The sequence below is a fragment of the Amycolatopsis sp. cmx-11-51 genome, from assembly GCF_047608665.1.
GTDB lineage: Bacteria > Actinomycetota > Actinomycetes > Mycobacteriales > Pseudonocardiaceae > Amycolatopsis.
The window spans coordinates 1-48946 of the sequence record NZ_JADNQO010000025.1 but is presented as its reverse complement, the minus strand read 5'-3'; the positions used below and the strand labels follow the sequence as shown (position 1 = coordinate 48946).

The 48946-nt window shown below is 67.9% G+C and carries 46 protein-coding genes; 17 read left to right on the top strand and 29 right to left on the bottom strand.

Annotated features, from left to right (window positions below):
* Nucleotides 1-155 precede the first annotated feature (155 nt).
* Genes tyrS through ACM6LU_RS37450 form a run of 3 tightly spaced genes read right to left on the bottom strand, consistent with a single transcriptional unit; the run spans nucleotide 156 to nucleotide 3532 of the window.
* Complete coding sequence (gene tyrS / locus ACM6LU_RS37460) at nucleotides 156-1430, bottom strand: tyrosine--tRNA ligase (protein ID WP_414942605.1); 1275 nt, start codon at nucleotides 1428-1430, stop codon at nucleotides 156-158.
* 32 nt (nucleotides 1431-1462) lie between these two features.
* A complete protein-coding gene (locus ACM6LU_RS37455) occupies nucleotides 1463-2098 on the bottom strand; it encodes a DNA-3-methyladenine glycosylase (protein ID WP_414942608.1) in 636 nt (211 codons plus the stop codon).
* Between the two features lie 18 nt (nucleotides 2099-2116).
* The gene (locus ACM6LU_RS37450) at nucleotides 2117-3532 is read right to left on the bottom strand and encodes a serine hydrolase domain-containing protein (protein ID WP_414942604.1); all 1416 of its coding nucleotides are present in this window, start codon (nucleotides 3530-3532) and stop codon (nucleotides 2117-2119) included.
* Between the two features lie 32 nt (nucleotides 3533-3564).
* Between ACM6LU_RS37450 and ACM6LU_RS37445 the strand changes: the two genes are divergently transcribed.
* Nucleotides 3565-4257, top strand: a complete 693-nt coding sequence (locus ACM6LU_RS37445) for a TetR/AcrR family transcriptional regulator (protein WP_414942603.1) — start codon at nucleotides 3565-3567, stop codon at nucleotides 4255-4257.
* 202 nt (nucleotides 4258-4459) lie between these two features.
* Here the strand turns inward: ACM6LU_RS37445 and ACM6LU_RS37440 are convergent, their stop codons facing one another.
* The 3 genes from ACM6LU_RS37440 to ACM6LU_RS37430 all read right to left on the bottom strand — a co-directional run bounded on the left by ACM6LU_RS37440 (nucleotide 4460) and on the right by ACM6LU_RS37430 (nucleotide 6330).
* Complete coding sequence (locus ACM6LU_RS37440; protein WP_414942602.1) at nucleotides 4460-4873, bottom strand: Imm1 family immunity protein; 414 nt, start codon at nucleotides 4871-4873, stop codon at nucleotides 4460-4462.
* A complete protein-coding gene (locus ACM6LU_RS37435; RefSeq protein ID WP_414942601.1) occupies nucleotides 4870-5436 on the bottom strand; it encodes a DddA-like double-stranded DNA deaminase toxin in 567 nt (188 codons plus the stop codon). Before ACM6LU_RS37435 ends, ACM6LU_RS37440 begins: the two co-directional genes overlap by 4 nt.
* Before the next feature lie 279 nt (nucleotides 5437-5715).
* Nucleotides 5716-6330 (bottom strand): XRE family transcriptional regulator, encoded by a 615-nt coding sequence (locus ACM6LU_RS37430; protein WP_414942600.1) that lies wholly within the window; start codon nucleotides 6328-6330, stop codon nucleotides 5716-5718.
* 50 nt (nucleotides 6331-6380) lie between these two features.
* Between ACM6LU_RS37430 and ACM6LU_RS37425 the strand changes: the two genes are divergently transcribed.
* Nucleotides 6381-6539 carry a hypothetical protein gene (locus ACM6LU_RS37425; protein WP_414942599.1) on the top strand — a complete coding sequence of 53 codons (159 nt, stop codon included), beginning with the start codon at nucleotides 6381-6383 and terminating at the stop codon, nucleotides 6537-6539.
* Between the two features lie 66 nt (nucleotides 6540-6605).
* Here the strand turns inward: ACM6LU_RS37425 and argH are convergent, their stop codons facing one another.
* The 7 genes from argH to argC form a co-directional block, all read right to left on the bottom strand.
* On the bottom strand, nucleotides 6606-8021 hold the full coding sequence (argH, locus tag ACM6LU_RS37420; RefSeq protein WP_414942598.1) for an argininosuccinate lyase: 1416 nt from the start codon (nucleotides 8019-8021) through the stop codon (nucleotides 6606-6608).
* 85 nt (nucleotides 8022-8106) lie between these two features.
* Complete coding sequence (locus ACM6LU_RS37415; RefSeq protein ID WP_414942597.1) at nucleotides 8107-8628, bottom strand: arginine repressor; 522 nt, start codon at nucleotides 8626-8628, stop codon at nucleotides 8107-8109.
* Entirely contained in the window at nucleotides 8625-9551 is a 927-nt protein-coding gene (argF, locus tag ACM6LU_RS37410) for an ornithine carbamoyltransferase (protein WP_414942596.1), read from the bottom strand. The genes ACM6LU_RS37415 and argF overlap by 4 nt, the downstream gene beginning before the upstream one ends.
* 15 nt (nucleotides 9552-9566) lie before the next feature.
* Nucleotides 9567-10760 (bottom strand): acetylornithine transaminase, encoded by a 1194-nt coding sequence (locus ACM6LU_RS37405; protein ID WP_414942595.1) that lies wholly within the window; start codon nucleotides 10758-10760, stop codon nucleotides 9567-9569.
* Nucleotides 10757-11677 (bottom strand): acetylglutamate kinase, encoded by a 921-nt coding sequence (gene argB / locus ACM6LU_RS37400; RefSeq protein ID WP_414942594.1) that lies wholly within the window; start codon nucleotides 11675-11677, stop codon nucleotides 10757-10759. The genes ACM6LU_RS37405 and argB overlap by 4 nt, the downstream gene beginning before the upstream one ends.
* The gene (gene argJ / locus ACM6LU_RS37395; protein ID WP_414942593.1) at nucleotides 11674-12834 is read right to left on the bottom strand and encodes a bifunctional glutamate N-acetyltransferase/amino-acid acetyltransferase ArgJ; all 1161 of its coding nucleotides are present in this window, start codon (nucleotides 12832-12834) and stop codon (nucleotides 11674-11676) included. The genes argB and argJ overlap by 4 nt, the downstream gene beginning before the upstream one ends.
* Nucleotides 12831-13859, bottom strand: a complete 1029-nt coding sequence (argC, locus tag ACM6LU_RS37390) for an N-acetyl-gamma-glutamyl-phosphate reductase (RefSeq protein ID WP_414942592.1) — start codon at nucleotides 13857-13859, stop codon at nucleotides 12831-12833. Before argC ends, argJ begins: the two co-directional genes overlap by 4 nt.
* 101 nt (nucleotides 13860-13960) lie before the next feature.
* On the opposite strand from argC, the gene ACM6LU_RS37385 reads away from it, so the two are divergent.
* The gene (locus ACM6LU_RS37385; RefSeq protein WP_414942591.1) at nucleotides 13961-14926 is read left to right on the top strand and encodes a helix-turn-helix transcriptional regulator; all 966 of its coding nucleotides are present in this window, start codon (nucleotides 13961-13963) and stop codon (nucleotides 14924-14926) included.
* Between the two features lie 42 nt (nucleotides 14927-14968).
* Here the strand turns inward: ACM6LU_RS37385 and ACM6LU_RS37380 are convergent, their stop codons facing one another.
* Together ACM6LU_RS37380 and ACM6LU_RS37375 are read right to left on the bottom strand one after the other, a co-directional pair.
* Nucleotides 14969-15463 (bottom strand): helix-turn-helix domain containing protein, encoded by a 495-nt coding sequence (locus ACM6LU_RS37380; RefSeq protein ID WP_414942590.1) that lies wholly within the window; start codon nucleotides 15461-15463, stop codon nucleotides 14969-14971.
* A 494-nt stretch (nucleotides 15464-15957) separates the two neighbouring features.
* The gene (locus ACM6LU_RS37375; protein WP_414942589.1) at nucleotides 15958-17547 is read right to left on the bottom strand and encodes an alpha/beta hydrolase; all 1590 of its coding nucleotides are present in this window, start codon (nucleotides 17545-17547) and stop codon (nucleotides 15958-15960) included.
* A 185-nt stretch (nucleotides 17548-17732) separates the two neighbouring features.
* Between ACM6LU_RS37375 and ACM6LU_RS37370 the strand changes: the two genes are divergently transcribed.
* Nucleotides 17733-18425 carry a DNA alkylation repair protein gene (locus ACM6LU_RS37370; RefSeq protein ID WP_414942588.1) on the top strand — a complete coding sequence of 231 codons (693 nt, stop codon included), beginning with the start codon at nucleotides 17733-17735 and terminating at the stop codon, nucleotides 18423-18425.
* On the opposite strand, the gene ACM6LU_RS37365 is transcribed toward ACM6LU_RS37370, so the two are convergent.
* The 8 genes from ACM6LU_RS37365 to infC all read right to left on the bottom strand — a co-directional run bounded on the left by ACM6LU_RS37365 (nucleotide 18406) and on the right by infC (nucleotide 28080).
* Complete coding sequence (locus ACM6LU_RS37365; RefSeq protein WP_414942587.1) at nucleotides 18406-21789, bottom strand: tetratricopeptide repeat protein; 3384 nt, start codon at nucleotides 21787-21789, stop codon at nucleotides 18406-18408. The genes ACM6LU_RS37370 and ACM6LU_RS37365 overlap by 20 nt on opposite strands.
* Nucleotides 21790-21890: 101 nt before the next feature.
* Nucleotides 21891-24461, bottom strand: a complete 2571-nt coding sequence (pheT, locus tag ACM6LU_RS37360) for a phenylalanine--tRNA ligase subunit beta (RefSeq protein ID WP_414942586.1) — start codon at nucleotides 24459-24461, stop codon at nucleotides 21891-21893.
* Entirely contained in the window at nucleotides 24462-25526 is a 1065-nt protein-coding gene (gene pheS, locus ACM6LU_RS37355; protein ID WP_414942585.1) for a phenylalanine--tRNA ligase subunit alpha, read from the bottom strand.
* Between the two features lie 238 nt (nucleotides 25527-25764).
* Complete coding sequence (locus tag ACM6LU_RS37350) at nucleotides 25765-25944, bottom strand: hypothetical protein (protein ID WP_414942584.1); 180 nt, start codon at nucleotides 25942-25944, stop codon at nucleotides 25765-25767.
* Nucleotides 25945-25960: 16 nt separating this feature from the next.
* Nucleotides 25961-26803 carry a TrmH family RNA methyltransferase gene (locus ACM6LU_RS37345; RefSeq protein WP_414942607.1) on the bottom strand — a complete coding sequence of 281 codons (843 nt, stop codon included), beginning with the start codon at nucleotides 26801-26803 and terminating at the stop codon, nucleotides 25961-25963.
* A complete protein-coding gene (rplT, locus tag ACM6LU_RS37340) occupies nucleotides 26800-27177 on the bottom strand; it encodes a 50S ribosomal protein L20 (protein WP_414942583.1) in 378 nt (125 codons plus the stop codon). Before rplT ends, ACM6LU_RS37345 begins: the two co-directional genes overlap by 4 nt.
* Nucleotides 27178-27239: 62 nt before the next feature.
* Nucleotides 27240-27434: a 50S ribosomal protein L35 gene (rpmI, locus tag ACM6LU_RS37335; protein WP_005163285.1), complete on the bottom strand. Its 195-nt coding sequence runs from the start codon at nucleotides 27432-27434 to the stop codon at nucleotides 27240-27242.
* A 70-nt stretch (nucleotides 27435-27504) separates the two neighbouring features.
* Entirely contained in the window at nucleotides 27505-28080 is a 576-nt protein-coding gene (infC, locus tag ACM6LU_RS37330; RefSeq protein ID WP_414942606.1) for a translation initiation factor IF-3, read from the bottom strand.
* A 268-nt stretch (nucleotides 28081-28348) separates the two neighbouring features.
* Between infC and ACM6LU_RS37325 the strand changes: the two genes are divergently transcribed.
* The 3 genes from ACM6LU_RS37325 (at nucleotide 28349) to ACM6LU_RS37315 (ending at nucleotide 30468) form a co-directional block, all read left to right on the top strand.
* Nucleotides 28349-28708, top strand: coding sequence for a DUF1844 domain-containing protein (locus ACM6LU_RS37325; protein ID WP_076157053.1), 360 nt, complete (start codon nucleotides 28349-28351; stop codon nucleotides 28706-28708).
* A 138-nt stretch (nucleotides 28709-28846) separates the two neighbouring features.
* Complete coding sequence (locus ACM6LU_RS37320; protein ID WP_414942582.1) at nucleotides 28847-29476, top strand: GntR family transcriptional regulator; 630 nt, start codon at nucleotides 28847-28849, stop codon at nucleotides 29474-29476.
* Nucleotides 29473-30468, top strand: a complete 996-nt coding sequence (locus ACM6LU_RS37315; protein WP_414942581.1) for a 1-aminocyclopropane-1-carboxylate deaminase — start codon at nucleotides 29473-29475, stop codon at nucleotides 30466-30468. The genes ACM6LU_RS37320 and ACM6LU_RS37315 overlap by 4 nt, the downstream gene beginning before the upstream one ends.
* Nucleotides 30469-30537: 69 nt before the next feature.
* Here the strand turns inward: ACM6LU_RS37315 and ACM6LU_RS37310 are convergent, their stop codons facing one another.
* From ACM6LU_RS37310 to ACM6LU_RS37300, 3 genes are read right to left on the bottom strand one after another with little or no spacing between them, the layout of a single operon-like run.
* On the bottom strand, nucleotides 30538-30921 hold the full coding sequence (locus ACM6LU_RS37310; RefSeq protein WP_414942580.1) for a RidA family protein: 384 nt from the start codon (nucleotides 30919-30921) through the stop codon (nucleotides 30538-30540).
* Nucleotides 30918-31682 carry an IclR family transcriptional regulator gene (locus tag ACM6LU_RS37305; RefSeq protein ID WP_414942579.1) on the bottom strand — a complete coding sequence of 255 codons (765 nt, stop codon included), beginning with the start codon at nucleotides 31680-31682 and terminating at the stop codon, nucleotides 30918-30920. Before ACM6LU_RS37305 ends, ACM6LU_RS37310 begins: the two co-directional genes overlap by 4 nt.
* On the bottom strand, nucleotides 31679-32656 hold the full coding sequence (locus ACM6LU_RS37300; RefSeq protein WP_414942578.1) for a sugar kinase: 978 nt from the start codon (nucleotides 32654-32656) through the stop codon (nucleotides 31679-31681). Before ACM6LU_RS37300 ends, ACM6LU_RS37305 begins: the two co-directional genes overlap by 4 nt.
* A gap of 269 nt (nucleotides 32657-32925) precedes the next feature.
* Here ACM6LU_RS37300 and ACM6LU_RS37295 point away from each other — a divergent pair, with 269 nt between their 5' ends.
* The 10 genes from ACM6LU_RS37295 to ACM6LU_RS37250 all read left to right on the top strand — a co-directional run bounded on the left by ACM6LU_RS37295 (nucleotide 32926) and on the right by ACM6LU_RS37250 (nucleotide 45202).
* The gene (locus tag ACM6LU_RS37295; protein ID WP_414942577.1) at nucleotides 32926-34230 is read left to right on the top strand and encodes an amino acid deaminase; all 1305 of its coding nucleotides are present in this window, start codon (nucleotides 32926-32928) and stop codon (nucleotides 34228-34230) included.
* A 33-nt stretch (nucleotides 34231-34263) separates the two neighbouring features.
* Nucleotides 34264-35856 carry an N-acyl-D-amino-acid deacylase family protein gene (locus tag ACM6LU_RS37290; protein ID WP_414942576.1) on the top strand — a complete coding sequence of 531 codons (1593 nt, stop codon included), beginning with the start codon at nucleotides 34264-34266 and terminating at the stop codon, nucleotides 35854-35856.
* Nucleotides 35857-36033: 177 nt separating this feature from the next.
* Nucleotides 36034-37422 (top strand): GntP family permease, encoded by a 1389-nt coding sequence (locus ACM6LU_RS37285; protein WP_414942575.1) that lies wholly within the window; start codon nucleotides 36034-36036, stop codon nucleotides 37420-37422.
* 27 nt (nucleotides 37423-37449) lie between these two features.
* On the top strand, nucleotides 37450-38580 hold the full coding sequence (locus tag ACM6LU_RS37280) for a lactonase family protein (RefSeq protein WP_414942574.1): 1131 nt from the start codon (nucleotides 37450-37452) through the stop codon (nucleotides 38578-38580).
* A gap of 12 nt (nucleotides 38581-38592) precedes the next feature.
* On the top strand, nucleotides 38593-39876 hold the full coding sequence (locus ACM6LU_RS37275) for an extracellular solute-binding protein (RefSeq protein ID WP_414942573.1): 1284 nt from the start codon (nucleotides 38593-38595) through the stop codon (nucleotides 39874-39876).
* Nucleotides 39877-40836: a carbohydrate ABC transporter permease gene (locus ACM6LU_RS37270; protein WP_414942572.1), complete on the top strand. Its 960-nt coding sequence runs from the start codon at nucleotides 39877-39879 to the stop codon at nucleotides 40834-40836. It begins immediately after the preceding gene.
* Nucleotides 40827-41693 (top strand): carbohydrate ABC transporter permease, encoded by an 867-nt coding sequence (locus ACM6LU_RS37265; protein ID WP_414942571.1) that lies wholly within the window; start codon nucleotides 40827-40829, stop codon nucleotides 41691-41693. The genes ACM6LU_RS37270 and ACM6LU_RS37265 overlap by 10 nt, the downstream gene beginning before the upstream one ends.
* Before the next feature lies 1 nt (nucleotide 41694).
* Nucleotides 41695-43101 (top strand): beta-N-acetylhexosaminidase, encoded by a 1407-nt coding sequence (locus ACM6LU_RS37260; RefSeq protein ID WP_414942570.1) that lies wholly within the window; start codon nucleotides 41695-41697, stop codon nucleotides 43099-43101.
* 47 nt (nucleotides 43102-43148) lie between these two features.
* Entirely contained in the window at nucleotides 43149-43751 is a 603-nt protein-coding gene (locus ACM6LU_RS37255) for a hypothetical protein (RefSeq protein ID WP_414942569.1), read from the top strand.
* A 197-nt stretch (nucleotides 43752-43948) separates the two neighbouring features.
* Nucleotides 43949-45202: a choice-of-anchor Q domain-containing protein gene (locus ACM6LU_RS37250; protein WP_414942568.1), complete on the top strand. Its 1254-nt coding sequence runs from the start codon at nucleotides 43949-43951 to the stop codon at nucleotides 45200-45202.
* Nucleotides 45203-45458: 256 nt separating this feature from the next.
* Here the strand turns inward: ACM6LU_RS37250 and ACM6LU_RS37245 are convergent, their stop codons facing one another.
* From ACM6LU_RS37245 to ACM6LU_RS37235, 3 genes are all read right to left on the bottom strand, one after another.
* Nucleotides 45459-46007, bottom strand: a complete 549-nt coding sequence (locus tag ACM6LU_RS37245) for a snapalysin family zinc-dependent metalloprotease (RefSeq protein WP_414942567.1) — start codon at nucleotides 46005-46007, stop codon at nucleotides 45459-45461.
* Between the two features lie 379 nt (nucleotides 46008-46386).
* Complete coding sequence (locus ACM6LU_RS37240; protein WP_414942566.1) at nucleotides 46387-47055, bottom strand: response regulator; 669 nt, start codon at nucleotides 47053-47055, stop codon at nucleotides 46387-46389.
* The gene (locus ACM6LU_RS37235; RefSeq protein WP_414942565.1) at nucleotides 47052-48668 is read right to left on the bottom strand and encodes an ATP-binding protein; all 1617 of its coding nucleotides are present in this window, start codon (nucleotides 48666-48668) and stop codon (nucleotides 47052-47054) included. The genes ACM6LU_RS37240 and ACM6LU_RS37235 overlap by 4 nt, the downstream gene beginning before the upstream one ends.
* Between the last annotated feature and the right edge of the window lie 278 nt (nucleotides 48669-48946).

Here is a 48946-nt window from a genome sequence, read left to right as displayed (position 1 = left end):
ATCACCTTGAGGTGAGAGCTTGGTTCGTGTCCCGCGGCCACCCGGTTTCCCTGGCGACTTGGAGAACTTTACATGGCCCCCAGGGGCCCGAAACAGGGGGGTACCTTAACGACATTTACGCAGGTCAGGGCCCCTGTTTCGGGCCAGGGCCACGGTCAGCCCCCGACGCGCACACCGGCGACGTTGCGCTTGCCCTTGCGGACCACGAGCCAGCGGCCGTGCAGAGCGTCGTCCGCGGACGGCCTCCACTCCTCGTCGGCGATCTTCGTGTTGTTGACGTACGCGCCGCCTTCCTTGACGGTGCGGCGCGCGGCGCCCTTGCTGTCGACGAGCCCGGCGGCGATCAGCAGGTCGACGATCGTCGACTCACCGCTCGGGTCCGCCGTGCCGTTCGGCACCTCGGCCATGGCGGCGTCGAGGGTCGACGAGTCGAGTTCACGCAGCTCTCCCCTGCCGAAGAGCGCCTGGCTCGCGGCGATGACCTGCCGGGTCGCCCCCTCGCCGTGCACCAGGGTCGTGAAGTCCTCCGCCAGCTTCCGCTGCGCGGATCGCAGGTGGGGGCGTTGTTCGGTGTCCTCGGCGAGGGCCGCGATCTCCTCCTGCCCGAGGAAGGAGAACATCCTCAGGTAGCGGACGACGTCGGCGTCGGCGACGTTCAGGAAGTACTGGAACCACGCGTACGGCGAGGTCATCTCCGGGTCGAGCCAGACACTGCCGCCGCCGGTGGACTTCCCGAACTTGCGTCCCTCGGTGTCGGTGACCAGCGGCGCGGTCAGCGCGTGGGTGTGCCCGCCGTCGGTCCGGCGGATCAGGTCGACGCCGCCGACGAGGTTGCCCCACTGATCCGAGCCGCCGATCTGCAGCTTGCAGCCGTACTCGCGGTACAGGTGCAGGTAGTCCTGCGACTGGAGCAGCAGGTAGCTGAACTCGGTGTAGGACATGCCGTCGGCTTCGAGGCGGCGCTTCACCGTCTCGCGGTTCAGCATGGTGTTGACCGGGAAGTGTTTGCCGACATCGCGCAGGAACTCGACCACCGTCTGCTTCGCGGTCCAGCTCAGGTTGTTCTCGATGACCGCGCCGGTCGGCGAGTCGTCGAAGTCGACGAACCGCTCCAGCTGACCGCGGATCCGGTCTGCCCACTCGGAAACGGTGTCCAGTGTGTTGAGAGTGCGCTCACCGGTATCGCGTGGGTCGCCGATCATCCCGGTGGCGACGCCTGCCAGCACGATCGGCCGGTGTCCGGCGCGCTGGAAGCGCGAGAGCATCAGCAGTGGGACCAGGTTGCCGGCGTGCAGGCTCGGTGCCGTCGGGTCGAATCCGCAATAGAGCGTGAGGGGTCCTTGGTCGAGGTCTCGCCGCAGTGCGTCGGTGTCGGTGGATTGCGCGATCAGGCCGCGCCAGGTCAGCTCGTCAAGGATGTGCTCGCTCACGCCTGTAGATCCTCCCGCACCAGGTCAACCGACTATCGGCCGGGGGCCGCCGCCCGCCGCTTGCCGCCGCGGCGATACGCCGAGACCGCGGGCGAGCCGTCGATCCAGAACCGCCACGGCGTGTCCATCGCCATCGCGACGCCGACGCGCGGCCCGCTGCGGATGGACGATTCGGGAACGCGTTCACCGGTGTACAGCCGGACGGGTGACGCGGGGTCGGTCAAGTCGGCCCCGTTCTCGGCCCGGTCGATGCCGAGCACCGAAGTGAGGATGGCCGGGCCTTTGGCGAGTTCGCCGTTGCCCCGCGCCGACGGCCTGCGCGCCTTGGCGATGTCCGCGCCGGACACCACCTCTCCGGCCCGCAGCAGCACGGCGCCCGGTTGCCCGTCTTCGGTGCCGACGACGTTGGCGCAGAAGTGCATGCCGTAGACGAAGTACACGTACAGATGCCCCGCCGGCCCCCACATGACCGCGTTGCGCGGGGTCTGGCCGCGATAACAGTGCGACGCGGGATCGTCGAGTCCGCGATAGGCCTCGACCTCGACCAGGCGGACGGCGACCGTGCCGTCCGGACCGGTCGCTTCGATCACCGCGCCGAGCAGGAGCGTGGACAGCTCCACCGGATCCAGCGCCAGTTCCCGCCGGGTGAACTGTCTCCCGGTCACCACGTTCCGCACTCCCCGACCTTAACCGGAGGCTCCGACAGATTCGACACCCGCACGGAACGCCGGGATTCTCGGCGCCACTCGCATGCCGGTGTAGCAGTATTCGGTGCCGTCGGGGAGTCTCGAGAACAGCACCGGCATCCAGTCGTCGCCGAACATCGAGTTCCTCCCGGCGAAGACGTTCTTCGACACGGGCACCAGATCCGCCTCGATCGGCGGTGCGATTCCCTTGAGCGCATCAGCGAATTCGTAGACGAAGCGCAGCTTCCCGTCCTTCTCGGTGACGGTGATGATGACACCTTCGCGGCGATAGGTACCCGCGAAGGGTGCGACGTTCACCGAAGGCGGCGACGGCGGCGGAGCGAAATCGGCGGGCACCTGGACTCCGGCGAGTTCGCCGAGCAGTTCCCGTGACAGGGCGGTGTACAGCCGATCGGTCGTGCCGTGGTTGGTGAGCAGGGCGAAGGCTAGCTCGGCTTCCGGAACCACCCGCAGGTAGGAGCGCTGCCCGATCGAGGAGCCGTTGTGCCCGAAGCCGGGAACACCGTTCCAGTCGTAGATCGACAGGCCCAGGCCCCAGCCGTCGGAACCGAGCGTCCACTTGTCGGGTACCTCGACCTCGCGACGCCGCATCGCGGTCACCGTCTCCTCGGCGAGTACGCGAGTCCCGTCGGCCGCGGTGCCATCGAGCAGCATCAGCGCGAAGCGGACCACGTCACCGGCGGTGGCGAGGACCCGGCCGTAGGGACCGGCGTTACGCGGCATGAGATCCCAGGCGGCCGTCGGCTCCGGGTCCTGCCCGAGATGCCCCATCGCCACCCGGAACCGCAACGCCTCTTCGGGCAAGGTCATCGTCTCGGCGAGCCCGAGAGGCGCGACGAGCCGTTCCCGCAGGGCGTTGTCCCAGGTCAGACCGGTGAGTACCTCGATGATCCTGCCGAGCACGTTGTACCCGACACTGCTGTAGGACGCCGCCGTCCCCGGCGGGCAGTCCATCGCCACACCCCTCGCCGCTTCGACGTACTTGGCGAGACAGTCGTCGCCGCGCCCGGTGTCGTCGGTGAAGTCGCAGGTGAGGCCGCTGGTGTGGCTCAGAAGCCGCCGGGCGGTGATCGTCTTGGTCGCGTCCGGATCGACCGTCGCGAACTCCGGCAAGACCTCGACCACCGGTGCGTCGAGATCCAGCCGTCCCTCTTCGGCCAGCCCCATCACCAACGCGGCCGTGTAGACCTTCGCGACCGAGCCGAGCTGGAAGACCGAGTCGGTGGTGGTCTCGACGCCGGTCCCCCGGTGCAGGATCCCGCTCGCGAGTTCGTGGATCTCGCCGTCGGTGAGTACGGCGAGGGTCGCACCGGGAACGCGGTGTTCGGCCCGCAGGGCATCGAGGCGGGACTGCCAGTGGGCAAGGTCGAATGATGTCCGTACACTGTTAGGCATAATGAACACTGTACGGGAAGGTGAGACAGCGAATGTCGGTCTGGGCTCGTCCTCCGAAACGAAAGCGTGAGCAACCGTCGCTGAACAGGGAACAGATCGTTTCCGCGGCCATCAAACTGCTCGACGCCGAGGGCATCGACGCGCTGAGCATGCGGAAGCTCGGGATCCGGCTCGACGTGGCCGCCGCGTCGATGTACACCCACGTGGCCAGCAAGGACGAACTGGTCGAACTGGTAGTCGACGAGATCTACGGCGAAGTCGCACTCCCGGAGTCCGGTCCGTGGCGAGCGGCGGCGACGCGGTTCGCGCGAGACCTGCGCTCGGTGTTCCTCCGCCATCCCTGGATCGGCTCGCTGCTCGGCGAGGCGGGGGTGGCGTATCTGGGACCGAACGTCCTGCGGTTGTCCGAGGCGGCGCTGGCGCTGTTCGAGGACGCCGGGTTCTCGCTGGACGACGCCGATCTGGCGTTCAACACAATCATGGCGTTCGTCGTCGGGCGGGCCACCAGCGAAGCCGCGTGGCTCACCACGCTCAAGCGCAGCGGGCAGAGCGAGCAGGAATGGAAAGATCGGCTGTGGCCCGCCGCCGAGCAGGCCGTGCAGGACCACCCGCGGCTGAAGAAGCTGTACGCGGCCCAGCGGGAACGGAAGCCCGGCGAGACCAACGACTCCGACTTCGAGCGTGGCCTTTCCTGCGTCCTCGACGGTTTGGCGGCCAACGCGTGAAGGCCCCCTTCTCTCGGTTCAGCGAGGGAAGGGGGCCTTCTGTAGTGCCTGTTTCTGATCTGCGCAAAGGCGCCAGATGGGTCGGTGACGAGCGAAAATCGAACCTATTAGTACCGGTCGCTACCGGCCCTTATCGGTACGCCGGTGTACCCAGCGTGTACCGGCACGCAAACCGTTGGCCCCCGCCTTTGACGGCCAAGTGCTACAGCGGACCATCCTGCTCGGTCCAGTTCACGCCGGACGGCCGTTGCCCGCCGGAAGTCAGGAAGTCATGGGCGGCCCGCCGGGCGACGTCTACGGGGATCTCCGCGTCGTCCGGGTACTCCCGAGGGTTGTTCATAAAGTAGTAGAGAACCTGTCCGCCCGGCGGTAGCGGGAACGTCCCGCTCTTCGAGTGCGCCCCGTTCGGTGCGTCGTCTCCGACGTACTTCAGGCTTGCCCGTTCGCCGTGGAGGCCGATCTCAAGCCATGACTTCTCCGGGTCGCCGTCCGTGTACAACTCGGCGAGCGTCGGCCCGTCCATGGTCGCCACGGCGTCTAGAACGCGGTCGAGATCGGCCCCAGTGGTGACCGTGGTCGCTCCGGTCACCGTGCCGTCATACCAAGCTTCGATCATGGCTTCTTTCTCTGTCCGAGGTAGGTGGCACCGATGGGCTGCCCGTCTGGCATGGTCCCGTACACGGTGAGCGCGCTGCCTTGAGGAAGGATCTTGGGAACCAACGTCTCACAGCCGAACGGGCCTTTGCACACCTCGTTGTTGACGACGACGGTTGCACTGGTGATGCCCTTGTTCTGCATGCGAACGGCTAGCTTGACCTCGACGTCGGCAGTCGTGGAAGGCATCCGCCGGGCGCCCTGGTCCTTGAAGAACTGGACGGCTGCGGCTTCCATGTCGTCACGACCGCTCACGATGTACCCGGCATCCCCTTCGCCTGAGTCCGTGACCCACTGCCCGTGTGTCTTCTGCCCCTCCCGACGGTCGACGCGCGGCGGAAGATCTCGCTTCAGTTCATCCACGCGGTCTTGTGAAACCGGGTCGGGCTTCGTCTGCGTGGTTGTGGTGTGCACACCAGGCCGGCCGCGGGCTCCCTCTTCCCGCTTCGGACCTGTGAACTCGCTGTTTGCAGGTGTTGCCGATGCGCCGATCTTGCCGAGATATGCCGAGATGTTCGCCTTCACGGTCCTGAAGTGGCTGACCGCCTGCTCTGCGGACTGGCGTAGCTCGTCGTACCGGCCAGGCAAAGCTCCTATCTCAGGGTTAGCGGTGCCGTAGACGGCCTGCCCTAGATGCTCGGCAGATTCTCCGAAGCCCCCGGCGGCCCGCTGCGTTGCCTGCTCTGCCTTTTCAAGAGACGCGACGGCAGCCCGCAGCGCTGCGGCGACTTCTTCGATTTCGCTCCAGTCGCACCCCTGTCTCCCCGTGTCGGATCATGACACGGGTATGACCGAGGGGGCGAATCAGCCGAGAACCGGGGCTAGCCGCTGTAGCAGCCAACCGGCGACCCAGCGAGATTCGGTGTCCTTCGGGTCGACGGCCTCTTTCGCCAGCTTCGCTCCAAGTTTCTTCGCGTTCGGCGCCGTCGTCGGGTCGTCAGCGACCTGTAGCGACGTCGGCCAATCCCACTGCAACAGCCGGGAAACCTCGGACGCTACGCAGAGCCTCCGAACCTTCAGGTCCGTGTCTAGCGCCCGCGCTACTACTTCGGCGTTCTCTCTACCCGGCAAGAAACCCAACACGGAAATCGCGTTGGCCCGCAGGGTCGATGTCTTGCCCTCGATCGCCCAAGTCCGGAAGTGGCCGATGGCGTTCTCGGACAAGTTCGGGCAGATCGCCGCATCGATAGAGCTGGACGTCGACCCTTGGGCGAACACGTCAGGCTCCCCAACATCGACGGCCGCCAAGACGCGTTCGCGCTCCTGCGGAGTGTCGATCTTGATCAGGCGAGGATGGACAAGGTCGGACCTCTTCATGCCGTCTCCTAGCACTCGCTCGTACGCGGTCAGCAACTCCCCGCGATCAAGGCGGCCGAACTTGACACGGGCGGCGCCTACAGGATGCACAACCTTCGTCACTACTTCGCGTCCCGGCTGATCGAAGACGGTCCGCCCATCGGGGCGCCTCCATGGAACTGGTCCGCGACTACCTGGGACACGCTTCCATCATCACCACGTCCGAGACGTGCGGGCACCTGTTCGAGGAGGCCCACGAACACGCCCGCTCGCTCATGGATGACGTGTTCTCAACTGTTGTGTACCCGCTGCGTACCGCCGAAGGCCAGTAACCGTGTTAGTGCAGGGCAGACGGCTACCGGCCTCCGGGGCTACAGAAGGGGGCCTCACGCGAGAGGTCAGCTCAGCCAGGCACGGTGTTCGGTGACCCGCGCGACCAGCCGGTCCCGCTGTTCGGCGACCCGCTCGGGAGCGGTTCCGCCACGGGCGTTGCGCGAGTTCACCGAGCCCTCGACGGTCAGCACCTCGCGTACGGCGGGCGTCAGCGCCGGGTTGATCTTCTCGAACTCTTCGTCGGTCAGTTCGTCGAGGCCGACACCGCGGCCTTCGGCGACGCGGACGCTCTCCCCCGCCGCTTCATGCGCGACACGGAACGGAACCCCTTGGCGCACAAGCCATTCGGCGATGTCCGTGGCGAGGGTGAACCCGGCGGGCGCCAGTTCGGCGAGCCGGTCGGTGTGGAAGGTCAGCGTCTCGAGCATGCCCGCGATCGCCGGGAACAGCAGTTCCAGCTGCTCGACGGAGTCGAAGACCGGCTCCTTGTCCTCCTGCAGATCCCGGTTGTACGCGAGCGGCTGCGCCTTGAGCGTCGCGAGCAGCCCGGTCAGGTTGCCGATGAGCCGACCGGCCTTGCCACGAGTCAGCTCGGCGACGTCCGGGTTCTTCTTCTGCGGCATGATCGAACTGCCGGTCGCCCAGGCGTCGTCGAGGGTGACGTAGCAGAATTCGGCGGTGTTCCAGATGATCACCTCTTCGGCGATCCTGGACAGGTTGACCGCGAGCATCGCGACGTCGAACGCGAACTCGGCGACGAAGTCCCGCGAGGCGGTGCCGTCGATCGAGTTGTCGACGCTGGTGTCGAAGCCGAGTTCCGCGGCGACGGCCTCGGGGTCGAGCCCGAGCGAGGAACCCGCGAGCGCGCCGGAACCGTAGGGCGACTCGGCGGTGCGAGCGTCCCAGTCACGCAACCGGGTGACGTCGCGCAGCAGCGACTGGCCGTGCGCGAGCAGGTGGTGCGCCAGCAGGACCGGCTGGGCGTGCTGCAGGTGGGTGCGCCCCGGAAGGATCGCGTCCGGGTGCCGCTTCGCCTGCGAAACCAGCGCGTCGACGACGCCGAGGGTGCCGGCGACCACCCGGCGGGCGGCGTCACGCAGCCACATCCGGAACAACGTCGCGACCTGGTCGTTGCGCGAACGGCCCGCCCGCAGCTTGCCACCGAGTTCGGTACCCGCCCGCTCCAGCAGACCGCGTTCGAGCGCGGTGTGGACGTCCTCGTCGGCGACGGTCGGGGTGAACGCGCCCGAGGCGACGTCCTGCGCGAGCGTGTCCAGCGCGGCGAGCATGCCCGTCAGCTCGTCTTCGGTGAGAAGCCCGGCCTTCCGCAGCACTCGCGCGTGGGCCCTCGACCCGGCGATGTCGTACGGCGCCAGCCGCCAGTCGAAATGGGTCGACGCGCTCAGCGCCGCCATCGCCTCCGCCGGCCCGCTGGCGAACCGGCCGCCCCACAGCTGCACCGGCTGCTCATTCCCGCTCACAACACTCCTCGAATTCTTGGGTTTTCTTCAGGCGACTGACTGGTCGAACGTAGCGCCTGTGCTGAAGTCGTACAGTGTGCGCTCGTCAGGCGTCACCTTCGGTCTCCTCACCGCCGTCCGCTGTGGACGACCGTCGGGCCAGCGCCATGAAACGCTCGGCCAGGTCCTTGCCGGACAACGGTTCCCTCGCGATCACCGCGACCGTGTCGTCGCCTGCGATCGATCCGACGACCTCCTCCAGCGCCGCCCTGTCGATGGCGCTGGCGAGGAATTGGGCCGCACCCGGCGGAGTGCGCAGCACCGTCAGGTTCCCCGACGAGTCCGCCGAAACGAGCAATTCGGCGAGCAACCGCGAAAGCCGGGACGTGCCACCTTGCACTCCTCGTACCGGGCTGCCGTCCTCCGGGATCACGTACACGGGAGCGCCGGAGTCAGCGCCCCGCAGCTTGACCGCGCCCAGTTCGTCGAGATCCCGCGAAAGCGTCGCCTGGGTGACGTCGATGCCTTCCGCCGCCAGGAGCTTCGCGAGTTCCGTCTGGCTGCGGATGGCCATCGTCGACACGAGTTCGGTGATCCGGGCCTGCCGGGTGACTCTGCCGCCGGTCATCGTCGCTTCTCGTCCAGGAGCCATACCAGCAGCGCCTTCTGCGCGTGCAACCGGTTTTCGGCCTCGTCCCAGACCGCGCTCGACGGGCCGTCGATGACCTCGTCGGTGATCTCCCAGCCGCGGTGCGCGGGCAGGCAGTGCAGCACGATCGCCTCATCCGCGGCTCGGCGCATCAGCGCGGCGTTGACCTGCAGTTCACGGAACGGGCCGACGCGGTCGAGGCCGTCGTTCTCCTGCCCCATCGACGTCCACGTGTCGGTGACGACGACGTCCGCGCCTTCGACAGCGGCGTACGGATCGGTGAAGACCGTGGTGCTGCCGCCGGTCTCGCTCGAACGGTGCTTGGCGTCGAGCATGACCTGCTGATCCGGCTGGAAGCCCTCCGGAGAGACGACGCGCACATGCATTCCGGCCGTGGTCCCGCCCAGCAGTAGCGAATGCGCCATGTTGTTGGCTCCGTCGCCGAGGTAGACCAGGGTGAGCCCGGCGAGCTTGCCCTTGCGTTCGCGGATGGTCATCAGGTCGGTGAGCACCTGGCACGGGTGGAATTCGTCGGTGAGCGCGTTGATCACCGGGATACCCGCCGCCGAGGCCATCGCGTCGATGCGCTTCTGGGCGAAGGTCCGCCACACGATCGCGTCCAGGTACCGCGAAAGCACCCGCGAAGTGTCCTCAATGGTCTCTTCGCGGCCGAGTTGCATGGAGCGTCCGTCGACGATGACCGGGTTACCGCCGAGCTGGGCGATGCCCACCTCGAACGAGAACCGGGTCCGGGTGGAGTTCTTCTCGAAGATCGCCGCGACGGACTTGCCCTCCAGCGCGCGGGAGCTCAGCGGCTCGGCCTTCAGCTGGTCGGCGAGATCCAGGATCTCGGCCTGTTCGGCCGGGTTGAGATCGTCGTCACGGAGAAAGTTGCGGAGCATGCGTTTGTCTCTGTCCTAGGTGGTGGTGGAATCGAGCGCCCCGGGAAGGGCTTCGAGGAATCCCTTGGCCTCGTCGGCGCTCAGGATCAGCGGTGGTGCCAGTCGGATGGTGTCCGGGGCGATAGGGTTGACCAGGTAACCCGCCTCCTGTGCGGCCTTGGCGACCGCCGCCGAGACCGGTTCGCGCAACGCGATGCCGAGCAGCAGCCCGGCGCCGCGGACCCCGGCCACCAGCGGATGGCCGAGTTCCTCGACCCCGGTCGCGATGTCCTTGCCCAGCGCGGAAACGTGGTCGTTCAGGTTGTCCTTGGCGATGGTCTTGAGCACAGCGAGTCCCGCGGCGCAGCAGATCGGGTTTCCCCCGAAAGTGGTCCCGTGCTGCCCCGGCTTCATGAGTTTACCCACCTCGCCGACGCCGATGACCGCGCCGATCGGCAGGCCACCGCCGAGTCCCTTCGCCAGGGTGATGACGTCCGGGACGATGCCGGTGTGCTGGAAGGCGAACCACGAGCCGGTGCGGCCGATGCCGGTCTGCACCTCGTCGAGGACCAGCAGGGTCCCGGTCGCCTTGGTGATCTCCCGCGCGGCCTGGAGGTAACCGTCCGGCGCCGGGACGACACCCGCTTCCCCGAGGATCGGCTCGAGGAACAACGCCGCCGTTTCGTTGTCCACTGCGGCGCGAAGCGCGTCGACGTCTCCGTAAGGAACGTGAACGACGCCGGGAACCAGTGGCTCGAACGCGTCGCGCTTCGACGGCTGACCGGTCAGTGTCAGCGCGCCCATGGTACGGCCGTGGAAGGCTCCCTCGCAGGCGACGATCTTCGTGCGCCCGGTGAGCCTGCTGATCTTCAGCGCGGCTTCGTTGGCTTCCGCGCCGGAGTTGACGAACAGCACCTTCGCGTTACCGGGCAGGCCAGCGACGTCCAGGAGGGTTTCGGCCAGTTCGACAACGACGGGGTTCACGTACAGGTTCGAGGTGTGCCCGAGTTTCGCGACCTGCTCGGTGACCGCGGCGACCACAGCGGGGTGGGCGTGGCCGAGCGCGTTGACGGCGATTCCGCCGAGCAGGTCGATGTACGGTTTGCCGTCGGCGTCCCAGACCTTCGCGCCCTCGCCGCGGACCAGCGTCAGCGAAGGGGTGCCGTAGTTGTCCATGAGGGACGACTTCCAGTGCTCCTGGCCGTCTACATTGGACTTGAGCGTGGTCACGGGAGCTCCGTTTCGGGGAAGACCATGGTACCGATGCCACGGGAGGTGAAGACCTCCAGCAGCACCGAGTGGGCGATCCGGCCGTCGATCACGTGTGCCCGGCGGACACCGCCGCGGATGGCGCGCACGCAGGCCTCCATCTTCGGGATCATGCCGCTGGCGAGACCGGGCAACAGGGTTTCGAGGCGGTCCACGCGGATGCGATCGACCAGCGAACCGCGATCCGGCCAGTTGGCGTAAAGGCCTTCGACGTCGGTGAGGACGACGAGTTTCTCCGCGCCAAGCGCGGCGGCCAGCGCACCGGCGGCGGTGTCGGCGTTGATGTTGTGCACGACGCCGTCGACATCCGGGGCCACGGTGGACACGACCGGGATCCGGCCGGCGTTGACGATATCGAGCACCGCGTCCGGGTTGACCTCGGAGATCTCGCCGACCAGCCCGATGTCGACCGGCACACCGTCCACAGTGGCCTGTTTGCGCTCGGCGGTGAACAACCGCGCGTCCTCGCCGGAGATACCGACCGCGTGTGGGCCGTGCGCGTTGATCAGCCCGACCAGTTCGCGGCTGACCTGGCCGGTGAGCACCATGCGGACGATGTCCATCGTCTCGGGCGTGGTGACGCGCAGGCCGCCCTTGAACTCGCCTTCGACGCCGAGCCGGTTGAGCATCGCGGTGATCTGCGGGCCGCCGCCGTGCACCACCACCGGACGCAGCCCGGCCATGCGCAGGAACACCATGTCCTCGGCGAAAGCCTGCTTGAGGCTCTCGTCGATCATGGCGTTGCCGCCGTACTTCACCACGACAGTGGCGCCGTGGAAGCGCTGCAGCCAGGGCAGGGCCTCGATGAGGATCGCGGCCTTCTCCGCGGCCGTCGCGAGCCGTTCGTCCGCGGGTACCGTGGATTCGGAAGGGCTCATGACGAGTACGCGCTGTTCTCTTCGACGTACGCGTGCGAGAGGTCGGTCGTGTAGATCGTCGCCTCGCCTTCGCCGAGCCCCAGGTCGACGACGATCCGGATGTCACGGCCGGAGAGGTCCGCCTCGGAACGGTCCGCGGCGGGGGTGCCCTTGGCGAACAGGGTGACGCCGTTGATCGTGATGGCGACCTTCTCCGGGTCGATCTCCGCGGGCACGCGGCCCAGTGCCATGGCGATGCGGCCCCAGTTCGGGTCCGAACCGAACAGCGCGGTCTTGACCAGGTTGTCCTCGGCGATCGTCCGGCCGACAGCGATGGCGTCCGTCTGGCTCGCCGCACCGGTGACCGTGACGTCGACGTACTTGGTCGCGCCTTCGGAGTCCGCGCGCAGTTGCAGCACGAGGTCGAGGCTGACGGCGGTGAGCAGTTCGGTCAGTTCGGCCTCGGTCGGCTCGACGCCGCTGGCGCCGGACGCGAGGACGAGCACGGTGTCGTTGGTGGAGGTCCCGCCGTCGACGTCGAGCCGGTCGAAGGTGACACCGGTGGCGGCGCGCAAGGCCCTGTCGAGGACCTCGGGCGTGACGACCGCGTCGGTGGTGAGGACCGAGAGCATCGTCGCGAGGTTCGGGGCGAGCATGCCCGCACCCTTGGCGAACCCGCCGACACTCCAGCCGCTGTCGTGCTTCGCGTCCGCCTGCTTCGGCTTGCTGTCGGTGGTCATGACCGCGGTGGCGGCGTTGAGATCGCTTTCGGCGCCGGTGCCGAGTTCCTTGAAGGCGGTGTCCACGCCGGAAAGCAGTGCTTCCATCGGCAGGCGCTCGCCGATCAGGCCGGTCGAGCAGACCGCGACCTCGATCGCGCCCGCCTCGCAGAGTTCGGCGACCTTCTCGGCGGTCTTGTGCGTGTCCTGGAAACCGCCGGGGCCGGTGGCCGCGTTCGCGCCGCCGGAGTTGAGGACGACGGCCTTGAGTCGCCGCTGCTTGAGCACCTCTTGCGACCACAGCACGGGCGCGGCCTTGATCACGTTGCGCGTGAACACGCCGGCCGCGACCCGCAGCGGGCCGTCGTTGACGATGAGCGTGAGGTCGAGCTTTCCGGCGGCCTTGATCCCGGCGGCGACGCCCGCGGCCCGGAATCCCTTCGGCTGGGTGACGGTCACGGAGCGACTCCTACGGTCGGAAGTCCGGTGGTCTCGGGGAGGCCGAGCGCGAGGTTCATGGACTGGACGGCACCGCCGGCGGTGCCCTTGGTGAGGTTGTCGATGGCCGCGACCACGATCAGGCGCCGGGGGTCGGCGTCGACGGTGACCTGCAGCTGGACGTTGTTCGAGCCGACCACCGATGCCGACGACGGCCACTGGCCAGGCGGCAGCAGCTGGACGAACGGCTCGGCGGCGTAAGCCTTCTCGTACACCTCGCGGGCGCCGTCGGCGTCCAAATCGGACTTGAGCGCGGCGCTCGCGGTGGTGAGGATCCCGCGCGGCATCGGGGCCAGCACGGGGGTGAAGGACACCTTGACCTGCTCCCCCGAGACCGCCGAGAGGTTCTGCGCGAATTCGGGCGTGTGGCGGTGGGCGCCGCCGACGCCGTACGCGGTGGCCGAACCCATCACCTCCGAACCGAGGAGGTTCGGCTTGAGGCTCTTGCCCGCACCGGAGGTCCCGGTGACGGCGACGACGTTGACCTCCGGTTGGACCAGGCCCGCGGCGAGGGCCGGGGCGAGGGCGATCGAACCGCCGGTCGGGAAACAGCCGGGGACCGCGATGCGCTTGGTCCCGGCGAGGCGCTCGCGGGCGCCGGGGAGTTCGGGGAGCCCGTACGGCCACTGCCCGGCGTGGTCGCCGCCGTACCAGCGCTGCCAGTCGGCCTCGTTCGCGAGGCGGTGGTCCGCGCCGAGGTCGACCACCAGGACGTCCGGACCCAGCTGGGCGGCGATGGCCCCCGAGTGCCCGTGCGGCAGGGCGAGGAAGACGACGTCGTGCCCGGCCAGGGTCTCCGGGGTGGTCTCCAGCAGGACACGGTCCGCCAGCGGAGCGAGATGCGGCTGGTGCTGGATCAGTGGGGTCCCCGCGGAGCTGGCCGCGGTCAGCGCGCCGATCTGGACTTCGGGATGGGTCAGCAACAGGCGCAGGAGTTCGCCACCCGCGTACCCGCTGGCTCCGGCTACCGCGATCTTCACCGTCATACGCATGATTATGCACAGGCGTGCAAGTTCAATCAAACATAGTCATGTGGGTCACCCGATATAGGCCAGCTCGTGTCCCTTATACGGGGCATCCTTGCCGCATGACAGACACGCCCGCCCGGTTGCTCAGCCTGCTGTCGCTCTTGCAGACACCCCGTGAGTGGCCTGGCAGCGAGCTCGCCGAACGGCTGGAGGTCAGCCAGCGGACCATCCGGCGCGACATCGACAGGCTGCGTGAGCTCGGCTACCCCGTCGAGGCGTCGCGAGGTTCCGACGGCGGCTACCGGCTTGGCGCGGGCGCGGCGATGCCACCGCTACTGCTCGACGACGAGGAGGCCGTCGCGATCGCGGTCGGTCTCCGTGGCGCCGCCGGACAGGCGATCTCGGGGATCGAGGAGTCGTCGGTGCGGGCACTGGCGAAGCTCGAGCAGGTGCTGCCCTCGCGGCTGCGTTACCGCGTCGGCGCGCTGGGCGCCGCGACCGTGCCGCTGCCCGGCACCGGCCCCGCGGTGGACCCGGAACACCTCACCGTCTTCGCCGGCGCGATCGCCAACACGGAGCGGACACGCTTCGCCTACCGCACGGGCGACGGCACCGAATCCCGGCGGCACGTCGAACCGCACCGGCTCGTCTCGGCCGGTCGCCGCTGGTATTTGCTCGGCTATGACCTCGACCGCGACGACTGGCGGATCTTCCGTGCGGACCGGATCTCCGAACCGCGAGCGACCGGTGGCCGGACCACTCCCAGGCAGCCTCCCGCGGAGGACGTGGCGGCTTATGTCACCGACAGGATGTACAGCCTCCTTCCCACTTACAGCGCGCGCGTGACCCTGCACGCGCCGATGAACCAGGTCGCCCCCGCGATCGGGGACAACATCGGCGAAATCGAGCCGATCGATGACGAGAGCTGCGTCTGGAACGCGGGCGCGGACACCCTCGACTGGCTCGCGTTCCGTCTGCTGGGACTCGGCTGTGAATTCACCGTGCACGAGCCGCCGGAACTGATCGGCCACCTCCGGGAGATGGCGGCGCGGGTGAACCGCGGTATTTCGTCCACAGTGGACTGACGGCGGCCACGAGGGCCGGGTGACCCTCGCGGCCGCCTTCGTTCAGCCGAGTTCACCCACCTCTCGCTGACTTGGCGGGATCGGGAGATACGCGCCCCGGCGCTCCGGGTCGCAGCCGACCCTCGGCAGCCGGGCCCGGATCCCGCCCGGCGTCCGTTCGAACCGCCGCGCGATCTCCTCGACGCTTTCCCCGGCCAGCCAACGGCCTTCCAGTTCCGCGTCCAGTTCTTCGGACCACGGCAGGCCCTGGTGCGCGGGACGGTCGGCCGATCTTCGGCGGCCGTTCCGGCCGTTGCTCCGACCGGCGAACGCCATCAGCGTGTCGGAAAGGACGGTCGCCAAAGCCGGTACGGCCTCGGCGTCGATGTCGAGCCTGCCTTCGGCGACAGGCTCCTGTTGCGGTCCGGCTCCGCCGACCATGACGGTCACCCAGCGGTCTTCCCCGGCCGCGCCGCCACCCTCACGGGCGGCGACCTCGATGCGATAAACGGTGTCCTGCACGCGGATCTCGGTCCGGTGCTCTTCGACAATGGTCATGCCGGGAACGCTAATGGGCGGCCCCGACAATTCCCCGGCCCGGCGGCGGGAATTCGGGCCGGGACGGTGGATGACCGGTACTTTCAGTGCTTTTCGGGACGAGAGGGTGCCGGTCATGGCGGCCGCCAGCGCGTTTAGAGGACTAATTGCGGTTGGGGGACGGGCGGAGGTCCGAGGCGTGTCCTAGCGGAAACGTGTTCGTGAGCGAGACCGGCGACCTACGGCGACTCCGGGCCGGTGCGCCGACTGTGCGGATTTTGGGACGTCAGATGTCCAAAATCCACACAGTAGCGCGCCGCCAGACCGATCATGACGACAGGTGACCGGATACGCGGGGGTGTGTGGATATAGGGACACTCAACGTCCCTATATCCACACACCCCCCGCGACAGGCCATCTTCCCACCGCATTTAGAGGACTAATCGCGACGGGGCTCAAAGGAAATGCCCCGCTTCGGAACGAATCCGAAGCGGGGCGTCTCAAAGCGACCGGGCTCAGAAAGGCAGCGCCTGAGCCAGCGCCTCCTTCTTCACTTCGGCGATGGACGACGGCACGTCCGACTTCTTCGCGCCGGCCGACGAACCAGCCGGAACCGGCTGCGGGACCGGGGTGCACTGCACGTCCGAACCGTTGCCCGGCTTCCGCGCGGGCAGCGTTCCGGTCAGCAGGTAGTCCGCGATCTTGTCGTCCACGCAGGACACGCCGGACAGCGAACCCGAGTGCGTGGTGCCACCGGGTGCGCTGATCAGGCTGGAGTTCGGGTAGCGCTTGCGGACCTCGAGGCTGCCGGGGTACGGCGTCGCGGCGTCTTTCTCCTCGTTGACCAGCAGGATACCCGGCACCTTGCGGCCGTCGATCTCCACTGGCTTGCCCGACTTCGCCTGCCAGTTGAGGCACGGCGCGTTGAACCAGGCGTTGCCCCAGGTCTCGAACGGTGCCCGGAAGTGCGTGACCCAGTTGTCGAACTTCCAGCGGTTCCAGCTCTGCGGCCACGCGACGTCGGTGCACTGCACGGCCGCGTAGACCGCGTAACCGTTGTCCTGGCCCGGCGGGTTGGAGGCGTCGTACAGGCCCTTCAGGGTCTGCCAGTCTCCCTTGTGGACCCAGCCCGAGAACGCGTTCGCGATGTCTTCCCAGCCGAAGACGTAGTACCCGGCCTGCAGGAAGATGTCCGTCCACTCGGAGCCGCCGATGACGCCGCCCGCGGGCTTGTCGTACAGCTTCTTCTGCTCGGCGTACCACAGCTTCTCGACCGCGGACGCGGTCTTGCCGAGGTGGTAGACGTCGTCGTACTTGGCGAGCCAGCCGAAGTAGGTCTTGATGTTCTTGTCGAAGGCGATGTCCTGGTTCAGGTTCGCCTTGTACCAGACATCGCGGGGGTCGACGGTGCCGTCGAACACCATCCGCCGCACGTTCTGCGGGAACAGCGTGCTGTAGACCTGGCCGAGGTAGGTGCCGTAGGAGAAGCCGTAGTAGTTGATCTGCTTCTCGCCCAGCGCCTTGCGCAGGCTGTCGACGTCCTTCGCGACATCGATGGTCTTGATGTGCTCGAGGATCGCGCCGTTCTTGGCGCACGCCTTCGCGTAGCCCTTCGCCTTGTCGAACCACGCCTTCTCGAGGGCACGCGTGGTCGGCACGTACTGCGGACGGTTGTAGGAGGCGTAGTTCCCGTCGCAGGTCAGCGACGGCTTGCTCGCCCCGACCCCGCGCGGGTCGAAGCCGATCCAGTCGTACTCGTCACCCGCCTTCTTGGGGACGGCCCGGCCGAGCGTCGACAGGCCGAGGCCGGAGCCGCCGGGGCCACCCGGGTTGACCATCATGACGCCCTGCGATCGGGCGGACTTGTGCTTGACGCGCGAGACGGCGATCGAGATCTTCTCGCCGCCGGGCTTCGCGTAGTCGAGCGGGACCTCGAGGAAACCGCATTCCGCGCCGGCCTTGACCAGGCCCGGACGCGTGCAGGCTCCCCAGGAGATGGGCTTCGGATCGAAGTCCGACGCCGAGGCGGCCGTGGCGGAGGGAGCGAGCGCCATGGTGCCGACGCCGATCCCCGCGACCGCCAGGGCGGCAACGAATTTCTTCACTGTGTTCCTTTTCGTCCGCGTTCGACCCGTTCGGGCCGAAGCTACCGAGAACCGGCTTAAATCTCGCTGACCGACACGTTGACCGCCATCCTTCTTTAGTCGGTATCCGCGCCTCGATCCGGGCATATCAGTCTTGTCGGTCCCCTGTCGTACGCTCGCGGCGTCCACTGGGGAAAGGAGTTCGCGTGAACGAGGTGAAAAGCCTGGTTTCGGCGGTTCGCAACGGTTTGGCCGCGCTGGCCGATCCGGAGAAGGCGCCGGGCATGCGCGCGTACATGAAGTCGGAGATGCCGTTCCTCGGTGTCGCGTCACCCCCTCGGGCGGCCTTGCTGAGGAAGGTCTTCGCCGAACATCCGCTACCCGATCGTGTGAGTTTCTCCACCGCCGTCCTCACCTTGTGGCGTGAAGCGGAGTTCCGTGAAGAGCGGTACGCGGCGGTAGCCCTCTCCGGACACCGCGCCTATGCCCGCCAGCAGGACACCGCTTTGCTCGACCTGTACGAAGAGATGATCGTGACGGGCGCTTGGTGGGACTACGTGGACGAAGTCGCCATCCACCGCGTCGGGCCGATCCTGCGCGCGGAGCCGGAGACGGTGACGCCGTTGATGCTGACCTGGGCCTACGACGAGGACAGGTGGCGACGGCGGACGGCGGTGATCTGTCAGGTCGGGGCCAAGGGCGGCACCGACACCGATCTGCTCACCCGGGCGGTCGAGGCGAACATCGACGACAAGGACTTCTTCCTGCGCAAGGGAATCGGCTGGGCCCTGCGTGAGTACGCGAAGACCGAGCCGGACTGGGTGCGCGCGTTCGTCGCCGCGCATCCCGCACTGTCCCCCCTGTCTCGGAAGGAGGCGCTCAAGCACCTGGGCGGTTGAGCGCCGGCCGCGGGATCAGCGCGACGAGCTCCTCGATCACCTCGCCGAGTTCGGGCAACAGCTCTCCCGTCTCCTTCAGATCGCGAAGCAGGTCGAGCCGCACCTCCCGCGGCGGTTCTTCGCTGAGCAGGTCCGCGAGATTACGTTTCGCGTTTTCGGCGCGCCCGAGGGCAAGGAGGTAGAAGAGCGGCTGGGTCTTGGCGTCCCAATCGCCGGGGTCGGTCGTAGCATCGGCGACGGCTTCTTCGAGAGCTTCGCAGAAACGCCGCTGGGCTTCCTCGGTTCGCCCAATCTTCAGCCAGGCCAGCGCGAGAAGATTGCGCGCCCAGACGGATTCGGAGGCCAACGGCCGCAGGACCTCCATCGCCTCGTCCGTCCTCCCCGCATGCAGCAAGGCTTCCCCGAGGTTCCCGGAGTGGTCGGTGCCGTCCGGATCCAGGGCGACCAGTTCACGCAGTTCCCGGACGGCCTCTTCGTGGTCACCTGTCCGGCGATGGATCTCCGCACGCAGGACGCGGCTGCTCTCGTCGCCGGCGGCCAGCGCGCTGTCCACATCGGACAAGGCGCCGTCGAAATCACCGAACAGAAGGCGATGACGGGCACGCCGGTGGAAAGCGTATCCGTCCTGCCCCAACCTGGCCGCCTCGTCCAGTTCCGCCCGGGCTTCTTCGTGCCGATCCAAGTCCGCGAAATTGTCGCCCCGGAGGGTGTGTAAGAAGGCGCTCCCTGGGTTCGCTTCGAGTGCGGCATCGATGTCGATGAGGGCGGCCTCGTAGTCTTTCGAAGCCCGGTGGGCGAACGCTCGCCAAACGTGAGCCCACTCGTTGGCTGGCTCGAGTTCGAGCGCGCGGTTCAGCGACTCCATTGCCTCGTCGCGCCTCTTCAGCGGCCGGAGCAGCACCATCCCCCGCCGCAAACGATTCTCGGCGTCCTCGGGGGCAAGTTCGATCGCCCGTTCGAAGTCGGCGAGTGCAGCTTCCGGATCACCCTCGGCCGCGTGCACCTGGCCACGCATGTAGCACGCCCACTCGTAGTCCGGGTCGAGCCGAAGGGCGGCGGTGAAGCCGTCGATCGCGAGCCGATGCCGCTCGCCGCGATAGTGAAACGCCGCCCGGATCGCGTGAGATTTGGCGTTTTCCAGGTTCGCCGCGACGACCGCGTCGAAGGTCTTGGAAGCGGCCTCCTCGTCCCCGGTCTGCTCCAGGAACCATGCCAGCTCGGTCAGGTAGTAGACGTCCTTGGGCCGCAGGGCGACCGCCGCCCGGTACCCGGCGAGGGCTTCCTCGTTCTCCCCCAGTTCGGCCAGCAGCATCGCCCGCTGGCAGATCGCCCAGGCATAGTCGGGATCGAGCCGGACCGCGATGTCGAGTTCGACGATCGCCTTCCGGAGTTCTTCGCGCTTGACGTACACCTCGCTCCGGGCGGTGTATGCCCACGCGTAATCGGGTTCGAGGCGGACGGCCTCGTCGAGGTCGGCCATCGCACCGTCGAGATCACCGAGTCCGGCACGGGCGGAACCACGCCCTCGCCACGAGTAGGCGTAGGCGGGGTCGAGTTCGATCGCCCTGTTCAGGTCCGACAGCGCCCGTTCCCAGTCGCCTTCGTTGTGGAACAGATTGCCCCGGTCACTCCAGACGTAGGGATCGGCGGGATTGAGGTCGCAAGCCCGGTCATAGTCCCGCTTCGACCGCTCGATCTCGTCCTGGCTCTCGTAGGCCCAGGCACGACGGCGAATCACCGTCGAGAGCCGGGCCGTGTCGAGTTCGCCGGCACCGGCGAGCAGGTCGAGCACCGGGATCTTCCGCGAGCCGTCGCCGTCCCCGATGGCGGCTGTCAGCCGCTGCGCCCAGTCCAGTACAGCGGGCGCGTCCGCGTCGACGCCCGCCTGCTCCATCATCCGCGCCCAGGCCCGCGCGGCAGCGGTACCCGAAGTGATCATCTCGGCGGCCCCGAGCAGTGCGTCCGGCAGCGCTTCCGCCGGATCGCCGCAAAGCCGGTGGTAGGTCTGCTCGAGCTTCCTCCGCTGCCAGCCTTCGTCGCTCCAGGCGTCGCGATGGCGGCTGAGTCCGAGTTCGGCGCACCGGCCTTCGTAGTACTCGCTGAGCCGCCGGTGGTGTTCGGCGAACGCCGCCGGCGAGCGCCCGCGTTCCAGGCGCACCATCGGACCGCGGACCACCGGGTGATAGCGCACCGGAAGCTCGCGCCGCCCGACGAACGGCAGTTCCCGCAACCAGCGAAAGGTCTCCCCCGCGGTTTCCTTCCCGGTCAGGACGCCGAGGACGTCTTCGTCCAGGACACGGGGAAGCGACGCCGTGGCGGCGATCTCCTGCTTGGCCTTCTCGGGAACCCAATGCAGGAAGCGTTTGACCGCGTCGTCGCTGGGATCCCCGACGGCGCCCGCTTCGGCGGGCTTCCCCCGTGCCAGCATGGCGACCAGGACGGGCAGGCCGTCGGTCAGCCGCAGCACGATCTCGATCACCTTTTCGTCGGTGATCCCGTGTTCGGCGAGCAGACGCCGTGCCTCCGGTTCGGTGAACGGCCGGAGTTCGACCTCGTGCACCAGCGGCGCGTGCCTGTTCCACTTCGCCTCGTCCAGCGGGAACTGCCCGGCCGTGGTGAGCACGAGGTTCTGCGGCAGGTCGCCGTACAGTCCGCCGAACAGGTCGAGCAACCACGTCTCCAGTACTGGCGCCGTCCGCTCGAAGGTGTCGAAGAACAGCGCGATCTGCCGGGATTCGGGAACACGCCAGAGATCCTCGACGAACGGCTTGGTCAGTTCCTCCGCCGGATCGAGGAGCAGCCGGACATCGGCTTTCCGCTTGAACTTCGCCGCGAGATAGCTCTGCAACTGTTCCAGCTGTTTCGCCGTCGCGTCGGCGTCGATCGCGTCGGCGGCGATGCTTCCGCCGGGTAGGGTCTTCGCCATGCCGAGACCGGCTCTCACCACCGTCTTCGTCACGAGCGCGCGGCCCGCGGCCGGGGCCTGCGGATCGCTGTGGAGCCGTTCCCTCGCCTTGAGGTAGAACTCGTGGCGTTTCTCGAACCGGCGCATCTCGTGTCCGCTGCGGGCGAGGTCCTTCGCCAGTTTGACCAGTGTGGCCGGCAGATCCTGCTGCCGGTCATCCGTGAACCCGACGGCGGCACGGGCTTCCTCGGCGATCCCGCGAAGTTGTTCGAGGAGGAAGGACTTGCCAACGCCGGCGAGACCGTGCACCGAGTACAGGTACCGGCGGCGCCGGTCGCTCCCCGGCAACCCCAGATTGACCCGGAACTCCTCGCGTTCCCCGACTCTGCCGACGAAACCGTCGCTCAGCCGCGCACGGGCGATGTCTTGGATACTGGACCGACCGTCTGGACGTGACACGAGTCCTCACTTTGCCACATCCACGACGCGTAAAAGGCCCCTTCCCTCAGCTGGTCATTGAAAACCATAGCCGAGGGAAGGGGCCTACACGGGACCACAGGTCAAGCTCGCAGGCTCGCGCCGAAGCGCTCACCTGCGATCGCGACGGCGGCGTCGCGGGCCTTGGTGGCCTCGTCGACGGTCAGCGTGCGGTCCGCGGCGCGGAACCGGAGCTTGTACGCCACCGAACGCTTGCCCTCGCCCAGCTGCTCGCCCTGGTAGGAGTCGAACAGCGTGATGTCTTCGAGCAGTTCGCCCGCGCCTTCGCGCAGCGCCTCGGCCAGGTCGGCCGACGGCACACCCGCCTCGGCGACGAGGGCGACGTCGAGCAGCACCGGCGGGTAGGCCGAAATCCGCGGCGCCGGACGTCCGTCCGGGATCGGGATCGCGTCCAGGTCGAGTTCCATCGCGACGGTGCGCGGCGGGAGGCCGAGCGCCTCGACGACCTTCGGGTGCAGCTCACCGGCGTAGCCGACGGGCCACTGCCCCACTCGCAGCTGCGCGCACCGGCCGGGGTGCCACGGCGGCTGGTCCGCCGCGGCCGTGGTCAGCTCGACACCGGCGGCCTGCGCCACCAGCCGGGCCGCCTGCACCGCGTCGGCCCAGTTCGCTTGCTCGCCTTCGCCCCACCAGCCCGCGCGGCCCCGCTGGCCGGCGAGCACGACGGCGACGTGCACCGGCTGCGGCGGGACGGCCGCCTCCAGTACCGCGAGCTCCTCGTCGGCCGGGCGCCGGTCCACCCCGAGCGAAGGCATCGGGATCGGCTTCGGTCCCGGCAGGACCACCTGTCCGATGTGGAACAGCGAGACGTCCTTGAAGCCACGGGAGACGTTGCGCTGCACCATTTCCAGCAGACCGGGCAGCAACGTGCTCGCCATCCGGTCCTTGTCCGTCTCCAACGGGTTGCGGACCTGGACGGTCTTGCGGCGGAGGTCGTCCTCGGGCAGCCCGAACGAATCCCAGACCGAGTCCGAGATGAACGGGAAGGGCAGCACCTCGACGTAGCCCGCCTCGGCCAGCGCACGCGCGACCGAGCGGCGACGACGCTGGGTGTCGGTGAGGCCACGGCCCGCCGGGGCTTCGGGCAGCACCGACGGGATGCTGTCGTAGCCCTCCAGCCGGAGCACCTCCTCGACCAGGTCGGCAGGCTGCACCAGGTCACCGCGCCAGCTCGGCGGGACCGCGGTCACCAGCGCGATGCCGTCCTCGGACGAACCCACGTTGACCTTGCAGCCGATCTGCGACAGCCGCCGGACCGTGACACCGCGCTCGTATCGCACCCCGGCCACCTGGTCGGGAAGGCTGATCGGCATGGTCACCGGCTGGTTCGGCTCGACGCCGCCCTCGTCGGTGCGGCCGGGCAGGATCGAGCCGTCGCCGTACTGGCGCAGCAGACGCGCGGCGAATTCGACGGCCACCGCGCACAGCTGCGGGTCGGTGTAACGCTCGAACCGCTTGGCCGCCTCGGAGAACAGCTTGTGACGGCGGGCCGTCCGGCTGATCGACGAGGGGTCCCAGTGCGCCGCTTCGAGCAGTACGTCGGTGCTCTCCGACGTGATCTCGGTCGACGCGCCGCCCATCGTGCCCGCCAGCGAGATGACCCCGGTGTCGTCGGCGATCACCACGTCGTCGACGTCGAGCGTGCGCTCGACATCGTCCAAAGTGGTCAGTTTTTCACCCGGCTTCGCCTTGCGCACCACCAGGTCGCCCTTGACCGACCCGGTCGCGAACGCGTGCAGCGGATGCCCGAGCTCGATCATGACGTAGTTGGTCACGTCGACCGCGAGCGAGATCGAGCGGATGCCGGCCAGCATCAGACGGCGGTGCATCCACCACGGTGTCGGCGCGGTGGCGTCGAGGTCCTTGATCCGGCGCAGCACGAACCGCTTGCAGCCCTCGGTGTCCTCGAGGTGCACCGGCCACGCGACGCTCTCGGCCGCCGGGACCTCGATGGACGCCGGGTCGCCGAACGGGACGTCGAGTGCGTTCGACAGCTCGCGGGCCAGCCCGCGGACCGACAGGGTGTACCCACGGTCCGGGGTCGGCGTCACCTCGAGGACGGTGTCGTCGAGGCCGAGCAGCTTGTTCGCGTCCTCGCCAGGGCTGGCGGTGCTCGGCGGCAGCACGAGGATGCCGGAATGGTCGTCACCGATGCCGAGTTCGCTCGCGGAGCAGATCATGCCGTCGCTGAGCCGGCCGTAGGTCTTACGCGAACCGATCTCGAAACCGCCGGGCAGCACCGTGCCGGGCAGCGCGACGATGACCAGGTCACCCTCGGCGAAGTTCGTGGCACCACAGATGATCCCGCGAGTCCGGATCCCCGTCGGGCCGTCGTCCTCGAAAGGACCTTCGTCATCGTCGTCATCATCGGCGTCGACGTTCTCGTCGGGCTTGTCGGCGTCGTCCTCGGACTCGCCGACATCGACGCGGCAGAAACGGACCGGCTTCTTGAACTCGGTCAGCTCCTCGATCTCGGCCACGCGGCCCACCACGAGCGGGCCGGTGACCGGTTCGAGCGCGCGGACCTCGTCGACCTCGATGCCGATCCGCACGAAGGCGTCGGCCAGATCCTGGGCCGTGACCTCCTCGTCGACGTCGAGGTGCTCGGTCAGCCAGCTGGCTGGGACCTTCACTCAGGCCTCCGTTCCGAAGGGCAGGGTGAACCTGATGTCGCCCTCCACCATGTCGCGCATGTCCGGAATTCCGTTGCGGAACTGCAGGGTGCGCTCGATACCCATGCCGAAGGCGAAACCCGAATAGACCTCCGGGTCCACGCCGCAGGCACGCAAAACGTTGGGGTTGACCATGCCGCAGCCGCCCCATTCGACCCAGCCCGCTCCACCCTTCTTCTGCTCGAACCAGACGTCGACCTCGGCCGACGGCTCGGTGAACGGGAAGAAGTGCGGGCGCAGGCGGGTCTTCGAGCTTTCGCCGAACATCGCGCGGGCGAAGGCGTCGAGGGTGCCCTTGAGGTGTGCCATCGTCAGGCCCTTGTCGACCGCGAGCCCTTCGACCTGCGAGAACACCGGAGTGTGCGTGGAGTCGAGCTCGTCGGTCCGGTAGGTACGGCCGGGGCAGACGACGTACACGGGCGGATCGCGGTGCAGCAGCGTGCGGGCCTGCACCGGCGAGGTGTGCGTCCGCAGCACCAGCCCGGAGTCCTCCTCGCCGACGTAGAACGTGTCCTGCAGCTGGCGCGCGGGGTGGTCCTTGCCGAAGTTCAGCGCGTCGAAGTTGAACCACTCGGCCTCGAGTTCCGGACCGTCGGCGACCTCGTAGCCCATCGCGACGAACGCGTCGGCGATCCGCTCCGAAAGGGTCGCGATCGGGTGCCGGGCGCCGCGAGGGACGCGGTCCCACGGAAGCGTGACGTCGACGGTCTCCTCACGGAGCACCTTTTCGTCACGTTCCACCTGGAGCACGGCACGGCGCGCGTCGAAAGCCGCCTGGATGCCTTGCCGCGCTTCGTTGACCCGCTTCCCAGCCTCGGCCTTCTCCTTCTTCGGCAGGGCACCGATCTCGCGGCGCGCGAGCAGCAGCGGAGACTGGTCCCCGAGGTGGGCGGGTTTGACCGCGGCCAGCGCGTCGAGATCCGCCGCGGCCGCGAAATCCGTCTCGGCCTGCTTGACGGCGGCTGTCAACGTATCCGGCGCGAGCGCCCCCGCCTGGGGGTCCTGCTTGTCGTTGGCTTCGGACATAACTCCTCGGCGTCCGCTGGGACTGGTCCGGTGCACGCGAGCACACACATGGGTTTAGCAGCTGCTGAATTCTATGGGACAGCGAACAGCGGCCCCCGATCACCCTCGGGCTGGGCATACCGTCACTCAGAAGCGCGAAGAACGCGGATCTACGCCGTAAACAAGGTGCTGGAACGAACGATGCGTTCCATGAGAACTCCCTTGGTGTCGTGGTTCGAACAGCGTAGTACCCACGACTCTACGTGGTGGTACGCCGCAGGGCCATCGAATTCCGCGCTCGGCGTCCGGCGAAAGCGCCTTCGGAGTCCACTTTTCCGAACGCCTCCGGAACAACGCCGTCGGCGGCGAAGCGGCACAAGGCGGTCTGGTAGATCCCGGCCAGGGTCGTGCAGACGATGGAGACCAAGAACCCCCACACGAGTGGAATCCGCAGCTCAGCGACCCCGGTGCGGCGCCATCGCGTTGGTGTACACGCAGATCGCCGCGGCTGTCGCGAGGTTCAGGCTTTCGGCCCGGCCGTACATCGGGATCTTGACCGCGAGGTCGACGGTGCCGAGCACACGCTCGGGCAATCCGTGCGCTTCGTTGCCGAACACCCAGGCGGTGGGCTGGTCGAAACTCACCTGGTCGAGTTCGGTGTCGGCGTACCCGTGCGCGCCGAACGTGCGGAGACCGGCGGCGGAGCAGGCCTTCAAGGCCGCGTCGACGTCCCGGATCCGGGTGATGGCGGGGTGGAACAGGCTGCCCGCGGCCGCGCGGACGCATTTGCCGTTGTGCGGGTCGACACTGTCGCCCGCGAGGACGACCGCGTCGGCGCCGGCTGCGTCCGCGACCCGGATCACGGTGCCCGCGTTCCCGGGATCCGCGACGTCGACGAGGACGACGACGAGCTTCGCGCCCGGCTTGAGGACGGTCTCTTGTGGACGGTCGACGAGTGCGCAGACCGCGACGATGCCTTGCGGCGTCACGGTCTCGGAAAGCCCGTCGGCGGCGCGATCGGTGATCGGCGAAACCGGGACACCTGCCTCGTGCGCGGCGACGAGCAGACGCTCGTGCTGCGCGGCGGCGCGTTCGGTCACGAACAGCTCGTGCACCGTGCCATCGTCTTCGAGGGCGTGGGTGAGCGCGGCCTCGACCGCGTTCGCGCCCTCGGCGAGGAACCGGCCCGCTTTTTCGCGCTCGGCCCGACGGGTGAGCTTGCGCGCGGAAACAACCCGGGGCGTCCGTTCGGTGAACGGAGCCGCCCCGGGTTGCGGAAGAGCGCTGTAGCCGGTCAGGCCGACTTCTTCTCTTCGGTGTTCACGTTGGCCTTGGCCAGCTCCGCCAGCGCGGTGAAGGCGGCGGCGTCGTTGACCGCGAGGTCCGCGAGGATCTTGCGGTCGACCTCGACACCCGCGGTCTTCAGGCCCTGGATGAACCGGTTGTAGGTGACGCCGTTGGCGCGGGCAGCCGCGTTGATGCGGGTGATCCACAGCTGGCGAAAGTCACCCTTGCGGGCACGGCGGTCCCGGTAGGCGTAGTTCAGCGAGTGAAGCGTCTGCTCCTTCGCCTTGCGGTACAGCCGCGAACGCTGGCCGCGGTAGCCGCTGGCGAGCTCGAGAGTCGCGCGACGCTTCTTATGGGCGTTGACAGCCCTCTTGACGCGTGCCACTGGGTCCATCCTGTCGATCTGGGGGCGCGCTGGCGCGCCCGGCGTTTACAAAGTGCGGGGTGTCAGCGGCCGAGAAGGCGCTTGACGCGGCCGACGTCGTTCTTGGCGATCTCGGTGGTGCCTTCGAGACGACGGGTGAGCCTGTTGGACTTCTTCTCCATCAGGTGGCGGCGACCGGCCTTCTGGCGGCGCAGCTTGCCCGTGCCCGTGACGCGAACTCGCTTCGACGTCCCGCTGTGCGTCTTCATCTTCGGCATTGCGTTGTCCTCTTTCGTGCGGCGGCACACCGGGAAATTCCGGTGTGCCGCGACAGGTGCTTGTCGGCGCTTACGCGTCGGCGGGCGGCTCGGACGACTCGTCCTTGGCCGCCTTCGCGGCCTTGGGCGGCTTCACGTTCTTGTGCGGGGCCAGCACCATGATCATGTTGCGACCGTCCTGCTTCGGCGACGACTCGACGAAACCGAGTTCGGTCACCTCGTCGGCGAGCTTCTGCAGCAGGCGGAAACCGAGTTCCGGCCGGGACTGCTCGCGACCGCGGAACATGATCGTGACCTTGACCTTGTTGCCAGCCGCCAGGAAGCGGGACACGTGACCCTTTTTGGTCTCGTAGTCGTGCTGGTCGATCTTCGGCCGCAGCTTCTGCTCTTTGATGACGGTGAGCTGCTGGTTGCGGCGGGACTCGCGGGCCTTCTGCGCACTCTCGTACTTGAACTTGCCGAAGTCCATGAGCTTGCATACGGGCGGGCGTGCCTGAGGAGCAACCTCGACGAGGTCGAGATCGTTCTCCTGTGCCAACCGCAGCGCATCTTCGATCCGGACGATGCCGACCTGTTCACCGGCTGGTCCGACAAGGCGGACCTCCGGTACCCGGATTCGTTCGTTGATGCGTGTCTCGGAACTGATGGGGCCTCCCTGGTTCGAGGTAAATTCTTCTACCGTTTCGACCTGGTGCCCACATACCGAAGGCCTCGGTACCGTGAGGTACACGAGGCCCACTCATTCCGATCGCGTTCAGTCTCCAGAACCGAACGCACCGCCTCGACACCCGAAATCGTCTTGGCGAGACCGGACCCGGACACCTGGTGTTACGGCAGTGACACGGGTGGGAGCGGGGCTCCACTTGCCGCCCCCGATCACTCGGGGGCTGGTCGCTCGTGGAAGGGTACCAGACGTGTCAGACGAACCCGTTCAGCAGCCCCCGTATTCCCCGGACGTCCGCGACTTGGAGGACATCCCGAGCGTCGAGGTGATCAGCAGGGCGGCCGTCATGCTGCTCTCCGCCGGCGCCGAACGCCTCGGTCTAGCCGACGAGGATCCGGCCGCCTCACCCCACCGCGACCTCGACGAGGCCCGCCGCCTGATCACCGCTCTCGCCGGGCTGGTCACCGCTTCCGCAGAGTACCTCGGCCTGCACGCCGGCCCATTGCGTGACGGCCTGCAGTCCCTGCAGAAGGCGTTCCGCGAGGCTTCGGCCGTGCCGGACGCCCCCGGGCAGGGGCCGGGCGAGAAGTACACGGGCCCGGTCTACTAGGTGCCGGATCCCGCTCCCCGATGCTATGAACGGTCCGTTACTTGCAAATTTTGCGAGTAACGGACCGTTCATAGCATCGGGACCTACCCGAAAAGACGGGCAGCAGCTAACATTTTAGATGTGACTGGGTTAGCGAAGGTGCCTAGGTCCCTCCTTCGGGACGAGGCGTACGAGAACATCCGGCGGGCGATCATCGACGGGACGCTTCCGCCGGGGACGAACCTGCGCGACGGGGACCTCGCCGACCAGCTGGGCCTGTCGCGGGCGCCGGTGCGCCAGGCGCTGCTGCGCCTCATCGAGGACGGCCTCGTCGAGTCGAAGCCGCAGAGCTACACGCGCGTCGCCGGGTTCGTCGCGGACGACGTCCGGGACGCCCTGCAGCTGGTCCGTGCGCTGCACGAGTTCGCCGTCCGGGTGGGCACGCCGCGGGTGGGACCAGCCGGAGTCGCGGCGATGCGCGCGGCCAACAGCCGGTTCGCCGACGCCGTCGCCGCCGGGGACATCGCGGCAGCGATCGCCGCCGACGACGAACTCCACGACATCCCGGTGACCGCCGCGCGCAACCGGGCCGTCGCCGCGACGCTGGCCCGCTACACGCCGCTGCTCCGTCGTCTCGAATACGCCCGCTTCGGCTCTCTGCCCGCGCACCGGTCGGTGCAGCGCCACGCGGAACTGGCCGACGCCATCGAAGGGGGCGACGTCGACTCGGCCTGCTCGATCACCGCCACGATCTGGACCGAACTCGAAGCCCTATTGGAGACTCCATGACCCTCGCCGACTTCCCGCGCTACCCGTTGCTGTTCGGCCCCTCCCCCGTGCACCCGCTCGAACGGCTCACCGCCCACCTCGGCGGCGCGAAGGTCTGGGCGAAACGTGAGGACGTCAATTCCGGCATCGCGTTCGGCGGCAACAAGACACGGAAGCTCGAATACCTGGTCGCCGACGCGCTCGCCTCGGGCGCGGACACGCTGATCTCCATCGGCGGCGTCCAGTCGAACCACACCCGCCAGGTGGCCGCGGCCGCCGCGCGGGCCGGGCTCAAGGCCGTGCTGATACAGGAGAGCTGGGTCGACTGGAACGACCCGCTGTACGACAAGGTCGGCAACGTCCAGCTCTCGCGCATTCTCGGCGCGGACATCCGGATGGTCGAAGCCGGGTTCGGTGTCGGTTTCAAGGAAAGCTGGGAGAACGCGGTCAAGGAGATCGAAGCGGACGGAGGCAAGCCGTACGCGATCCCGGCGGGCGGGTCGGACCACCGCCTCGGCGGGCTCGGTTTCGCGAACTGGGTCGTCGAGCTCGAAGCGCAGGAGGCCGAACTCGGCGTCTACTTCGACACGGTGGTCGTCTGCTCGGTCACCGGCAGTACGCAGGCCGGGATGGTCGCCGGGGCCGCGCTTTCGGGGAAGCCGCGACGGATCCTCGGCATCGACGGTTCGGCGAAGCCGACTGAGACCCGCGCTCAGATCACCCGCATCGCGCGGGCCACCGCGGAGCTGATCGGCGCCGGTGAAATCGGCGAGGTCGAACTGGACGAGCGGTACCACGCGGGAATCTACGGTATCCCCGACGAGTCCACTTTGGACGCCATCAGGACACTGGCGCGGCTGGAGGGCGTGCTCACCGATCCGGTGTACGAGGGTAAGTCGATGGCGGGGCTGATTGACCTCGTCGGCCGGGGTGAGATCCCGCGTGAGTCGAACGTGCTCTTCGCGCACCTGGGCGGTCAGCCCGCGCTCAACGGGTACACGAGCGTGCTCTAGCGGAAGCTGTCAGGAACGGACCTTTCATAACGAGAGATGTTATGAAAGGTCCGTTCCTGACACGCGGGATCAGTCCACGACGGCCAGGACGTCGATCTCCACCAGCAGGCCGGCGGGCAGGCCGACGTACACGGTGGTGCGGGCCGGGTGCGGCGCTTCGCCGATCAGCTTGTTGTAGACCTCGTTGAACACACCGAAGTGGTCGACGTCGGTCAGGTACACGCGCACCATCAGGGCGTCGCCCAGGCTGGCACCGGCGGCCTCGAGCACCGCTTCGATGTTCTTGAAGGTCTGCTCCGTCTGCTCACCGACGGTCTCGCCGACGATGGCGCCGGTGGCCGGGTCGAAGGCGACCTGGCCTGCCACCTGCAGGAGGTTGCCCTTGCGGACCGCCTGCGAGAACGCGGCCACCGGCTTCGGCGCGTTCTCCGTGCTGATCGCGGTCTTGCTCATTCCAACTTCCCCTTTCGGTTCCCCGTCCATCCACTGTGGACGGAAGCTTCTTCGGCGGCGGCGACCAGTTCGGGCACGAGCCCCATCAGGCCGTCGTAGTCCAGCAGTACCTTCGGCACCGAGATCGACGCGGCGGCGAGTACCATGCCGCCCGGGCCGCGGACCGGTGCGGCAATGCAGTGGATGAAGTCCTCGTGCTCGGCGTTGTCCACCGCGTAGCCGCGGTCGGCGACGAGGTCCAGTTCGGTCTCGTAGGCCGACGGCGTGGTGATCGTGTTCGGGGTGCGGACGAAGAAGTCGATCCTCGAGACCACGTCCGCCCGCTTCTCCGGCGTCATCGCGGCGACGAGCACCTTGCCGACGGCCGTGCAGTGCAGTGGGGCGCGCTTCCCGATGCGGGAGTACATCCGCACCGAATGCCTGCCCTCGAACTTGTCGATGTAGACGACCTCACCGTCCTCATAGGACGCGAGGTGGATGGTGTGTCCGGTGCGCGCGTTGAGCCCGGCCAGCGCGGACTGCGCGCTGCGGCGGACGTCGCGGTCTTCCAGTGCCTGCTGCGCGAGGTCGAAGAGGGCACTGCCCAGCCGGTAGTGCCGCTGCCCTTCCCGGCGCACGAAATGGTGCGACTCCAGGGTGCGCAGCAGTCGCAGCACGGTCGACTTGTGCACGCCGATCTCCTCGGCGAGCTGATCCAGCGTCTTCGCCTCGCGGGCGAGTCCGCCCAACAGGGTGAGCGCCCTGTCCAAGCTCTGACTCATACGCTCACCAATCCCTTGTCCGTCAGTTTCGCCGCCGCCCAGGATGCCTCATCCGCACCGATCAGAGCCTCGACGACGGACTCTGGCAACGGCGTCCCCACATCGTCGTGGGTCAGCAAGGTGGCAGCGGCCTGCAGATGCCCGCGCCGCAGGCGGGTCTCGGGGTCGTCACCGCGCAGAGTGGCGGCGAGGAAGCCCGCCGCGAACGCGTCACCGGCACCGACCGGCTCCACGACGTCGACCCGCAGGGCGGGCGCGAACAGTGGCGCCTCGTCGCCGTCGATCAGCGTCACCCCGCGTTCCCCGTGTTTGACGACCAGCGTCTTCGGCCCGGGCACCGCGACGCGCAGCCGCTCGGGATCACCGGTCCCCCACACCCGCTCGGCTTCGTCGTCACCTGCCAGGACGATGTCGGCGCGGGCGGCCAGTCCGGCCAGCACCGACGGGTCGCGACCGGTCCACAGCGTGGGCCGGAAGTTCACGTCGAACGACACCAGCGTGTCACCACGCGGCCGTTCCAGCAGGGCTCGCACCAGGTCGAGACAGCCGTCCGAAAGCGCGGGCGTGATCCCGGACAGGTGGATCACGCGGACCCCGTCGAGTTCGAGTTTCCCCAGCAACGTGGCGTCCATTCCGGACGCCGCGGAACCCTTGCGGTAGTAACGCACGGGGCTGCCGTGCGCGCCGCTTTCCTTGATGTAGAGCCCGGTCGGGCGGGTCGGGTCGACCACGACCGCGCTGACGTCCACCCCCGCTCCGGCGATCTCGCGCACGAGCGCGCGGCCGAACGGATCGTCGCCGACGGCGCTCACCCAGGCGCTGGTGAACCCCAGCGCGGGGAGGTGGCAGGCGACGTTCGATTCGGCTCCGCCGATGGTCCGTACCCACTCCCGTACCTCGTCGGGCGGCCCTGGTTCGGCCGGTACGAACAAGGCCATCGACTCCCCGATGCACAACACGTCAGTGCTCTTCATCGCGCCGACCGCCATCCCGCCGCCAGGGCGCACGTCTCGGGATCACGGCACCTCTCGGCCGAAGATCGCCCTGCCATCGCGATAGCGGGACCTCCGGCCAAAACGGCGCGACCCCAAAAAATCAAGAGATTCCCGGGCGGCCAAGGCTCACCTGTCACTTCCGCGTCTCCTCGTCGTCACCCCGTTGACCTCTAGCGGACCGGATGCTACACCTATCCCACGCAATATGCGCAACGTCCGTTGCAACATACGCAACCGAGGTGAACCTCATGTTCGAAGCCGGCACCATCGATTCCGCCGCGGTCGCGGCCGTCCGGGAGGAGCGCGTCGACTGGCGCTTCCGCTCGGTGGCGCCTTCGCTGTCCGGACTCACGATCGGCGAGGCCGCCGCCCGCGGCGCGAAGCTGTTCGACGACGGCTTCTTCGGTCCGTTCGTCGTGCTCGACGCGGAAGCCGTCGAGCACAACGTCCGCACGATGGCCGACTGGTGCGCCGAACGCGGGATCGCGCTGGCCCCGCACGGCAAGACGACGATGGCGCCGCAGCTGTTCGAGCGGCAGCTCCAGCACGGCGCATGGGGCATCACCTGCGCGAACGCCGGGCACCTGCGGATCTACCGTGCTTTCGGCGTCTCCCGGATCCTGCTGGCGAACCAGCTGGTCGACCCGTCGGGTCTGGAGTGGCTCTCCGCGGAATTGGACGCCGACGACGACTTCGAGTTCGTCTGCTGGGTCGACTCGGTCCATGGTGTCGACCTGATGACCGAGGCCCTGCGCGGCGCTCGGCGCAAGGTCGACGTCCTGGTCGAACTCGGTGCCGAAGGTGGCCGGACCGGGGTCCGTGACACCGATACCGCGCTCGCCGTCGCCGAAGCCGCCCACGCGAGCCCGGCCCTGCGCCTGCGTGGTTCCGGCGGTTACGAGGGCGCGCTTTCCCACCACACGGACGAAAAATCGCTGCGACTGATCAGTTCCTATGTGGACGGTCTGCGCGAACTCGTCTTCGTCTTCTCCGAAAAGGGCCTGCTCGACGACGCCGGTCAGATCATCGTCACCGGCGGCGGCAGTGCCTACTTCGACCGGGTCGCCGACGAGCTCACCAAGGACTGGGGTGGCCTGGACGTCCTGCCGATCCTGCGCGGCGGCGCGTACGTCACTCACGACGACGGCTTCTACCGGGTGATCTCGCCGCTGGGTGAAAGCCCGCGCATCGACGGCGTGGCTTCGTTCCTTCCCGCTCTGCGCGCTTGGGCGCAGGTGACGTCGAGGCCGACGGACGAACTCGCGCTGCTCACCATCGGCAAACGGGACGCGTCCTTCGACGAAGGCATGCCCGAGCCGCGCCTGATCCGCAAAGGTGACGGGCCACCGTCCGCGCTCGAAGGTCATTCCATCCAGAAGATGAACGACCAGCACGCCTTCCTCACGCTGCCCGCGTCCTCGCCGGTCGAGGTCGGCGACTGGATCGCACTCGGCCTGTCGCATCCGTGCACCGTGTTCGACAAGTGGCCCCTCATTCCGGTCGTCGGCCCCGACGGCGAGACCGTACTCGATTTCGTCCGCACCCATTTCTGATCCGTCCTCAACCGCCGCAGAGGAAGAATCGCCATGGACATCGTTGTCCGCTCCGTACTGGTCGCCGACGGCACCGGGGATCCGCTCACCAGGCACGACGTGGGCATCACCGACGGCCGGATCGCCAGTGTCGCCGAACCGGGTTCGCTCGCGGGCCGCCGCACCATCGACGCCGAAGGACTCGTGCTCGCACCCGGGTTCATCGACATGCATTCACATTCCGACCTCCAGCTGCTCGCGAACCCTGATCACTTCGCGAAGCTCTCGCAGGGCGTCACGACCGAAGTGCTCGGGCAGGACGGCCTCTCCTACGCACCCGTGAACGACGACGTCCTCACGGCGCTGCGCCAGCAGCTCGCCGGCTGGAACGACGACCCCGCCGGATTCGACTGGAACTGGCGTTCGGTCGGGGAATACCTCGACCGGCTCGACGCCGGGGTCGCGGTCAACGCGGCCTACCTGGTGCCGCAGGGTACCGTCCGCATGCTCACCGTCGGCTGGGACGACCGTCCGGCGACCGAAGCCGAGATGAACGCGATGAAGGAACTCATCGCGACCGGGCTGGCCGAGGGTGCGATGGGTATGTCGTCCGGCCTCACCTACACGCCGGGGATGTACGCGACCACCGAGGAACTCGTCGAGCTGTGCCGGGTCGTCGGGGAGAACGGCGGCTTCTACAGTCCGCACCACCGCAGCTACGGCAAAGGCGCGCTCGAAGCGTTCGGCGAGATGGTCGACGTCTCCCGCCGTTCGGGCTGCCCGCTGCACCTCGCGCACGCCACGATGAACTTCTCGGTCAACAAGGGCAAGGCGCCCCAGTTGCTGGAGCTGCTCGACCAGGCGCTCGACGACGGCTGCGACATCACGCTGGACACCTATCCCTATCTCCCTGGCGCCACTTACCTTTCCGCGCTGCTGCCCAGCTGGTCGGCCGAAGGCGGGCTGGACGCCACCCTCGCCCGATTGTCCGATGTGGACGCTCGCGAGCGGATCCGCGCCGAGATCGAGGAGACCGGTTCCGACGGCGCCCACGGGGTGCCGATCGACTGGGAGGCCATCGAGATCAACGGCGTCCGCCGCGACGAAAACTCGCACCTCGTCGGGCATTCCGTCGCCGCTTCGGCGCGGCGCGCCGGGAAACCGGCCGCGGAGCTGTACTTCGACGTCCTGCTCTCGGAAAAACTCGGCACGTCCTGCCTGATGCATGTCGGGCACGAGGAGAACGTCCAGGCGATCATGCGGCACCGCACGCACACCGGCGGCAGCGACGGGCTGCTCGTCGGCGCGCGGCCGCACCCTCGCGCCTGGGGCACGTTCCCGCGTTACCTCGCGCGCTACGTCCGCGAACTCGGCGTCCTCGACCTCGCCGAATGCGTCTCACATCTCACCGGCCGCGCGGCGGAGCGCCTGCGGCTGACCGACCGGGGCCTCGTCCGCGCCGGCTACGCGGCGGACCTCGTGCTGTTCGACCCGGAAACCATCGCCGACACGGCCACGTTCGACGAACCGCGGCAGCAGGCCGCCGGTATCCCCTATGTCTTCGTCAACGGCGTCGCCGCCATCGACGATGGTCGACCGACCGGCGCGCTCGCCGGCCATTCACTGAGAGCTTGTCGGCGGAGCTGATATGTACCTGATGAAAGTGACCATACGCATGAACCCGCCTCGGCCGAAGGCCCCGCTATCGCGGTGGCAGGGCGCACTGTCCGCGCACCGTGACGATCATGACCAGGCGGCGTCCTGCCGACGTCGATCGCGGTCGCGGGTTCACCAACAGACACTGCGCGACCCCGGGAGTGCCCGATGATCGATTGGCTCCAACATTCGACGGGAGGTCTCCTGACCCTCGCCGCCGTCTCGATCGCGGTTTTGCTGTTCCTCATCATCAAGGTCAAGCTCGAACCCTTCATCGCGTTGATCGTGGTCGGCCTGCTGACCGCGCTGGCCGCGGGCCTGCCGGTCGGCCAGATCGTCGGCTCCGCGCAGAAGGCGTCGGAATCCCTGCTGGAAAAGGGTTTCGGCGGGATTCTCGGGCATATCGCCGCGATCATCGGACTCGGCACCATCCTCGGGTCCATTTTGGAGCGTTCCGGCGGGGCGAAGGTGCTCACCGGCGCACTGCTGCGGGCCATCGGCGAGAAGCGGGCCCCGCTGGCGATGGGCCTCGCCGGGTTCGTGTTCGGTATCCCGGTCTTCTTCGACATCGGCATCTTCGTGCTGGCGCCGCTGGTCTACGTCGCCGCCAAGCAGGGCGGCCGTTCGCTGGTGCTGTACGCGCTGCCCCTGCTCGCCGGTCTTTCCATCACGCACGCGTTCCTCCCGCCGCACCCCGGCCCGGTGGCCGCGGCGGGCCTGCTGCACGTGGAACTCGGCTGGATCATCCTGATGGGCCTGGTCTGCGGTATCCCGGCGTTCCTGATCGGCGGTGTCGCGTACTCGACCTGGATCGGCAAGCGCGTCGACGTTCCGGTCCCCGCGGAATTCCTGGTCGCGGAAGGCGAAGGGGAAAAGGAAGAGAAACCGCCATCGCTCAAGCTGGTGGCGGCGATCATCGCGGTCCCGCTGGTGCTGATCCTCGCCGGGACCTTCGGCAGCATCTGGCTCCCGAAGAACTCCGCTCCGGCCGGTGTCGCCGCGTTCATCGGCACCCCGGCGGTCGCGCTGACGATCTCGGTGCTGCTCGCGTCCTGGCTGCTGGGCCTGCGCCGAGGCTTGACGGGCAAGGATTTGAGTGAGCTTTCGGCGAAGTCGCTCCGCCCGGTCGCGATGATCCTGCTGGTGGTCGGCGCGGGCGCGTTCTTCGGCGCCGTGCTGTCCGCGACGGGGATCGGCAAGGCTGTCGCGGGTTCGCTCGACAACGCCGGTCTCCCGGTCATCCTGGCGGCCTACGTGATCAGTTGCGGAATGCGGATCGCGCAGGGTTCGGCGACCGTCGCGATCGTCACCACCAGCGGCATCGTCGCGCCGACGGTGGCGACGCTTGGCTACTCACAGATCCAGCTCGCGCTGCTGGTCGTCGCGATCTCGGCCGGGTCGATCATCGCCTCCCACGTGAACGACGGTGGCTTCTGGATCATCTCGCGGTACTTCAACATGACGGTGCCGCAGACCCTGAAAACCTGGACCGTCCTGGAAACCGTCCTTTCCGTTTCCGGTTTCGGCGTGGCAGCATTGCTTATGGCAGTGGTTTAAACCACCTGAAAGCTGGGAGAGATCACGATGACCGGACTCGATCGACGCACCTTCCTCGGCGCCGTCGGAGCGGCTGGACTCACCACCGTTCTCGGTTCCCACCTGGCCAATGCTTCCGAACAGCTCTGCGAACCGAAGGGAACCGGGGCCATTTACCTCAGCAGTTACACCAGTTCCGGGCACGGACTCGATGTCGCTCACCGGGACACGACCACGAACGCGCTGGTCGTCGACCGGACGATTCCGGGGGTCAGCAACGCCTCCTGGTTCGACATCAGCGCCGACCGCAAGACGCTGTACGTGACCAACGAGGACGAGAACGGTCAGATCTCCGCACTGAGCCTTGCCGATCCGGCGAAACCCAAACTGCTCAACAAGAAGTCGGCCAAAGGCAAGCACCCGACGCATCTGACCGTCCATTCGAGCCAGAAGTACGTGCTGGCCGCGAACTACAGCAGTGGCAGTGTCGTCGTGCTCCCGATCCTCGCGGGCGGGAAACTCGGCGACGTCGTCGATCTGGCCCAGCACAAGGGCGCCGAGCGGGCCGCGCACGCGCATCAGGTCGTCAACGACCCGACCGGCAAGTGGGTGCTCTCGGTCGACCTCGGCGCGGATTCGGTCTACGTCTACAAGCTCGACACCACGACCGGGAAACTCAAGCTGAATCAGCAGCTGAAGCTCCCGTCGGGCCCCGGGCCCCGGCACCTCGCTTTCCACCCGAACGGCAAGTACGCGTACATCCTCGGTGAGTTGCGAGCCGAGGTGACCGTCGCGGCGTGGAACCCGGCCACCGGGAAACTGTCCGCCGGGCAGGTGGTCCCGGCCGTTCCGGCGGGGACGCCCGGCGCACAGTACCCGGGCGAGATCACCACGTCCAAGGACGGCAGGTTCGTCTACGCGTCGGTGCGCGGTTCCGACACGATCGCTTCGTTCGGTGTCGGCGAGGGCGGGAAGTCCCTGAAGCTGCTGAACAACGCGCCCGTCGGCGGAGTGTACCCGCGCCACATCACGCTCGATCCGACCGAACGCTGGTTCTACGTCTCGAGCGACAAGTCCGGCACACTCAGCTGGCTGCCGCGCGACCCCGCCACCGGTCTTCCGGGGGCGGTCGCCGGGAAACTCGCGCTCGCCCAAGTCAATTCCGTCTTTTTCGCATAAGGAGAAACTCCCATGAGAACTCGCGTCCTCATCGCGGGCCTCGCGGCGGTCGGCCTCGTCGCGGGCTGTGCGCCTGCCCAGAACACCCCCGCCGCGGGCGGCGGTGACGAGAAGACCGGCACGGTCCGGGTCTGGCTGTTCGACGAGGCCAACCGCGCACCGAAGGAAGCCGCGGTCAAGGAGGCGATCGCCGAGTTCAAGGCGGCGCATTCGGGTGTCGAGATCGACGTCCAGTGGATCCCGGTGGAAGGCCGCGCGGACAAGTTCTCCGGCGCCTTCAACGACCCGGCCAGCGCGCCGGACGTCGCCGAGTTCGGCAACACCGACGTCTCCAGCTACGCCGCCACCGGCGCGCTGGCCGACCTGACCGGTGACCTGTCGTCGTGGAAGGAGGGTTCCGACCTCCTTCCCGCCGTGCTGGAAACGGCCAAGTCCGGCGGCAAGACGTACGGCCTGCCGTGGTTCACCGGCATCCGCGCGTTGTACTACCGCACGGACCTCTTCGCCGAACTCGGCCTCAAGCCGCCCGCGACGCTGGCGGAACTGACCGAGACCGCGAGGACGATCCGTGCCAAGAAGCCGGAGCTGTACGGTATCTCCGTCGGTGGCAAGTACACCTACGCGATGCTGCCGTTCCTGTGGGCGCACGGCGGCGAGATCGCCAAGCAGGACGGCGACAAATGGAAGTCCACTATGGACTCCGAGCAGACCAAGGCCGGAGTGGCCGCGTACGCGAACCTGCTGAAGGCGGACATCTGCCCGCCCGAGCAGTGCGCCAACCTCACCGGAACGCAGAGCATCACGGCCTTCGCGGGCGGCAAGGCCGGCATGTCGATCGGTGGTGACTTCAACCGCAAGGCCGTCGAAGCCGGTCAGGTCAAGGGGAAGTACGCGATCATCCCGATCCCTGGCACCGAGGCGGGCAAGATCGCCCCGGCGTTCGCGGGCGGGAACCTGCTCGGCGTGTTCAACGCGACCAAGCGCAAGAGCCTCGCGGTCGAGTTCACCGAACTGCTCGGTGGCGCGAAGTACCAGGAGAAGATGTACATCGCCATGGGCAACCTGCCCACGCTCGGCGGTGTCCAGCAGAAGGTCGCCGCGAGCGACCCGTCCGTCAAGCCGTTCGTCGACACGCTCACCGCGGGCACGAAGTTCGTCCCCGCCACCGCGGCGTGGTCGAAGATCGACGCACAGAACGTGCTGCCGACTGCGATCCAGCAGATCGCGACCGGCGGCAAGGACCCCGCGGCCGCACTGGCCACCGCGTCCGCCGAGATGAACAAGGCGTTCGGCTAAGTGGTCACGAAAGAGATTCCCCGCACCACGGCTCCGGCCGTCCCGGCACGGCGGTCCCCCCGCCGTCGCCGGGACGGGCGGGCGGCCCTGCTCTACCTCGCTCCCGGCGGCATCCTGCTGCTGGCGATGCTGGTCTACCCGATCTACCAGCTCGTCCTGATCTCGTTCTACGACTACGGCCAGCCGCAGGCCGTCGGCAACGCGCCGTTGGTGTTCCTCGGCTTCGGAAACTACGTCGACCTGCTCGAGAACATCCAGTTCTGGGAAGTGCTGGCCAAGACCCTCGGCTTCACGGCGGTCTGTGTCGTCGGCAGTCTCGCGCTCGGGACGGGGCTGGCCGTCCTGGCGACCCGGGTCCGCACCTGGGCACGGGTCCCGCTGTTCCTGGCGGCACTGGCCGCATGGGCGACACCGGCGATGGCGGGCTCGTACGTCTGGCTGTTCCTGTTCGACTCGGACTTCGGCCTGGTGAACGAGGTGCTCTCGGGCCTCGGGCTCACCGGGATGGCGAATCACTCCTGGACCTTCGGCACGTTCAGCACGTTCGGGCTGGTGGCCGCCGAAGTCATCTGGTGCTCGTTCCCGTTCGTCATGGTGACGATGTACGCGGGGCTCAAGGGAGTGCCGGAGGAGGTCGTCGAGGCCGCGTATCTCGACGGCGCGTCGACCTGGCGCACCACGTGGTCGATCACGCTGCCGATGGTGCGGCCGCTGCTGACCATCGCCACGATCCAGTCGATCATCTGGGACTTCAAGATCTTCACCCAGATTTACGTGATGACCAATGGTGGCGGCGTGGCCGGGCGCAACCTCGTGCTCAACGTCTTCGCCTATCAACAGGCCTTCGCCGGACAGGAATACGGTCTCGGCGCGGCACTCGGAGTAGTGATGACCTTGCTGCTGCTGTCCATCACCGGGCTGTACGTCCGGTCGCAACGCCGGAGCGCGGGATGGGTGTGACCGCGGGCCGTCGAGTTCACAAGCCCGGCAGGCTGATCGCCGAGATCATCTGCGTGGTGATCGCCGGGATGGTCGCGTTCCCGGTGTACTGGATGGTGCTTTCGGCGTTCAAACCCACCGGGCAGATCCAGGCGGAGAACCCGCGGCCGTGGACGCTCACGCCGACGCTGGAGCACTTCGAACGGGTGCTCAGCGGCGAGGGATTCGCGCTGTTCTTCCTGAACAGCGTGATCGTCGCCGTCGTGGTGGTGGCGTTGTCGCTGCTGCTTTCGTTCCTTTCGGCGGTCGCGCTGACCCGGTTCAACTTCAAGGGCAAGACCGTCCTGCTCGTGATGGTGCTGGTGGCGCAGATGGTGCCGGTCGAGGCGCTGACCATTCCGCTGTTCTTCCTGATGCGATCGGTCGGCGACGTCGCGCCGGCGTTCGGCACCAACCATCTCGGCTCGCTGATCCTGGTGCACCTGGCGTTCAGCCTGCCGTTCGCGATCTGGATGCTGCGCGGCTTCGTCGCCGCGGTGCCGCAGGAACTGGAAGAGGCGTCGAAGATCGACGGGGCGAGCCGCATGCGGTTCACCTGGCAGATCCTCTTCCCGCTGGTGGCGCCCGGACTGGTGGCGATCAGCGTGCTGGCCTTCATCCACGCCTGGAACGACTTCCTGTTCGCCAAGACGTTCATCATCTCCAACACCGAGAACCAGACGCTCCCGCTGGCGATCCTGGTGTTCTTCAAACCGGAGGACACCGACTGGGGCGCGGTGATGGCGGGCTCGACCCTGATGACCATCCCGGTGCTGGTGTTCTTCATCCTCGTGCAACGACGACTCGTGTCCGTCATGGGCGGCGCGGTGAAGGGCTGACATGCCTGGCTTCGAAACTCTGCTCCCCCGTCCCGTCTCGGTGGAATCGCTGCCGGGAGAGTGTTCAGTACCGTCCGAAGTGGACGTTCGCATCGATGCCGGGCTGCCCGCCGAGGGCTACCGGCTGGAGATCGACCCGTCCGGCGTGACACTGCGCGCGGCCGACGCGGCGGGCGAGCTGTACGGCCGCCAAACGCTCCGGCAGCTCATCGGCCCGGACGCGTTCCGGGCCGCGTCCATCCTCGGTGGAGAGGCCACGATCCCGTGCGGGGTGGTGACCGACCACCCGCGCTTCGGCTGGCGTGGTTGTTTACTCGACGTGGCAAGGCATTTCCGGACCAAGGCCGAGGTGCTGCGGTTCATCGACCTGCTGGCGGCGCACAAGCTCAACGTGCTCAACCTGCACCTGACCGACGACCAGGGCTGGCGGATCGAGATCCCCGAGTTCCCCAGACTGACCGAGGTCGGCGGCTGGCGGAAGTCGTCCATGGTCGGGCGGCACGACGGCCCGGAACGCGACGGACGGCCGCACGGCGGGTTCTACCCGACCGACGACCTGCGCGAGATCGTCGCGTACGCCGCCTCGCGCTCGGTGACCGTGGTCCCGGAAGTCGACATCCCCGGGCACGCGCGGGCCGCGATCGCCGCCTATCCCGAACTCGGGCCGGAGACCGCCGAACCGTGGGAGGTCTGGACGAGTTGGGGTATCAGCACGTCACTGCTGAACACGGAGAAGTCCACTGTGGACTTCTTCAAGGGCGTCTTCGACCACGTGCTGGAGATCTTCCCGTCCGAGGTCATCGCGCTCGGCGGCGACGAGGTACCCGGCGCGACCGGGGAACACGGCCGGTTCGTCCGCGAGATCGCCCGGCATCTGGTCGAACGAGGACGTCGTCCGCTCGGCTGGGACGAGGTGCTCGAAGCGGGCGACCTGCCCCCGATGGTCATCGGCTCGTGGCAGAGCGAGGCGGCCGGAGCGCGTGCCGCCGCGGCCGGGCACGACGTCGTCATGTGCCCCGAGGAGCACGTGTACCTGGATCACCGGCAGTCGGACCACCCCGACGAACCGATCCCCGTCGGCTATCTGCGGACACTGGAGGACATCTACGGCTACGAGCCGGTGCCCGCGGATTTCCCCGCTGACCGGACGATTCTCGGCACCCAGGCGCAGGTGTGGGCGGAGCATTTGGACACCATGCGCCGCGTCGACTACGCCGCCTTCCCGCGGTTGAGCGCTTTCGCCGAGGTGGCGTGGAGCAGCCCGGAAGGCCGGGACTACGCGGAATTCCTGCCGCGCCTGCGGGACCACCACCTGCCGCGGCTGGACGCGTTGGGAGTCGAGTACCGGCCGCTGGACGGGCCTCATCCGTGGCAGACCCGGCCTGGGGTTCCTGGACGGCCGCGCTAGAAGCCCTTATTTGCGCCTGGCGCAGGTAAGGGGGCCATCATGTACTGATGAGTGATCAGTCCGCGCGGTGGGTCGACGCCACCCAGCTCCCTGAAGAACTCGTCGTACTCCTCGACTCCCTCGGCCCCGGCGAGGAAGTGCGCATCATCCGGAACGGCAGGACGATCGGGACGATGACGGGCACGGTTCACGAAGACCGATTCCCAGCGACGGACGCCGAGGACGTCACGGTCGTGGCCACCGCCATGAAGCTGTCGGAGTCGGCGCGGTCCGCGTTGTCCGATCGGCTCGGCCCCGGTTACATCGTGCTGGACCTGCACTCGGCCCCCACCAGCATCGACGTCCTGCTGGTACCACCGGTCAGCCCGCAGTTGATCGCGAACTTCCGGGCGCTGTACCCGAAGGCACGGGTGGTGATCGCGGAAATCGAGGACGCCGAACTCGGAGTGCGTTACGAAGGCCCCGTCCGCCGCCTGCTCGACGCCGGCGCGGAGGTCTATCTCCCGTCCAGCACGATCCCGCGCCTGGCCGAGCAGCTGGACCGCACCATGACCCAGCTGCGCCAGCTCACCGGCGACACGTCGGTTCCCTTGACCATCGAATCGCCGCGGGACCGCGCCTCGACTGAGCACCGGTCGGGCGGCACCTGACGCAAGTAGTCCTCTAGTTGCGGTCGGTGGGCGTGAGTGAGCTTCCCCGCTCAGACCCTCCACTTCACCATCCGGCGCGAGACTCCTACCGGCGGCCAGTCGATCTCCACGTCGCCATGGTCGAGTGAGTTCACGTTGTACGACACCGTCGGCGTCTTTGTACGAGCCTTGTGCGGCAGGTGGTTACGGTCCGCGGAATGTCCTGGAAACTGCTTTCCGTGAGCCTGCTCGCCGCAGTCGCGTGCACCGGATTCACGACGGCCGAAGCCGCTTCGAAGACCTACTACGTCGACCAGGTCTCCGGCAGCGACACCGCGAGCGGCACCTCGCAGCAAACCCCGTGGAAATCGCTGTCGAAGGTCTCCGCGACCTCGTTCGCCGCGGGCGACACCGTTCTGCTGCGCCGCGGCTCGGCCTGGCCCGGCGGCCTCACCGTCAAGGGATCAGGCGTCACGATCGGCGCGTACGGCACCGGTGCCCGCCCGATCGTCAAGGGCAACACCGAAGCGTGCGTCGATCTGCCAGGCAACGACAACCGCGTGCAGAACCTGCAAATCGGCGTCGCCGCCGACGCCGGGCGCTGCTCGTGGGCCGGGGTGAAGGTGTCCGGCGACCGCAACAAAGTGCTGTCGAACCTGATCACCGGTGCCGGCGCGGGCGTGTACATCGCGCCGTCTGCCGACCACACCGAGGTCACGCAGAACGACCTCGTCGACAACAACCACATGACCGTCGTGACCCCGGGCGGTGACGACGATTCCGGCGCGTTCGCCGTACTGGTCCAGGGCAACGACTCCGACATCGGCTGGAACCGGATCAGCGGCTCGATCGCGAAGTCCGACGACTTCGGCGGCCTCGACGGCGCCGCGGTCGAAATCTTCTACGGGTCACGCAACGTCATCCACCACAACATCTCCGAAGACAACGAGACCTTCACCGAACTCGGCACGGACGCCGACGATCCCGACGGCGTCTCGACCGGCAACGTCTTCGAGTACAACGCGGTCTTCGGCGTCAAGACTCGCGGCGGGATCATCACGCGCGGAGCCGAGGACGGGAACGGGCCGGTGCTCGGGACGGTGTTCCGCAACAACTCGCTGCGGCTCTCGAACGCCGAGTCGGAGGGTTTCGTCTGCTACGGCGGCTGCACGAACCAGATGCTGAGGATGACGCAGAACGTCGTTCAGGCCGCGTTGAAGGTCGGCTACGCGGACCCGGGCTTCACCGCGACGGACCACAACGTCTACTTCGGCGGGCTGCGGCAGTTCACGGCGGGCGCGACGGACAAGGTCGCCGATCCGAAGTTCACGTCGGCGACGAACCTCGTGTTGAAGGCGGGAAGCCCGGCGATCGACCTCGGCACCACGAGGTACGACGACCGTGACGTCGACGGCAATCCGGTCCACGCCGGTGCCCGGGTCGATGCGGGGGCCTACGAGTTCCAGGGCTAGAACGCCGTGAAGGCCTCCTTTCCTACCTCGAGAGTCAGGGTCTCGGCGACGTCGCGGAGCTGCTGGTCAGCGCTGTGTTGACGAAGCTCCGCGACCGGTGTGCCTCCGCGACGATGAAGGAATGGGGATACTCAACGTCCCCATTCCTTCATCAACAGCCTCATACAGCGACGAAGGGCCGCCTGCTCTGCAAGACCTCAACCTTGCCGGGTCCCTGCGCCTAGCGCAGGAAAGGAGGCCTCCAGGGACTTCAGCGTCAGTTGTAGATGCGCTGGATGGCGCCCGCCGCGACGAGCCCGTTGGCCCACAGCGAGTTCACCCGCGAGACCTCCTGGGCGTTCGGGTTCGCGTTGGTGCAGGACGGGCCGGGGCCGCCGCCGGACATCAGCTCGGAGCACGGGCCCTGGTAGTGGTCCGGCAGGCCGAGCGCGTGGCCGGTCTCGTGCGCGGCGATCCGCGTCTGGTCGTACCGCTGCGCCTGCGTGTAGTCGATGAAGATGGTGCCGCGGCCGTGGCCGTCGGTCTCGGCGTACGAGCCAGAGGGGTCGTTGCCCTCGGTGTAGCGCAGCGTGGCCCCGGAGGAGCTCTCCCGCAGCTTCACGTTGGACACCGAGTTGTTCCAGTTCGCCGCACCCGCCTGGATGGCGGCACGGAAGCTGGGCGCTCCCGAGGCGTCGTAGTAGACCGTGGTCACCGCGGCGGTTTGCTGAGCAGGCTGGACCGCGGCCGCAGCCTGACCCGCGGTGACCGGGACGGCGAGCAGCGCCAAACTCACGGACGCGGAGACGAAGAACTTCCTTGCCATGGAACCACTCCTTGTGCGGACAACGGAATGGTTCGTGAATCTAAGAGCGAAATCCGGGAACGGGCACCAACTTTCGTCGCTTCCGCCAGCTGGTGATTTACCAACACTTTCGCCCTATTGACATTCATGGCTTCGCATACGACCATGTCGCGACCACGGCCGCAACACCAGCTTGCCAGCCGATTCCGCGAGCGCCTCGGCCCGTCCGCGAGGTCGTAAGCCGTCGGTTCGCCCGGCGAACAGACCCCGGCGGCGATGAGGTCGCGGTAGCCGTTGCCTTCGCGACCGGGCCGGATCAGGCCCACTGACCCCGGTCCTCCGCGCGAGTTCGCCGATTTTCACCTGATCCGAGGCAGCCATCGGGCCGCCGAATAGATCGTTATACGGTTTTGGGTTTGTACCAGACCTCAGGGCGGCCGACCTGTCCGTAGCGGGGCTCGCGCTGGGCGAGGCCGTTGTCGGCCAGGTATTCGAGGTAGCGCCGCGCGGTGACCCGTGAGGCGCCGATCGCGGTCGCGGCCGCACCGGCGGACAGGCCGTCCGCGGCCGAGGCGAGGACCTCGGTGATCGCCTTCAGGGTCTGCCCGCTCATCCCCTTCGGCAGCACCTGCCGCTCGGTGGTGCGCAGCGTGCCGAGCGCCCGGTCGATCTCGGCCTGTCCGGTGACCTCGCCCGAAGCGCCGTGGAATTCGGCGTAGCGCTCGAGTTTCTCACGCAAGGAAGCGAAGGTGAACGGTTTCAGCAGGTACTGCACCACGCCGACCGACACGGCGGCCTTGACCAGCGCCAGGTCACGCGCCGAGGTCACCGCGATGACGTCGATCGGGAGCCCTGCCGCCCGCAGCGACCGGCAGACCGCAAGCCCGTGCGTATCCGGCAGGTAGAAGTCCAGCAGCACCAGGTCGACGGGCTCGCGTTCGCAGAACCGCAACGCGTCACCGCCGGAGTGGACGACGCCGGACACGGAGAAGCCGGGCATTCTCTCGACGTACACCCGGTGCGCGTCGGCGGCGACGGGTTCGTCCTCGACGACCAGCACCTTGATCATCGTCTCGACTCCTTCGGCGGCGTCGTCAGCGGCAAGCGCACGGTGAACACCGCGCCCTCGTCGCGGCCGACGTCGATGGTCCCACTGTGCCGCCGAACAGCCTGACCCACCAGTGCCAAGCCGAGCCCGTGGCCGTCCTCGGGTTTGGTGGACCAGCCGCGCCGGAAGACGTCCTCGACGTCGTCCACGCCGGGGCCGGTGTCGGCGACCCGCAGCAGCAACCCGTCGGCGTCGGACCGTACGGTGACCTCGACCCCGGGCCGTCCGCCGTCTCCGGCGGTGCCCGCCGCCGCGTCGATCCCGTTGTCGATCAGGTTGCCGAGGATGGTCACCAGGTCCCGCGGCGGCACGCCGGTGTCCGAGTCCTCCATGACCGTGTCGGGCGTGATCGTGAAGTCGACGCCGCGTTCGCTCGCCTCCGCCGCCTTGCCCAGCAGCAGCGCCGCGAGCACGGGCTCGGCGACCGCGCCGACCACCCGGTCGGTGAGTTCCTGTGCCAGCGCGAGTTCCTCGGTCGCGAACTCGACGGCCTGTTCTGGGCGCCCGATCTCGACCAGCGAAACGACGGTGTGGAGCCGATTCGCCGCCTCGTGCGCCTGCGATCGCAGCGCCTCGGCCAGTCCGCGCACGGTGGTCAGTTCACCGGTCAGCGCCTGGAGTTCCGTGTGGTCGCGCAGGATCACGACGGTGCCCATCGCCTCGCCGCGCGACCGCACGGGTGCGGTGCTGACCACGAGCACCCTGGCTTCGGTGAGGTGGAGTTCGTCGGTGCGCTCCTCCCCCGAGGTGAACGATTCGACGAGGTCTTCGGGAATGTCCAAGGCGGACAGTTCCAGGCCGACGGGGTCACCGTCGACGCCGAGCAGTGCGCGGGCGCCGTCGTTGCACAGCACCACCCGCCCGTCGCCACCGACGAGCAGCAGTCCCTCGCGCATCGAACGCAGGACGGCTTCGTGGTACTCGAACAGGTTGCTGAGTTCCTCGGGCGCGATCCCCCTGGTCTGCCGCCGGAGCCGGGCGCTGACCAGATAACTGCCGATCCCGCCGACCACCAGCACCGCCGCCGCGACACCGATCAGCGGCCACAGGCGTTCGCGGAGTTCGGCGTCGATCGCCTCGACGGTGATGCCGACCGAGACCAGCGCGACGACCTGTCCTCCGGTGCCGAGCACCGGGACCACGACGCGTTCGGACGGGCCGAGCGAACCGGCGTAGGTCTCGAGGACCTTGCCGCCACGTTGCGCCTCGCCGATGTTCCCGATGAACGGCTGCCCGATCAGCTCCGGATTCGGGTGGGTGTAGCGGATCCCGTTCGTGTCCATGATGGTCACGAAATCCACTTCCGTGTCCGCGCGGACACTCTGCGCGAACGGCTGCAGTGTCCGGCTGGGCTCCGATGTGGACAGTGCGGCGAGCACGCCGGGTGCGTCCGCCACCGCTTCGGCCACCGCGGTCACCTTGTCCCGCGCCCGGTCTTCGGTGGCCCTGACGGAATCGAGATAGGCGAAGGCCACGCCTGCCGCGACGAGCACGAAAAGCACCACGAGCTGGAGAATCAGCAGCTGGCGGGCGAGAGAACCACGCCTGGTCCGAATCCGCGTCGTCGAGGGCACGGACCCATACCAGCACACCGGCACACCGGCCGCTCGGTCCGCCCGGCCGGAATTCCCCGGAAACCACTCGCGCGAACTCAATGAACACAACCGTGACCCAGCTCACCAGGCCGGGTGATAGTGACCGGCGATCCCGGACACCCCCTGAGCTGGAGGCAAAGGTGCCTACACCGCCCGATGCGGCGCCGCGTCGCCGAGACAAGATGCATTACCTGTACCTGGCCGTGATCGCGGCGGTGGTCCTCGGCGTCATCGTCGGGTTCGCCGCGCCGGGTCTC

Coding starts and splice junctions, on each gene's coding strand:
- ACM6LU_RS37280 (WP_414942574.1), top strand. CDS start 37,450: ATGACCGGACTCGATCGACGCACCTTCCTCGGCGCCGTCGGAGCGGCT.
- ACM6LU_RS37440 (WP_414942602.1), bottom strand. CDS start 4,873: ATGATCGAAGCTTGGTATGACGGCACGGTGACCGGAGCGACCACGGTC.
- ACM6LU_RS37265 (WP_414942571.1), top strand. CDS start 40,827: ATGGGTGTGACCGCGGGCCGTCGAGTTCACAAGCCCGGCAGGCTGATC.
- ACM6LU_RS37300 (WP_414942578.1), bottom strand. CDS start 32,656: ATGAAGAGCACTGACGTGTTGTGCATCGGGGAGTCGATGGCCTTGTTC.
- pheS (WP_414942585.1), bottom strand. CDS start 25,526: ATGTCCGAAGCCAACGACAAGCAGGACCCCCAGGCGGGGGCGCTCGCG.
- argC (WP_414942592.1), bottom strand. CDS start 13,859: ATGACGGTGAAGATCGCGGTAGCCGGAGCCAGCGGGTACGCGGGTGGC.
- ACM6LU_RS37305 (WP_414942579.1), bottom strand. CDS start 31,682: ATGAGTCAGAGCTTGGACAGGGCGCTCACCCTGTTGGGCGGACTCGCC.
- ACM6LU_RS37310 (WP_414942580.1), bottom strand. CDS start 30,921: ATGAGCAAGACCGCGATCAGCACGGAGAACGCGCCGAAGCCGGTGGCC.
- ACM6LU_RS37380 (WP_414942590.1), bottom strand. CDS start 15,463: ATGACCATTGTCGAAGAGCACCGGACCGAGATCCGCGTGCAGGACACC.
- ACM6LU_RS37240 (WP_414942566.1), bottom strand. CDS start 47,055: ATGATCAAGGTGCTGGTCGTCGAGGACGAACCCGTCGCCGCCGACGCG.
- ACM6LU_RS37385 (WP_414942591.1), top strand. CDS start 13,961: ATGACAGACACGCCCGCCCGGTTGCTCAGCCTGCTGTCGCTCTTGCAG.
- ACM6LU_RS37450 (WP_414942604.1), bottom strand. CDS start 3,532: ATGCCTAACAGTGTACGGACATCATTCGACCTTGCCCACTGGCAGTCC.
- ACM6LU_RS37290 (WP_414942576.1), top strand. CDS start 34,264: ATGGACATCGTTGTCCGCTCCGTACTGGTCGCCGACGGCACCGGGGAT.
- ACM6LU_RS37275 (WP_414942573.1), top strand. CDS start 38,593: ATGAGAACTCGCGTCCTCATCGCGGGCCTCGCGGCGGTCGGCCTCGTC.
- ACM6LU_RS37260 (WP_414942570.1), top strand. CDS start 41,695: ATGCCTGGCTTCGAAACTCTGCTCCCCCGTCCCGTCTCGGTGGAATCG.
- ACM6LU_RS37425 (WP_414942599.1), top strand. CDS start 6,381: ATGGAACTGGTCCGCGACTACCTGGGACACGCTTCCATCATCACCACG.
- rpmI (WP_005163285.1), bottom strand. CDS start 27,434: ATGCCGAAGATGAAGACGCACAGCGGGACGTCGAAGCGAGTTCGCGTC.
- ACM6LU_RS37250 (WP_414942568.1), top strand. CDS start 43,949: ATGTCCTGGAAACTGCTTTCCGTGAGCCTGCTCGCCGCAGTCGCGTGC.
- ACM6LU_RS37445 (WP_414942603.1), top strand. CDS start 3,565: ATGTCGGTCTGGGCTCGTCCTCCGAAACGAAAGCGTGAGCAACCGTCG.
- ACM6LU_RS37285 (WP_414942575.1), top strand. CDS start 36,034: ATGATCGATTGGCTCCAACATTCGACGGGAGGTCTCCTGACCCTCGCC.
- ACM6LU_RS37255 (WP_414942569.1), top strand. CDS start 43,149: ATGAGTGATCAGTCCGCGCGGTGGGTCGACGCCACCCAGCTCCCTGAA.
- argF (WP_414942596.1), bottom strand. CDS start 9,551: ATGCTCCGCAACTTTCTCCGTGACGACGATCTCAACCCGGCCGAACAG.
- ACM6LU_RS37295 (WP_414942577.1), top strand. CDS start 32,926: ATGTTCGAAGCCGGCACCATCGATTCCGCCGCGGTCGCGGCCGTCCGG.
- ACM6LU_RS37415 (WP_414942597.1), bottom strand. CDS start 8,628: ATGACCGGCGGCAGAGTCACCCGGCAGGCCCGGATCACCGAACTCGTG.
- argB (WP_414942594.1), bottom strand. CDS start 11,677: ATGAGCCCTTCCGAATCCACGGTACCCGCGGACGAACGGCTCGCGACG.
- ACM6LU_RS37315 (WP_414942581.1), top strand. CDS start 29,473: ATGACCCTCGCCGACTTCCCGCGCTACCCGTTGCTGTTCGGCCCCTCC.
- ACM6LU_RS37245 (WP_414942567.1), bottom strand. CDS start 46,007: ATGGCAAGGAAGTTCTTCGTCTCCGCGTCCGTGAGTTTGGCGCTGCTC.